Here is a 55,173-nt window from a genome sequence, read left to right as displayed (position 1 = left end):
GAGTGAGCCGGTCAGCGCCAGGTTCATCAGCAAACCGGTGCGCACGATGGTGCCCAGTTTGTCGGTGCGGCCCGCGCCGATCGCCTGCGCACCCAGGATGGAAGCGGTGATGGCAATCGAAATCGCCGGGAACTGCACATACGCCACCACCTGGTTGACGGCGCCGTAGGCCGCCGTGGCGTTGGATCCATAGCTGTTGACCAGCGAGAGCAGGGCGACTTCAGCCAGCGCGATGACGATCATCTGCACGCCGGTGGGTACGCCGATCTTGAGCACGGTCTTGAGGATGCTGCCGTTGATGCGCATGTGGCGTACAAATTCCGCATCAGGTGCCAGCGGGCTGTGGATGCGGCGTAGCCTGAAGGCCAGCCAGGCCGTGGCCGTCACCATTGACAGCACCGAAGCCACCGCACCGCTGGCCACACCGAGCTGCGGCAGGCCGAACCAGCCGCGGATCAGCGCCGGTGTGACGGCGAGGCCCACCAGGGTCGAAATGCCCAGCGTGTAGAGCGGGTTGACCGTATCGCCCACGCCGCGCAGCATGGCGGTGGCCAGCAGGTAGACGAAGAGGCCTGGCCCCGCAATCATCATGATGCGGGCATAGAGCGTGGCGTCGGGCAGGATGTCGGCCGGTGTGCCCAGCGCCCTGAGCAAGGGCCCGGTAAAGATGCCGCCGAACAGCGCGACGAGCAGGCCAAAAATCAGGCCGACACTGAGCGTCGTGCCGGCAATCGATTTGACTTTGCCAGTGTCGCGCGCTCCCCAGGCCTGGCCGATCAGCACGGAGGCACCTGCGCCCAGGCCGATGGTGAAGGCAATGAAGAAAAACAGGATGGGGAAGAAACTGGACACGGCCGCCAATGCGCCGACGCCGATCATCTGGCCGACATACACGTTGTTCAGCGTGCCCGACAGCGACTGCAGGATGTTGCTGAGCAGCATGGGGCCGAGGAAGGCGGCAAAGGTCTTCCACATCGGCACACCGTCGTTCAATGCGGGCCGGGTGTGCGAAGCGGGTTTCGCCGCCGCGGGCTGTGTTGCCAGGGGCGGAGCCGCGTCGGCCACGGAAATCGGTGGCGCCGCGATTTCGCCCGCTGCACGCACGTCGCCCTCATGCATTTCGGTTTCAAGCCGGTGATCGAGGGCGGAAAGATCCGGCGGCTTCATGCGACGCTCCAGCTGGCTGCGGCCAGTGCCGCCAGGTAGGTTCGCACATCTTCAGGCCAGGGCTCGACCAGGGTGTCAAAACGCAGCCGGTCGCCGGCAAACAGTGCGCGGGTGGCTTCTTCGAAGCCGGGCAGGTCGCCCGCGATTTCCGCCATGAAGCGGTAAGCGGCTTCGCGGGAGGCCCGTACCACGTCGCGTGCCTCGTTGGCCCTGCTCGCTTCTTCCACCAGCTTGCGCAGCGCAACCGAAGCACCGCCTGATTGGCGGCTGAGCCATTCCCAGTGCCGCGGCAGCAAGGTGACTTCACGCGCAACCACCCCCAGCCTGGGGCGCCCGACAGAACGCGTCACCGGTGCTTCGGGTTCGGCGGCGGGAAGGTCGGGCGGCGTGTCGTCGGGCGCATCCACGGCGTCGGGCCGCAGGTCAAGGTCCAGGCGTTCCCCGTTGGCATCGTTGAATATGCGAAGCAGTATGTCGGCCTGCTGGGGCGTGGCGCGCAACTGCGCGAGCAGCTCACGGCGCGGCCCGGAGGCAATGCGCTGGAACCCGGCGAAGGCGGTCAGGGTGCGGGGCGTGGCGATCAAAGTAGAGGTCATAAAGTCATTACGGTTAATTTTGTCCGGGGGAAATTAGGAGTTTATATCATCCGGGTATAAATGATCAAGTTTTGGCTGAAAAATGCGTAAAAGGCTGTAAATCGGGTTCTATAGCTGATTAATCATCTAACTAGTCTATTTAATATTCTTTTGAGTTTGGGAGAAGCTAGGCTAAATTCGCGTCCTGTTCAAAAAAGAGCCTCACACGTTTTCACAAGAACCGTGAGGGGTGACAAGGTTTAGCGAATTTTCATGATCGAGCTCAAAGGCATTTTTCAAACCTACAAGGGCTCCACGGGCCCGGTCGAAGCGCTGCGGGGCGTCGACCTTCACATCAACCCGGGCGAGGTCTACGGCATCATCGGCCGCAGCGGTGCCGGCAAAAGTTCGCTGGTGCGCGTGGTCAACCTGCTGAACCGGCCGACGGCTGGCCAGGTTTTGGTGGGCGGCCGGGAACTGACTTCGCTGAACGGCGAAGCACTGCGCGTAGCCCGGCGCGATATCGGCATCATCTTTCAGCACTTCAACCTGCTGTCGTCGCGCACCGTGTACGGCAACGTGGCCTTGCCGCTGGAGATTGCGGGTCTATCGGCAGCGGATATCAAGGCACGTGTTGAGCCCTTGCTGGACCTCGTCGGCCTGAGCGCCCTGGCGGATCGCTACCCGGCACAGATCAGCGGCGGGCAAAAGCAGCGTGTGGGCATTGCGCGCGCGCTGGCCAACCGGCCCAAGGTGTTGCTGTCGGATGAAGCTACTTCGGCGCTGGACCCGGAAACCACGCGCTCCATCCTCGGCCTGCTGCGCCAGATCAACAAGGAATTCGGCCTCACCATCGTGTTGATCACGCACCAGATGCAGGTGATCAAGCAGGTGGCCGACCGCGTGGCGGTGATTGACGCCGGCCGCATTGTCGAAAGCGGCCCGGTGATCGATGTCTTCACGCGTCCGCAACACGAAACCACACGCAGCCTGATCGCCGAGATCGTGCCGCAGGATTTGCCCGACAGCGTGCTGGCGCGCATACGCACCCTGATGAGTGCCGAGCACCCGGAAGAAGGGCAGCTGCTCAGACTGGCCTTTGCGGGGGATGAGTCGGATCGGCCCTTGCTGTCAGACGTGATCCGCCGCTTTGGCATTGACCTCTCCATCGTGCACGGTCAGGTTGATGAAATCCAGGGCAAGCCCTTCGGTTCGCTGGCAGTGTTTGCGCGCGGCGCACGCGAACAGCTCAACGCAGCGGTGGCGCATTTGCGCGGCGCCGGTGTGCATGTAGACCAGGTCGGCGGTGAGCTGGCCGTGGGCGGGAGGGTTTAAGCCGTGTTCAGTAATTTCTCACAAGCCCTGCTCGAGCTCTTTGTCAGCTCGCTATGGGAAACCATCGTCATGGTGGGCATTTCGGGCGCGGTCGGTGCGCTCATCGGTATTCCACTCGGGGTGTTTTTGCGCCTGACAGACGAGGGCGGTGTGCTGCAAAACGCTGGCGTGAACCGCGTCGTCGGCGGCCTTGTCAATGCGGTGCGTTCCACGCCGTTCATCATTTTGCTGGTGGCCATCATTCCGCTGACGCGCTTCATCACCGGGTCTTCCATCGGCACGGCGGCGGCGGTGGTGCCGCTCACCATCGCGGCCGCGCCGTTCATTGCGCGGCTGGTGGAAACCTCGCTGCGCGAAGTCGACCACGGGCTGATCGAAGCCGCGCTGGCCATGGGTGCGACCACACGGCAGATCGTCTTCAAGGTGCTGCTGCCCGAGGCTCTTCCCGGCATCGTCGCGGGCCTGACCATCACCTTCGTGAGCCTTACGGGTTATTCGGCCATGGCCGGCGCCATTGGCGGCGGCGGGTTGGGCGACCTGGGCATCCGCTACGGCTACCAGCGTTTTTTGCCTGAAGTCATGCTGGCCGTGGTGCTGGTGCTCATTTTGTTTGTGCAGGCGGTGCAAAGCCTGGGCGACTGGGCTGTGCGCAGGTTGAGCCACAGATGACCCCGTCCATCCATGACAGCCATGCGCGGCGATGTTGATTGCTACGCTTTTGATAGCTGCTCGCGCACGTTCCCATTGGGTTAGAGCCCGATTTGCCTCTTAAAAATGGCCTTGAAATTGACCTTCAGGGCAAAAAAACAGATTCATTCATCTTCAAAAAAGGAAACACCATGAAAAAACGCACCCTCATCCAGTCCGCCGTCGCACTTGCGCTGGCCGCCTCGTTCACCGGCGCTGTGCTGGCACAAGACAAGCCGCTGAAGATCGGCGTTACCGCCGGCCCGCACGCGCAGATTTTTGAACAGGTCAAAAAGATCGCCGAAAAAGACGGCCTGAAGATCCAGATCGTCGAGTTCAGTGACTACATCCAGCCCAACGCCGCGCTGGCCGCAGGCGACCTGGACGGCAATAGCTACCAGCACAAGCCTTTCCTCGACCAGCAGGTCAAGGACCGCGGCTACAAGATCGTCAACGTCGGCTACACCGTCAACTTCCCGATCGGCCTCTATTCCAAAAAGGTCAAGAGCCTGGCCGAGCTGAAGGAGGGCGCACGTTTTGGCATTCCCAATGACCCGACCAACGGCGGCCGTGTGCTGCTGGTGCTGCAGGACAAAGGCTTGATCAAGCTCAAGCCCGAAGCAGGCCTGAAGGCCACGCCGCTCGACGTGGTCGAGAACCCGAAGAAGCTCAAGTTTGTGGAGCTCGACGCCGCCCAGCTGCCGCGCTCGCTGGACGACCTGGACGCCTCGGCCGTCAACACCAACTACGCGCTCTCCGCCGGGCTGAACCCCAAGGACGCGATTGCCCAGGAAGCCGCCAAGTCACCGTATGTGAATCTGCTCGCCGTGCGTGAGCAGGACAAAGACAAGCCCTGGGTGGCCAAGCTGGTCAAGGCCTACCACTCCGAAGAAATCCGCAAGTACGTGCAGGCCGAGTTCAAGGGCGCTGTGCTGCCCGGGTTCTGAGCGTAGCCAGGCGGAGCGCAAAGCATGAGCCGGTTGCTGACCCTTCCCAATGCCGGCGCTTTGTCGATTCGCGCCAAGGCGCTGGTGTTCGAAGACCCCGGCTCGCTGGCCTTGCTGGAGCGCGTCGACCAGGTCGCGCCGACCGAAGCCACGGTCCTGATCATTGGGGAAACCGGCACCGGCAAGGAGTTGCTGGCGCGCCGCATCCACCAGGGCAGCGGACGCAGCGGACCTTTTGTGGCGGTGAACTGCGGCGCTTTCAGCGAGTCGCTGATCGATGCCGAACTGTTTGGCCATGAAACCGGCGCTTTCACCGGCGCTGCGCACGCCCGCGCGGGCTGGTTTGAGGCGGCCGACGGTGGCACGCTGTTCCTTGACGAAATTGGCGACTTGTCGCTGAGCCTGCAAGTCAAACTGCTGCGCGTGTTGCAGGAGCGCCAGGTGGTGCGCATCGGTTCGCGCAAGCCCATTGCGTTGGACGTGCGCCTGATTGCGGCAACCAACGTCGACCTGCGTGACGCGGTGAACGCCAGCCACTTTCGCGCCGACCTTTACTACCGCCTCAGCGTTGCCACGCTGGAGCTTCGCCCGCTGTTTGAGCGGCCCGGCGACATCCTGCCGCTGGCGCGACATTTCCTGGCGAGCTACGCCGCGCGCCTGGGCATCAAGGATGCAAGCCTTTCGCCCGAGGCAGAGCAGGCCCTGCTGGCCCATGACTGGCCCGGCAATATCCGCGAGCTGGAAAACGTTATCCACTACGCGCTCATCGTGGCGCCCGCGGCAACGCTGCATGTCGCGGACCTGCAGGGCATTCACCGCTCTGCACGCATGGCGTCCCGCGCAGCACCTGCTGCATTGCCGGCACCTGCTTCCGTAGAACAGGTTTCAACCCCCATGGTGCAGGGCGCTGCACCAGACAGTTTGCGCGAGGTGCTGCTGCAACGCATGAACCAGGCCGAACCTGAACTGTTTGAAACTGTCGAGGCCACGCTGGTGAGGACGGCCTTCGACTTCTGCCATGGCAACCAGGTGCAGACGGCCAACTTGCTGGGCCTTTCGCGCAACGTGCTGCGAACCTTGCTCAAGCGCCATGGTTTGCTCGACCGACCTGCGCAGGCTGATGACGTGGCAGAAGATCAAACCGCTTCGTTGTCACAGTAACTGCAGGTGGGTGCTGTATTCACAGCAGCCGTTGAACACTTTCCCTCACCCAGTCCTGCCCGGCTGCTTCGATTGCAGCAAGAGATTGAAAAAAAGCCGTACGGTGCCCGGTTTTCACTGGCACAGGTCATGCGTAGAAGCTTGTCAGCAGCGTCATTTCTGCCGCCTGTTTTATCAACGACACAAGGAGCTTCTTCATGACAACATTGCCCGTGGATATTCACCCGGTCGCCGGCCGCATTGGCGCCGAGGTGCGCGGCCTGCGCCTGTCTGCCGACCTGCCAGGCGCCACCATCACCGCGCTCAACCAGGCGCTGCTCAAGCACAAGGTGCTGTTCTTTCGCGGCCAGCAGCATCTGGACGACGCATCACAGGAGGCGTTTGCCAAGCGCCTGGGCGAACCGGTGCCACACCCCACGGTGCCGGTGCGCCAGGGAACGGGTTTCATTCTTGAGCTGGATTCGGAACATGGCGGGCGTGCCAACTCCTGGCACACCGACGTGACCTTCGCCGTGGCCCCGCCCAAGATCTCGGTGCTGCGCGGCGTGGTGATCCCGCCCGCCGGCGGCGACACGGTGTGGGCCAACACGGCGCTGGCCTACCAGGGCTTGCCGCCCGCGCTGCGCGAGCTGGCTGAAAAGCTCTGGGTGATTCATGGCAACGATTACGACTACGCCGCCTCACGCAGTGAAGACGAAGTGTCGAGCGAAGGCTTGCGGCATTACCGCGAGGTTTTCACCCGCACCTTGCATGAAGCCGAGCACCCGGTGGTGCGCGTGCACCCCGAAACGCGCGAGCGCACGCTGGTGCTCGGCCATTTCGCCAAAAAGCTGGTAGGTTATTCCAGCACCGATTCACAGCACCTGTTGTCGGTGCTGCAAAGCCATGTGACGCGCCTTGAAAACACCGTGCGCTGGCGCTGGATCCAGGGCGACGTGGTGATCTGGGACAACCGAGCCACCCAGCACTACGCCATTAATGACTACGGCGACCAGAAGCGCATCGTGCGCCGCGTCACGCTGGCCGGCGACGTGCCGATCAGCGTGGACGGCCGCCGCTCGCGCGTGCATGGCGGCCAGGCGCAGCCACCCAAGGCCGCCCAACCGGTGGTGCCTGCCGAGGCCGTGGCTGCCTGATTGATCTCTTGTGTGGCATGGCCGTGCCGCCGGCGCGGCCGGCCATTTTTGCCGGCTTCGCGCCGGCTTTTTTTGTTTTTAGTCGAAAAAATGGCCGTTTTGATGCATTTTTAGCAATCAAAACGGCCGCTAGCCCAATGAGAATGTGCGCCACCAGCTATTAAATAGATAGCATATGGTGGCGATGGGTTGAGGCTCAGGCTCTTTGCAGCAGATGGTAGCTGTGGTCGTCCGAAGCGGTTGACTTGCGGCCACCGCCCCAGCCCACGGCTTTGCGGTAGCTGCCGAGCAGCGCGCCATGGCGCAAGGCTTCTTCGTCCACCTGCACGGATTCATCGGCGCTGGGCGCGACAAACAGCGCGTCTTCCGGGCAGTACAGCTCGCACATGAAGCAGGTCTGGCAATCTGCCTGGCGCGCGATGACTGGCGGGCCGCCGGGTACGGTGTCGAACACGTTGGTGGGGCAGGCCGTCACGCAGATGTTGCAGCCGGTGCATTGCGAAGCGCTGATGAGCTCGATCATGCGACCGCTTCCTGGCTGACCCGGATCTCGTCGAGCCCGTTGCTGATGAGGCGGTGCCGCTGCGTGGGGTCGGGCGCGGCATGTTCCTGGCGCCGGTGCATGCCCCGCGTTTCGTTGCGGGCCAGGGCGCTGCGGTACATCCAGCGCGAATGGGCCAGCAGCGCGGCGGCTTCGCGTGTGCGAACCGCCTGCTGCCTGTCCGCCGGTGCGGCTTGGCGCAGGCGAATCCAGAGCGCATCGAGCCGCGACAGCGAATCCTCGAGCACGCCGCCGCTGCGGAACCAGTTGCGCTCATAGGGAAACACTTCGGCCTGCACGGCCAGGATCAGGGCTTCGCTGTCGGTGTGCTCATTGCCTGTTCCCTGCAGGCCCACGCCGCCGGCGCGCAGCACCGCGCGTGCGGCGCTGTGCCCGTTCGAGCGCGCGAAGCCGGCCGCACCCGCACCGGCCCAGAACCCGGACGACAGGGCCCAGGCCGCGTTGTGGCTGCCGCCGCCGGTAAAGGCGCCGCAGATCAGCTCGCGCGTAGCAGCATCACCCGCGGCGTAAAGGCCGGGCACTGAAGTCGCGCAGTCGCGGCCCGTGATGCGCAGGCCGCCGGTGCCGCGCACCGTGCCCTCCAGCCGCAAGGTCACGGGGAAGCGCTGGGTGAAAGGGTCGATGCCCGCGCGGTCGAAGGGCAGGAAGAAGTTGGGCTGGGCGGTGCGCATCCAGGCTTTCACCTGGTCGTCGGCTTTATCCAAACGGCCGAACACGCGCTGGGTCTGCAATGTTTTGGCAATCAGGCTGCGGCCAAAAGCCGAGCCGGCGCCTTCAATCACGCTGCCGTCTTCGTAGTAGAAGGTGGCCCATTGGTAGAACAGCGACTTGGTGACCGAGGCAAATGCCGCACCCAGGCCGTAGGCGTTGGAAAACTCCATGCCCGAAAAATCGGCACCCACCTCGGCGGCCATCAGGTGGCCGTCGCCGGTCAGCACATTGCAGCCCAGCGCGCGGCTTAAGAAAGCGCAGCCGCCGGTGGCGATCACGACAGCACCAGCGCGCACCACCCAGGGCTCGAGCGTCTGGCGTTGCTGGCCGGTGGCGCCGCACACGGTGCCTTGTTCGTCCACCAGCAGTTCCAGTGCCGGGCTGTGGTCGAGGATGCGCGCGCCTGCCTCCTTGGCGCGCTTGCGCATCAGGCGCATGTACTCGGGGCCTTGCAGCGAGGTGCGGCGCTGCTCGCCGTCTTCGCCGATCGGGAAGGGGTAGCCCCATTCGGCCAGCTGCTGCATGTTGGCGTAGGTCTGCTCGAGCACGCGGTCCATCCACGCGTGTTCGGCCAGTTGCCCGCCCTTGTCGAAACGGCTGGCTTTGGCGTCTTCGCGCTGCGTGCCTTGCGGTTCCACGTACCAGACGCCTGTGCCCGAAGGCGCCGTGGCGCCCGAGGTGCCGCAGTAGCCCTTGTCGGCCAGCACCACCTTGGCGCCCTGTGCCGCGGCGCTGATGGCGGCCCAGGTTCCGGCGGGGCCGCCGCCTATGACCAGCACGTCGGCATCGTGCTGCCGGGCGCCGGCGGCGTTCGAGAGGGCGGTGAAGTTGAAGTCGCGGCTTCCCATCACGCCACCTTTTGGGCCTTGACGGCGAACTGGTTGACGGGCCGGTCCAGACCGAGGTTTTCGCGCAGCGTGCTGCCTTCGTATTCGGTGCGAAAAATACCGCGGCGCTGCAGCTCGGGAATCACCAGGTCCACAAAATCGTTGAGCGATTCGGGCAGCACGGGCGGCATCACGTTAAAGCCGTCAGCGGCGTCGTTTTCAAACCACTCCTGGATCTTGTCCGCGATGGTCTCTGGTGTGCCCACCACCACCCAGTGGCCGCGCGCACCGGCCAGGTATTCATAAAGTTGGCGCACCGTGAGCTTGTCGCGCCGGGCCAGCTCCAGCACCACATGGGCACGGCTGTTCTGGCCCTTGGGCGGTTCGGGAATGTAGGGTGGCGGGGCGTCCAGGTCCCACTTCGTGAGGTCTTCGCCGGGCCAGAATTGAGCAATGGTGTTCAGGCCCACGGAAGGGTGAATCAGCTTTTGCAGCTCGGCCCACTTGGCTTCAGCCTCGGCCTGCGTGCGGCCGATGACGGGCGAGATGCCGGGCAGGATCAGCAACTGCTCAGGCCGGCGGCCGTACTTGGCCAGGCGGCCTTTCACGTCGCGGTAGAAGGCCTGCGCTTCCGCCAGGCTGGTCCAGGCTGTGAAGATGGCTTCGGCGGTGGCCGCCGCGAGTTCGCGCCCAGGTTCGGAAGAACCGGCCTGCACGATCACCGGGTAGCCTTGCGGCGGCCGCTCGAGGTTCAGCGGGCCCTGCACCTTGAAGTATTTGCCGTGGTGGTTGATCTCGTGCAGCTTGGCCGGGTCAAAGTAGCTGCCTGTTTCGGGGTTGCGGATGAAGGCGTCGTCCTCGAAGCTGTCCCACAGGCCCTTCACCACGTCGATGAACTCATGGGCCTGCTCATAACGCACCTCGGGGTCGGGATGCTTGTCGAGCCCGAAATTTCCGTAGACGTTGTCGGCACCGGTGGTCACGACATTCCAGGCGGCGCGGCCCTTGCTGATGTGATCCAGCGAGGCGAACTTGCGCGCCAGCAGGAAGGGGTCTTCATAAGTGGTGGAAGCCGTCGCTACGAAGCCGATGTGTTTTGTCACAGCCGATAAGGCCGCCCACAGCGTGACCGGTTCGAAGTAGGACACGCGGCCCTGGCGGCTGAAGGCTTCGTCGGTGCCGTGGAATGCGACGCCCGGGCTGTCGGCCACAAACACCTGGTCGAACAGGCCGCGCTCGGCGGTTTTGGCCACCTCAATGTAGTGGTCGATGTTGACGCCCGAATCGACCTGCGAGCCGGGGTGCCGCCAGGCCGCGATATGGTGGCCTGTGGCCATGATGAATGCGCCCAGGCGAAGTTTGCGTTGAGTCATGTGGAATGTCTTTCGTGTCTGTATGTCTATTTGTCGATACGGGAGTCGGCTTGAATCAGCTGTGCGAGGAAGCAGGCTTCCACGCCGTGAAGTGGCGCTCCAGCGCCTGCAGCGCGAAGTTCAGCGTGACCCCGATGGCTGTGATGGCGATGATCCCGAAGTACATGTCGGCGATCAAAAAGCTGAACTGGGCGTAGATGATCAGGTAGCCCAGCCCGGCCTTGGCACCCACCATCTCGGCGGCGATCAGCACCAGCATGGCCGAAGCCGCAGCCAGGCGTATGCCCACAAAGATGGTCGGTACGGAAGCCGGCAGGATGACCTTCAGGAACAACTGGCGCGGTGTCACGCCCATGGTGCGTGCCGACTTCACGAGCAGCGGATCCACCTGCCGCACGGCCGAGATGGTGTTGAGCAACAGGGGCCAGGCGCACGAATACACCACGATGGAGACCTTGGACACCTCGCCAATGCCCAGCAGCAGCAAGAACACTGGCAGCAATGCCAGCGGTGCCGTGTTGCGCAGCAGCTCAATCAGCGGGTTGAGCGTGTTGCCCAGGCGCCGGTACCAGCCGATGGCCAGCCCCAGCGGAATTGCGAACACGATGGCCAGCAGCAAGCCGCCAAGCGAACGGGCCAGGCTGATGGAGGTGTGTTCCCACAGCTGGCCGTTCAGTGCCAATGCCCAGCCGGCGGCAAGCACCTCGCTGAGCGGCGGCAGGAAGGTTGGGTCGGTGAGGCCCAGGCGCGGCGCCAATTCCCACAGCAGGGCCAGTGCCACGATCAGGCCGGAGCGCCAGGTGGCATTGGCCACTTGCGCCTGCAGGCGCTTCCAGAGCGGCGGCGTGTGAAGGGCTAGCGGTGCGGCGCCCGCGTTCAGGGCAATGTCAGACATGGGCAATTTCCTTGAGGATGGGTTGTGAGGAAATACGGGCGCGGCGTTCGCGGCGGGCGGATGCCACTTCGTCATGCAGCTGCGACCAGATTTCGTGGCGCAGCTCGCCGAACAGCGGCAGCGAGCGCACGTCGTCGGTGCCGCTGCGCAAGGATTCGGGGATGTCCACGATCTGCTTGATACGGCCCGGCCGGGTGGTCATGATGGCCACGCGCTGGCCCAGCACCACGGCCTCGTCGATGCCGTGCGTGATGAACACAATCGTCTTGCCGGTGCGTTGCCAGATTTCGACCAGTTCTTCCTGCAGCGTTTCGCGCGTCTGCGCGTCGAGCGCGGCAAAGGGCTCGTCCATCAGCAGCACCTGCGGTTCGTAAGCCAGGCTGCGCGCAATGGCCACGCGCTGCTTCATGCCGCCTGAAAGCTCATGCGGAAAACGGTTGGCAAAGTCGGTCAGGCCCACCAGCTCCAGGTAGTGCGCAGCCTTTTCGCGCCGGGCGCGTTTGCCCACGCCCGCGACTTCCAGGCCAAAGGCCACGTTGTCCAGCGCACTGAGCCAGGGGAAGAGGGCGTACTGCTGGAACACCACGCCGCGGTCGCGTGCCGGACCGGTAATGGGTTGGCCGTCAATCAGCACGCGGCCGCTGGTGGGCAGCGCCAGGCCGGCCAGCAGGTCAAGCAAGGTGGACTTGCCGCAACCGCTGGGCCCGACCAGCACCAGGAACTCGCCGGGGCGCACGTCAAGCGTCACGTCATGCACGGCAACAAATCGTTTGGCGGCGCCGCCGTCGTCCGCGCGAACGGTGAACTCCTTGCTGACGTTTTCAAAGCGGATTTTTGCGGCGCTCATTTGGCGGCCGCCAGCTTGTCGCCGCTGTTGGCGTAGGGGTTAAATGCGTTGGTGTACAGGTCTGTGGGCTTGACCTGGCCGGGTTTGAGCAGGCCGTCCTTGACCAGCCAGTCGATCCAGATCTGCAGCTCCTTGTCCTTGATCACGCCTCCGGTTCCCGCCACGCCGGTGCTTTTCCAGTACTGGATGGTGTCTGCGCTTTCGGCGCGCTTGCGGCCGTCAATGATCTTGACGAAGCGCGCCCGCACCTCGGCTGGCGGTGTGTTGCGCGCCCATTCGATGGAACGCGCCAGCGCTGACACCAGGTGGCGGCTGGTGTTGGGGTTTTGCTCGATGAACTTGTTGTGCAGAACGATGGAACCGGCCGTGAAGTTGCCGTACAGGTCCCGGTCTGTGAACAGCGGGCGTATGCCGCCGCGCTCCCGCGCCTTGTCGCGCAGCACACCGCCCAGGGTGGTGACTTCCACATGGCCCTGGCGCAGCGCTTGCTCTCCAGTCACCGGGGGCGTGACCACCAGGGTGACCTGCTTGGCCTCCGCGTCGCTGACTTTGGCGCGCTCCAGGTACTCGCGGACCATGAACTCGTGATGCGCGCCCAGCGTGTTCACCGCGACTTTTTTGCCGATCAGGTCGCGTGCGGATTTGATCGGGCTGTCTTCCTTGACGTAGTAGCCGGTCCAGGTGTTCTCGTCCACCCCGTAGTAGCCCAACACCGCCTTGATTGGCGCTTTCTTGGCCAGCAACTTCACGACGGCGCCGTTGAAGGCGCCACCCAGGTCGACATCGCCAGTGACCACGCTCTGGATGTCCTGCGGCCCGCTGATGGTGTTGCCCACCCATTTGGCCTTGAGCGGCGCAAGGTAGCCCAGGTCTTCTGCCAGTTCGATCCAGGTGACCTGGCCGGCCCAGCCCTGGTAGCGGATTTCGGTTTTTTCAGGTGGGGGCGCGGCATGGCCTTGAGCGGACAGGAGGCCAAACGACAAAGCTGTGAGACCGAGGAAGCGAGTGATATTCATGGCGTGAGGAGTGAGTGGTTGACGGGTTCAACATCGCAGCATCCATGCCAGTGATTTCGGGCTGATTCAGGGGTGATTTCGGGGTTTTCAGGGCGTCCGGGTTGCTTTGTTGCTGCATCCCGGGCAGCCGGCTGTTGGGGTGCTGTCTGGTTTTGCGCAGAAGCGGCCTGGCGTGTTGACGGGAAGCGGGCAGCGCTACGGAACCTTGGGGTATTTCTGTCCTGAAGTCCTACAGCGCGCGGCGGTGAATTGATTTAAAACCGGGAATGCCGTTTGCGAATTCGCGCATTCGCTGATCAAACCCTTTCATTCCCACCCTCCTGGAGAACCCCATGGCTCAATACAACATCGCTGTCGTCGTCGGCAGCATCCGCAAGGATTCGTTCAACAAAAAACTCGCCAGCGCGCTTGAAAAGCTGTTTCCTGCGGACTTCAGCTTTACCCATGTGCGCATTGACGACCTGCCGCCTTACAACCAGGACGATGACGGGAATCCGTCGGCAGAGGTGAAGCGGCTCAAGGGCGAGATCAAGGCGGCGCAGGGCCTGCTGTTTGTCACGCCTGAATACAACCGCTCGATTCCAGGTGTGCTGAAAAATGCCATTGACCATGCCTCACGCCCTTATGGCCAAAGCGCCTGGGACGGCAAGCCTGCCGGCGTGATTGGGGCATCGGTTGGCGCCATTGGCACCGCGCTTGCCCAGCAGCACCTGCGCAATATCCTGGCCTACCTGAATGTGCCTACGCTGGGCCAGCCTGAGGCTTTTGTCCACAACAAGGAAGGTTTGTACGACGCTGATGGCAGCATCAGTGAAGGCAGCCGCAAGTTTTTGCAGGGGTGGGTGGATGCTTATGTGGGGTGGGTTAAGAAGCACGCCTGAGCTTGCGTTTCCCGTTGCTGCTCTTGTTCGGCGGCTACGCTTTTTGCTGAGGGTTGCTGGCCGGGGGTTGCCCGGCATGCAACTCACTTTCTTTTGCTTCGCCAAAAGAAAGTAAGCAAAAGAAAGGCGACCCTGGTTCCTGCGTCCCTACGCTTCGCTACGGGCAGCCTGCGGTGCTCGGTCCAGACGGGGTCAAAAACAACTCGCTTCGCTCAGACAAGTTTTTGCCCTGATCCGTCTGGCCCTGCGCTCCTCGGCGCATCCACAAGGGGGTGGGGAAGGAATACCTAAAACCGAAACCCGAATAGCGGACACAAGCTCCCGTTTAAAACGGCGCGTCGCCTTCGATGGTGGTGCGGTAGAGCTTGCGGCGCAGGTGGTCGGGGGTGCCTGCTGCCAGGTGGGTGACTGAGCGGTTGTCCCAGAACACCATGTCGTGCGGCTGCCATTGGTGGCGGTAGATGAGTTCGGGGCGTGAGGTGTGTTCGAACAGTTCGCTGAGCAGCGCGGTGCTTTCGTCCTCTGGTATGCCCAGGATGCGGGTGGTGAAATGCTCGCTGACAAAGAGTGCCTTGCGGCCGTTTTCGGGGTGGGTGCGCACCACCGGGTGAACAACCGGCTTGACCTCTTCAACCTGCTCTTGTGTGAGCTTGGGCCGCCATGGGTTGCGGCTGCGCAGCTCTTCGTATTTGGCGAGGTAGGTGTGTTCGGCGCGCAGGCCCTGCACAGCTGTCTTTAACGCGTCGGGCAGGGTGTCCCAGGCGGTGTGCTGGTTGGCGAAGAGGGTGTCGCCGCCTTCGGAGGGCAGCTCCTGCGCATGCAGCAATGAGCCCAGGCTGGGCTTGTCTTTGTATGACAGGTCAGAGTGCCAGAAATGGCCGGCGTCGCCCAGGCCGATGGGTTCGCCGTTTTCCTTGATGTTGGAGACGATCAGGATTTCAGGGTGGTTTTGCAACTGGAAGTTTTTCAACACATGAATTTGCAGCGGCCCAAAGCGGCGGCTGAAATCAACATGTTGCTGCGGCGTGATGCGCTGGTCGCGAAAGACCAGAACGTGGTGGTCCAGGTGTGCGCGGTGGATGCGACAGAAGTCAGCTGTGGTGAGCGGTGTGGACAAATCCATGCCCAGCACCTCGGCGCCCAGCGGGGCGTCAAAAGGCCGGATCTCGATGGAGGATTGGGTATGCGTTGCTGCCGATGCATCGGCACGGTCGTTCGGAGTCAAAGTCGCTGTCATCTTCATCTTTCTCATCTGCGTCCTGGGGCGCCGGTCAGCCTATAAATGTAGGAGTGCCGCCGTGCAAAGCGAACTACCTATTCGTCGTTTGTTAATTACTTTTAAGTCTGTTCGGCTTCGCCACACGAGGGCGCCAACCATCTTATCTATCGGATCCACTCACCCGCAACGCTTTCACCACCAGCGAAAAGGCCGGTGAAGGCTGGCGTCTGCTGGGATAGTACAGGTGGTAGCCGGAAAATTTTGGGCACCAGTCCTGCAGAACGCGCATCAGCCGCCCGGCTTCAATGTGCGCCGTCAGTTCGTCTTCCGGCAGCAATGCGATGCCCAACCCCGCCAGTGCCGCGTCGACCTGCGGCGTTGTCGTGTTAAAGATCAGCGGGCCATCCACACGGACATTGACCTGCCGACCGCGGCGCTCAAAGTCCCAGACGTACAGCCCGCCGGAAGTAGGCATGCGCTGGTTGATGCAGTGATGTGCGGTGAGGTCGTGCGGTGTTTTGGGGATGGAATGGACCGCAAAATAACCGGGTGAAGCCGCTACTGCCATACGCAGCGGTGGGCCAATCGGCACGGCGATCATGTCTTTGTCGATCGTGTTTCCCAAGCGTACGCCGGCATCAAAACGGTCGGCCACGATGTCGCGAAAACCATAGTTCACGTCGAACTCCAGCTTGATGTCCGGGTACTCGCGCAGCAGCGGTGAGAGCTTGGGCAGCAGGGTGCTTTGCAGCACGTGGTCGCCACACGTGATACGCACGGTGCCTGCAGGTTTGTCGCGCAAATCGGTCAACGCGTCGAGTTCAGACTCGATTTCGTCAAAGCGGTGACCGATCGCCTTCATCAGCCGCTCACCCGCAGACGTTGTGGCGACGCTGCGTGTGGTGCGTGTGAGCAGCCGGATCTTCAAGCCTTCTTCCAGCCCCCGGATGGCCTGGCTCAGCGCTGACGGGGTCACACCCAGCGTGGCGGCGGCCCGGGTGAAGCTGCCCTGGCGCGCCACGGTGACGAAGGCCAAGAGGTCGTTGAGATTGCGTCGAGGCATTGCGGGTCTCTGTTTCGTGGGCTACTGATTAGCTATGCTAACAAATTTATTAAGAATTCATTACCTAGTCAATGTTAAAGGTACTTGGCAAACTTCAGGAACTGCGAACGGAACACGGACCACGTCGAGCAAGGGCAACCGTCACGCGTAGTGCCTTCTGACCCAACCAAAGAGGAACATCGACCATGAAAACACCATCAGAGAACGACGGCCGCGCAGCGGTCGAACTGTCCAGCGACGCCTCTGGTCGCCGTGAGTTTTTGAGAATGACTGGAACAGGCGTGGCTGCGGCCGGCATGCTTTCGACCGTTGGAGGCGCTGCCTTTGCGGCGGATACGCCGGCCGTATCAGGCAAGCCCAGTGGTGCCGATAACTTTTACAAGAGCGACATGGTGACCGTACAGAAGGTCACCTTCAGGAATCAGTACCGGATGAACGTCGCGGCGAATCTTTTCATTCCCAAGACGCTTGATCGGAAAAAACGCAACCCGGCGATTGTTGTGGGCCACCCCATGGGCGCGGTAAAAGAGCAAAGCGCGAACCTGTACGCCACCAAGATGGCGGAGCAGGGCTTTGTGGCCATGTCCCTGGATCTCGCTTTCTGGGGCGGCAGCGACGGCCAGCCGCGCAATGCCGTTGCGCCGGACCTGTACGCCGAGAACTTCAGCGCTGCAGTGGATTACCTCGGTAGCCAGGCGTTTGTCGACAGGCAGCAGATCGGCGCCATCGGGATTTGCGGCAGTGGCAGTTTTGTCATCAGTGCGGCGAAGATTGACCCGCGCATGAAAGCCATCGCCACAGTGAGCATGTACGACATGGGCGCGGCCAACCGCGACGCCCTCAATCATTCGCAGACGCTCGAGCAGCGCAAGCGGATCATTGCCGCCGCCGCCGAGCAGCGCGATGTGGAATTCAAAGGCGGTGCGATCCAGTACACCAGTGGCACCGTGCATCAACTGACGGCGGACACGCACCCCATCCAGCGCGAGTTTTACGACTTCTACCGCACACCGCGAGGCGAATACACGCCCACGGGCGGATCGCCGCGAACCACCACGCACCCGACCCTGGCCAGCAACGTCAAGTTCATGAACTTTTACCCGTTCAATGACATCGAGACGATCTCGCCTCGCCCCATGTTGTTCATCACGGGCGACCAGGCGCACTCGAAAGAATTCAGCGAAGACGCCTACAAGCGGGCCGCTGAACCGAAGGAGTTGTTTATTGTTCCGGGCGCCGGCCACGTGGATCTGTATGACCGGGTGACGCTGATTCCCTGGAGCAAGCTGACCGCGTTCTTCGGTAAGCACCTGGTGCAGACCGGCGCCTGATGGCAGTTCAGTCGGGCAACGCTGCCGCGCACAGACGGAGGTTTTGCGCCTCGCTGATGCTTCCACTGCTTTTCACGAGTAGTCTCGCTGCTGCGGGCGGCGACATCCGGGTAGTTTCCCAACAACCATCTGACCCGACACCCCGCAGGAAGGCCCCCGTGATGAAAATCCAGATGAGCGTGGATGGCATCGTCATTGCGACGGCAACACTTGACAGCAATGACAGCGCCAGAGATTTTGCGGCACTGCTTCCGCTGAACCTGGTCCTGAAAGACTACGCGGCTACGGAAAAAGTCGCTGACTTGCCGCGTGCGCTGTCAACGAAGGGCGCACCGGTGGGGCACAAGCCCTCCACCGGCGATATCGGTTATTACGCTCCGTGGGGCAATCTGGCGATTTATCACAAGGACTTCGCTTTTTCAGACGGCCTGGTTCGGCTCGGGCGGCTTGATTCAGGGCTGGACGCCATGCGGCGCCCCGGCCCCGTGACGGTGAGGGTTGAACACGCTCCTCAATGACGCTGCACGGCGCAACGTGTCGGGCCGTGTGCATCAGGCCGATGATGTTGGCGAAAACGAAAAAGCCCGCAGTTGCGGGCTTTTTTCCGTACGGCGTTCCGGCATGGGTGCCGGACGCCTGTGGCTCAGGCCGCCAGTGCAGCTTTTTCCTGGTTGGCAGGCTTTTGCGTGTGGGTCACGATTTCAATCTGCGCGGCTTCCAGTGCGGCAGCCTTGGCGGCTTCGCCCATGGCAAGGCCTTCGGCGCGCACAAAACGCACGTCGGTGATGCCGAAGAAGCCGAACACCACTTTCAGGTAGCTCTCCTGGTGTTCCAGGGCTGTCATCGCGTCGCTGGTTGAATACACACCGCCGCGAGCGGATGCCACGATCACCGTCTTGCCGCCGGCCAGGCCCACGGGACCTTTGTCGGTGTACTTGAAGGTGCGGCCGACTTGCGCAATGCGGTCGATCCAGGCCTTGAGCTGGCTTGGAATTGCGAAGTTGTAGAGCGGTGCGCCCACGACGATCACGTCGGCGGCCAGGAATTGCGACACCAGCGCTTCAGACACGGCGTTTTCGCGCTTTTGCACGTCGCTCAGCGCCGTGCCGGCAGGCATGCGGAAGCCGAGTGATTCGGCGGAGAGGTGGGAAGGTGTGTCGGCTGCCAGGTCGAGGTAGCTGACTTCGGTGCCGGGGTTGGCGGCGCGCCATGAGGCCACGATCTGGGCTGTGAGCTGGCGGGAAACCGAGTTGCCGCCAAGGATGCTGGAGTCGATGTGAAGAAGCTTGGTCATGGTGAATTCCTTGAATTGAAGTGATTGATCGGGTGGGATAAACCGGTTTTCAGGCCGTGTTCACCTTGAACCGCAGCCATGGGATAGATTGTGCGTATGAGTCGAGTGTTTGATAAGTCGGCAATAATGCGACTTATCGTTCTACTGATGAGACAATAAACACCGCAAAATCACAAAAATGCCTTCGATCCGGTGCCTTCGGTAAGTGGCGGAAGGCGAGCAAAGGCGGCGAAAGGCGACGAAAGGACTTTTTCCATGCAAGACCTCAATGACATGCTGTACTTCGCCGAAGTGGTGGAGCGGGGCGGCTTTGCCGCGGCCGGCCGGGCGCTGGGGTTGCCCAAGTCGCGCCTGTCGCGCCGCGTGGCCGAGCTGGAGGCGCGGCTGGGCGCACGACTGCTGCAGCGCACCACCCGCAAGCTGTCACTGACCGAGGTCGGCGAGATTTACCTGCGCCACTGCAGCGCCATGCGCGACGAGGCGCTGGCCGCATCCGAAGCCGTGGCGCAAATTCAGGTCGAGCCGCGCGGCACCCTGCGCATCACCTGCCCGGTGACGCTGGCACAAAGCACGGTGGGTTACCTGGTGCCGCGCTACATGGCGCTTCACCCCCACGTGAAAGTCGACATGCGCGTGACCAACCGGGTGATTGACCTGGTGGAAGAGGGCATCGACATTGCCTTGCGCGTGCGGCCCACGCTGGAAGACAGCGGCAGTCTGATCGTGAAAAACCTGGGTGCCGGCTCCGGGCGCCTGCTGGCCAGCCCGGATTTGCTGAGGCGCCAGGGCACGCCGGAAAAACCGGAAGACCTGCACAAGCTCGACACCGTCGCCATGTCGTGGGTCGATGGCCGGGCGTCGTGGACGCTGATGGGCCCCGACGGAAAAGAGTTTGTGCTGCAGCACCAACCGCGTTATGTGGCAGACGACCTGCAAACCCTGAAGCTGGCCGTGCTGGCGGGCACCGGCATGAGTTTTTTGCCCGAATCCCTGAGTGCGGTAGAGCAGCAGGCGCAGTTGCTGGTGCCCGTGCTGCCGGGCTGGGCGCTTCGCCCCGGTGTGGCGCACGCGGTGTTCACTTCACGGCGTGGGCAGATTCCGGCGGTGCGGAGCTTTCTGGACTTTCTGGGGGAACGTATGCGGGGTGAAGAGCTGGTTTGATGGGTTGATCCGGCGGATTAGCCGGCCGCGAGCGCGGATGAAGGCGCTATGGATTTAATAGCTGCTCGCGCTCGTCCTTATTGGGCTGGAGGCAGTTTTGATGCTAAAAAAGTCAAAGCGGCGGTAAAAAGCAGGCTGATGGGGCGGTGCCGGGGGCATGTTGAGGCTGCCAGAGGTTCCTGAAAGCCTTTTTCTTATGAGGAATATGGCTGTAGGCCAATAGAAACGGGCGCGAGCAGCTATAAAAATAATAGCACCTGTGCCGGCCCCAATGCAGGTTCCGATGGGTGTCCAGTCGCAGCAGCCCACCCAGGCGGCGAGGCTCAACACCGTCTGGACCGGTGCGTGGGTACACCGGGTCTCGCAGCCGACGGCAACCGGGCGGAAGCCGTCGGGCGATTTCAGCGAGCAATGTGATTCAACGCTATTTACTGCCAGTTGGCAGCAATCACCGGCGCCAGACTGCTCTGGTAGCTGGCAGGCAGGGTGGTCTCACCTGCTGCCGGCGGGCTGAACGATGCCATGGCTTGCACGAGGTTTTGCACCTGGGTGTTGAGCAAGGCATGCCCATCACTCACCTGAAAGACTTCGACCTGGTTGAACATGCTGGCGTACCAGTCTTTCACCGTGATCTTGTCTGTCGTACCGATGACTGACACCTCGAGGTCGTTTCCGGTTTGCCGGAACCAGAGCTGGTCATCAGTGATGTTTGCACCGAACACCAGCGTATCCCGATAACTCGGGGCGTCCGGGTGTGCTGCGAAATAATCCGGTGCAGCTGCATTGGGGTAGAACCGTACGTCATCCGTAATGGTGTCGCTTCCGTCACCGAGGTTGAAGAGATACGTGTCCTTGGCATAGCTGCCAATCAATGTATCGTTACCGGTACCTCCCTCGTAAATATTGTCGAAATTGGTCCCGTCGTAATGCGGAACGGTCAGTGTGTCGTTGCCTGCACCCCCTATCAGATGCGTGCCGTACCCTCCGGATGTCAGTACGTCGTCGTGCCGGCTTCCCTGAAGCGTCCCGGTCCCCGTCAGGTTGAGTCCCAAGCCCTCCAGTACGTTCAGCGCAAAACCAATATGGGTCGATGCACCCGAGGTGTCGGTTGCAAAGACTTTCAAGGACAGGGCCCCGATGTCGCCCATTCCAGGCGTGCCGGTGAAAGTACGGGTAGCGGCATTAAAGCTCAGCCAGCTCGGCAGCGCCGTGCCGTCCGCCAAGGCTGCACTGTAAACAAGCGCATCACCATCAAAATCACGGAAAGCATTTTGGGGTACCGCCAGGCTCCAGGCCGCGTCTTCCCGGGCCTGCTGCGCTGATATGGACTGAAGGGCCCACGGCGCGTCGTTGCCTGCCGACACCGAACCGCCATGGGTCTGGATTTGCTCCACATCTGTGGAAGACCAGCTGCTACCGTCGGCAAACTCAATTTTCTCCAGCTTGCTGAAGATGGTGCCGTCATACCAGTCCTTGACGGTGATGCTGTCAGCGCCGCTATTGAGCGTAAACACGGCGTCATTGCCGGTGCGCGAGACGGTTACGTCTTGCTGGGCAATGCCTGCGCCGAACACCAGCGTATCCCGGTAGGCTGCGTCGTCTGGATGTGCAGTGAAATAATCCGGTCCGCCCGAATTGGGATAAAAGCGCACGTCATCAGTGATGGTGTCGTGGCCGTCACCCAGGTTGAACACATAAGTGTCTGCACAATAGCTGCCGATGAGCGTGTCGTCGCCCGTTCCACCTTCATAGGTGTTCGCGCCAATCGTGCCGGTGTTGTGCGGAACCGTCAGCAGGTCGTTGCCGGCGCCGCCAATCAGGTGTCCCAGTGCGCCCATGCCGGTCAGTACATCGTCGTACTGTGATCCCTGCAAAGTGCCGGTTCCCGTCAGGGTCAGGCCGGACATACTGGCCATATAGGCAGAATCCCAGACCGTGCCATCGGCGAACGCGACCTGCTCGATCTGGTAGCCGGTATCGGCAAACCAGCCTGTCACCGTAATCTTGTCGGTGCCGTTGGCATGGCGGAAGATCATGTCATTGCCTGACCTACCCAAGCTGATATCACTAACCAGAATGCCCGCGCCGAACACCAGCGTGTCAGTCGGCCTGAAGTTGGACTGGTTCTCGGTGATGGTGTCCTGCCCGTCGCCCAGGTTGAACTTGTAGGTGTCGGTAAGGCACGTGCCGACGATGGTGTCGTTGCCTGTGCCGCCCTCAAACACGTTGTTGTTCGGGCCGTAGTAGAAGGCACTCAAGGTGTCATTTCCGGCGCCGCCGATCAAGGTATTGGAGGTGGAGCTTTGTTCGCCGTACAGCACGTCATCGCCGTCACCGCCGTCGAGGATGTTCACACCTGCGCCTCCGCGGATGTCGTCGTTGCCAGCGCCACCATGAAGAATGTCGTTCATGACAGTTCCGGTCATCACATCGTTACCGGCCGTACCGGTAACTTCCAGCCCGGCCGAGGTCAGGGCTGGCTCCAGCCACACGGTTCCGTCAGCAAACTCGACCCGTTCGATCTGGTAACCCGAGTCGGCAAACCAACCCTTGACGGTGATCTTGTCGGTGCCATTGGCGTGGCTGAACACCATGTCGTTGCCCACGCGAACAAAGCTGATGTCTGCAACCAGAATATCTGCGCCAAACACCAGCGTGTCAGTCGGCCTGAAGTTGGATTGGTTCTCGGTGATGGTGTCCTGCCCGTCGCCCAGGTTGAACTTGTAGGTGTCTGTAAAGCACGTGCCGACGATGGTGTCGTTGCCTGTTCCACCCTCAAACACGTTGTTGTTCGGGCCGTAGTAGAAGGCACTCAAGGTGTCGTTGCCTGCGCCGCCAATCAGGGTGTTGGAGGTGGAGCTTTGCTCGCCGTACAGCACGTCATCGCCGTCGCCGCCGTCGAGGATATTCACACCCGCGCCTCCGCGGATGTCGTCGTTGCCAGCGCCACCGTGAATGATGTCGTTCATGACCGTTCCGGTCATTACATCGTTACCGGCCGTACCGGTAACTTCCAGCCCGGCCGAGGTCAGGGCTGGCTCCAGCCACACAGTGCCGTCAGCAAACTCGACCCGCTCGATCTGGTAACCCGAGTCGGCGAACCAACCCTTGACGGTGACCTTGTCAGTGCCATTGGCGTGACTGAACACCATGTCGTTGCCCACGCGAATGAAGCTGATGTCTGCAACCAGAATGCCCGCGCCAAACACCAGCGTGTCGGTAGGCCTGAAGTTGGACTGGTTCTCGGTGATGGTGTCCTGCCCGTCGCCCAGGTTGAACTTGTAGGTGTCTGTAAAGCACGTGCCGACGATGGTGTCGTCGCCTGTTCCGCCCTCAAACACGTTGTTGTTCGGGCCGTAGTAGAAGGCACTCAAGGTGTCATTTCCGGCGCCGCCAATCAGGGTGTTGGAGGTGGAGCTTTGCTCGCCGTACAGCACGTCATCGCCGTCACCGCCGTCGAGGATATTCACACCTGCGCCTCCGCGGATGTCGTCGTTGCCAGCGCCACCGTGAATGATGTCGTCCATGACCGTGCCGGTCATAACGTCGTCGCCGGTGGTGCCGGTCACGATGAGTCCCGCAGTCGTCAGGTCGGCCGAATTCCAGATTGTTCCATCCGAAAACTCGACCCGTTCGATCTGGTAACCGGAATTGGCAAACCAGCCGATGACCGTAATCTTGTCGGTGCCATTGGCATGGGCAAAGACCATGTCGTTACCTACCCGGTAGCTGCTGATGTCGCCAGCCTGTATGTTGGCGCCAAAGACCAGCTTGTCGATTGGCGTGGGGCCCGTCGACTGGTTCTCGGTGATGGTGTCCTGGCCATCACCCAGATTGAATTTGTAGGTATCCACAAAACAGCCGCCAGTGATGGTGTCGTTGCCCGTACCGCCCTCAAATACATTGTTGCCGGGGCCATAGTAGAAGACACTCATCGTGTCATTCCCCGCACCGCCAATCAAGGTGTTGGATGTGGAGTTTTGCTCTCCGTACAGCACGTCATCGCCATCACCACCGTCCAGAATGTTTGTGCCCGCAGCGCCGGTAATAGTGTCGTTACCGCCCATGCCAAGCAAGGTATCGCCCATGGGTGTGCCGGTCATGACGTCGTCGCCGGCCGTGCCGGTGACGATCAGGCCTGCGACCGTCAGGTCAGCCGAATTCCACACCGTCCCGTCAGCAAACTCGACCCGCTCGATCTGGTAACCGGAATTGGCAAACCAGCCGATGACCGTAATCTTGTCGGTGCCATTGACATGGGCAAAGACCATGTCGTTGCCCACCCGGTAGCTGCTGATGTCGCTGACCAGTATGCCTGCACCAAAGATCAATTTGTCGACTGGCGTGGGGCTGATTGACTGATTTTCCTGGATGGTGTCGTGGCCGTCGCCCAGGTTGAATTTGTAGGTGTCTGTAAAGCACGTGCCGACGATGTTGTCATCACCGGTTCCGCCTTCAAACACGTTGTTGTTCGGGCCGTAGTAAAACGCGCTCAGCGTGTCATTACCGGCACCACCGATCAGGGTGTTGGAGGTAGAGGTTTGGTCGGCGTACAGCACGTCGTCACCGTCACCGCCATCCAGCAGGTTAACGCCCGCACCGCCATTGATGGTGTCATTGCCGGCGCCGCCGTACAACTCGTCGTTGCCTCCGCCGCCAGAAATCACGTTGGCGCCGGCACTGCCAACCACCGCCCAGTTTGCGTTGTCCTGCACCGCGTGGTTGGTATCGCCGCTTCCCAGTACAGCGACATGCTCCGCCGCAAGCATGGCCTGAATTTCAGGCGTGTTGGTGTTGTTTTCAAGAATGCTCTGAAGCGTGAAATAAGGTTCCCAGCCCACTGCTTTAACCGTGGCGGAGGCGTACTTGTGCAACTCAACCAGGTCGATGGCTGTGTTGTACGTGTCACTCACAGCCCGGGTGTTGGCCACGGCCTGCGCAACGGTAGTGTTGAAATGTATGCCGGTCTCATCAATCGCCAGCTCAATGCTGTCGAGGTAGGGCCTCAAACGGGTCTGAACAACAAGTGCGGAGTACACACTTTCCTTCAGCGCATCGTAAGCCTGCTGCAACAAAGCCAGTTGTTGCGGCGGTGGGCTGATGATGTATTCATACACCACATTGCCGGTTTCGGTGGGCTGGTGACTCAGAATCGCAAAACCTGCCGGCCGCGGGCCGCCTGTTTCGTCGCCATAAAACCTGCTGCCGTTGAAGGCTTCAAGCACGTAAATGAGATTCCGGTACTGGGCAACGGTAATGCCCGGTGGCAAGTTATAAGTTGTGCCAGCGTTGTAGCCCACCGCCAATCCGTGCGAGAAACCAGAGGTGTCTGCCCAGGCAGATATCAAAGTATCAAGCTGAGCGCGCTGGGCATCGCGTGTGGTGGCGGCCGCAAAGGTCTCCAGACGCGTAGCAAGGTCTGCGCTCAGGCTGGCCGCCGCCTGCAAATTGCGGACCATGCCAGAACCATTCATCTGCGGCAATGCTTGGGCTTGCTCGGTGATGGGAACAGGGTTACCGGCCTCATCCACCACTTCCGGTGGGAACTCAGTAAAGAAATTGTTGATCTCGAAATCAATGGCGCCAACGGTGTGTGCTTGGCCGTTTTGAGTGAACGTGGTGCTCAGGGCCACGGTATTGTTGTTAATCACTTGCCCTGCTTGTGGGCCCGTGCTGCTACCGTTGACGCCAATGCTGGTGATGTTGAGCTCTGCCAGGGTTTTGAGCTCGGTGCTTTGGCTAATGCCGTCCTGGTTAGCGTCCTGCCATATCTTGAGCTCGCCAAATGCGGCATCTGCACTGGTGATGAAGCCATCGCCGTTGGCGTCCAAGTCACGCAGCGCATCGAAGCCGTCAGTGGCCAGTGTGCTATTGCTCTTGATTGTGTCTACACCAAAAAGCTCCCTGCCAGTATCTATAGTGCCGTTGCCGTTGAGGTCACGCACTAGGAAGCCATCATCGGGCCTGGCCCAGCCCGTACCAGTTTTGATTTCGTCTGCATTGTGGTCGAAAAGGACACTCCCAGAAGCTCCAGCCAACTCCAGACCATCGCCATCCAGATCAAGAACAAGCGGGTCTCTCCGGATAACGACATTTTTTGCAGCGGTAAATCCCAGGCTAACTAAAAGATCAATACTTGCGCGGGATAGATCACCGATAAACGTAGGTTCCTGCGCTGCATCGTCAAGAACTCGCATTAACTCATTTCCCGCCCAGACAAAATTCTCCCGGTTTTGCCAAACCAACTGTGCTGCTGTAGCCACGGCGACCAAAGGCACTGCCCAAGGAGATAGAGCGACCAAGCCTGCGCCAATGAGTAGCGTATCAACAGCCGCTGCGGTTCCGCCAATTGCGGCTAGTACTCCTAGTCCAGCGGCAATAGCTTCATTCTGATTCGAATTTTGCAGAGCCGTCGTCAATTGGCTGACGTTTGCCGTCAAAGCTATCAGATTTGTAGCCAATCCAAACTTTCCGACCAATTCAGCAACAGGAGTGCCTGGCGTAGTTAACGCCTGCGCAGACGTCGCCAAGAGCCCAAGCACAGAGGCTGTCTGCGACCACGTAGTCGGTATCTGAGTAACATCCCACTGCGCATTCTGATTTGCCAGTCCATCAAGAAATGCTTTTCCATCATTGAAAGCCGCACCGAACGCAGCAGTGAATTCGCCTATTTTTGCGATACCAGAATCCATTAAATTCTCCCAATAGTTACTAACAACATAGTGGCTGCCATCCACCCAAAACCAAACACCGCAGCGAAAATCCCAAGGTGCTGCGAGATAAAGGAAATTCGAGCGGCAAATCCAATGCTTTGAAATTGCTCAGCTGTTAATTCATGCCAACGCATCGATAGCAAAGACGAAGGCATATTTTTTTTTGCGGACCAAATCAGTATTCGAGCAACTAGGGTGATCACTAACGCGATTGAGCACACAAAAACACCTAATGCCAGCAAAAGTGCATCCGTTCCGTTGAATCGCATCGCATGCACAACTGATGTAAGAATCCCAAAGATAAATGAAAGAGAAGCCAAACCTACCGAATGCTTTCGAACGTAATCAAGCATTTTTCCCTTCCGTGCAATTGCAAAATTTCCGCAGATATATTCGCGCTAACAATACGCGACATCTCTCCCTCAAACTCTCACGACCCGCCCTCTGAATCGGGCTAAACAAATACTCAATCACCCGTCGCTCCCGGTCCTAATCTCAGCGGCGAGGTTCATGCCGGATACCAACTGAATCATCTTTCCRTCCACATCAATTTGTTTAGTCTTTAGGGCCAGCGTCACCGGAAAAACGGTACCTCGCTTTTTGTGATTCACTGAGTCGGCCGTGACCTGCGCGCCCTCAGTCACGATGATCATCAGAGCCTGTGCTTCGGCGACATCGCTCCCTGTAGTGCGAATAGCGAGTTGCTGCGCTACGCCTGCAACAGGTGCCTTCAAGGTAGAGAGGTTTTCGCGCTGGCTGGCCAGGTCGCGCTTGAGCTCAACGCGTTCGCGGGTTTTGTCTTGCGTGGCGTGGCCGGAGTTATAGCCTTGGTCGACCAGCTTTTTGAAGTCGGTCTCACGCGCCGTGGCGATGGGGACCTTGCGCTCGAGTTTGGTTACGGGAGTGAAAGCCATCACCCAAGCCGGGAAGCCGGATTGGCCGAGTAGATGGTCCCCCGATGAAAACGGGCGAGCGGGAGTAGGGCAGGCAAACCGAAGATTGCGGCGCAAGAAGACACATTGGCGACAGAGACGGCGGCAATACAACTTGTCTTATTGGTTCTTTGCGCGTGCGCTGGCGTCTCCTTCGCCACAGCTGCTTCTGCCTGAGTCATACACTCCCTGCCCGTTCGTTATTTATTGGTAGCCATTGCCAGTTTATGTTGAATGGCTCCGGCAAACCAAATCAAATCGCACTCGTCGTCTGGCCGCCACAAGTCGTTTTCATTAGTTAACGCAGAGGAAGTCCAGCAAACGTTTTACTCAAGCGTTTTGGGCGCGGACCGAGCAGAGGTAACCCACACGCGATGGGAAAAATTTACCTACGTCACAACAACTGAATATGAACAGCCCACACCGCGGCCGCTCAGAGTAGACCGCGCCTTTTTCGGGAGAATTGAACGCAGAAGCAAATGGCGTCCGTCGTTAGGTCTCCACAAAATCTTTCATCACCTTGTTGAATTGCGCGCCAACCGGAGCGGCTTACTATGTCTATGACGAGTCGGGCCGGCTGCTGGATGAGTACGACGCCAACGGAACACCGCTCTACGAAACCATTTACATGGGCTTGCCGGTCGGGGTGATCAAGCAGACGGGCACGGCAGCAGCCAGCGACATTGCCACATGTCTAACGGGAAACGGTGGCATTGCCTGCTTCAATCCGCCCAAGACACACCCGTCAATTTCCACTAATACATGCCTCATGTGGAATACGAGGATAGGATTTACTTAGATGCTATCGTTCCAGAAGACCCTGCAAGCATTCCGTTGCGTCTTAGCGGCGGGCTTGGCTGCGGCATGTTTGGCCTCCTGTGAAGGCCTTCAGGCAATCGAGGCGGACGTCTATGCGGAGCGGTTTCCATCATCGCAGACGGGGCCGGTCGCCCCAGTCACAATTGTCGATATCGATGATGCAACCCTCGTTGCCTTGGGCGGTTGGCCGCTGCAGCGAAGCTACTATGCGCGAGCAGCGCTTTCGGCGTTTGATGCAGGGGCCGCCGTCGTGGCGATCGACGTCATGTTTACCGAACCCCCTGCGCGACCCGACGACGCTTTGATTGAGATGGTAGCTAGCGAGCAGTCGCGCCTCGTGCTAGCGCTCGATGGCAGTTCGCCCCCCGGGCTCTATCTCGCACTGGCGCAGATGGCACGACGAAAAGGCCACGTACTCGCCTCCGTCAGCGCGAACGGGCAAGTCACGGCAGTACCTTTAGTGCAGGGATATCAAAGCTTCTCCGAAGCAATCTACATGGCATATTGCGAAGCTGTAGCAAAGCCCTGCCGCTCCTCTCCAAGGCTGAGCCCGCGCGAGCCCGCGTTTCGCGGCGGTGGGGAAGCAGGCTGGGGAATAGACTACCCTTTCGCGGTTGCGACCATTCCGCGCATTAGCTTCCGTCGGTTGCTGGAGGGCGCGAGACCCAACTTGCGCGGGCGCATCGTCATCATCTCGCCTTCGGCTTCGCGGCTACTGGACATGAAAACGCTTCCGCTGGAAAACCGTCATCCACGACTGGAGCATCCGGGCTCGGTGGCGATGGCCTACGCGGTTGAGACGCTATTTCGACAAAGCGAGATATGGTCCTTGCCTCTTTTGCTATGGTCCGTTGTATTCACCGTCGCGAATCTGCTTGTCCTCGCAACACGGGCACGGTTTCCAGCGCTTCGCCGAGATGTCTTCTGGATATTCATCCTGCTCTGCCTTATCGTAGGCTGGGCATGCTTCCGGCAGTTGCATCTATACGTACCCGGTACGCTTTGTGTGCTTAACGGGCTATTCTTGTGGTTAGCGTGTGGATTTTTGTGTTTGTTTGATCCGTTTTCCCATCGAACGCTGAGCCATTAGCGACGCCTTTTGCGCAGGACTGGCAATCCACATTTCAGGGTTTTGATGGGATCAAGCGACTGCGAAAAGGTGGGTCGCATTGACGCGAAACTTGACAGTCATGGGTTGGCTCTCGCCTCCTACGGCGAAGTACGCTCAGGCCAAACTCAACACCGTCTTGACCAGTGCCTGCGCACGCGGCACCAGCGTATCTAGGCAGCAGTATTCGTTATCGGTATGCGCCTTCGCGCCCACCGGGCCAACGCCGCACAGCGTGGGAATGCCCAGTGAGGCGGTGAAGCCCGCGTCGGAACAACCGCCCGTGGCTTCACCGGCAACGTCGAAACCGACCTGGGCCGCACTCGTTTTGTAGCGCTGCATCAGGTCGCTGCTGGCTTCGGGTTCAAGGGGCAGCGACTCCGACATCTGTGTGATGCGGATGGTGGTGCCCGGCACACCGGGCGCGGCGGCCAGGGCGTGGATGCTGGCGAACACCGCCTGGCGTTCGGGCAGGGTGCGAAAGCGCACGTCGAGCTTGGCCTGCGCGGCGGGTGCTACGGTGTTGGTCGACATGCCGCCGCTGATCAGGCCGACATTGGTGGTGATGCCGCAGCTGTAGTCGGTTAACGCGTGCAAGGCGGTGACCAGCTGCGCCAGGGCGCCGATGGCGCTGGCGCCGTCAGCGTGGTTCATGCCCGAGTGGGCGGCGCGGCCGGTGACTTCAATCAAGAAGGTGGCGCCACCCTTGCGCTCGGTGACCAGGTTGCCGCTGACGCGGCCGGGCTCGGAGTTGAAAACCGCCCGCGCGCCCCGCGCATGGGTTTCGATGGCGATGCGGCCGTTCTGCGAGCCGATTTCTTCGTCGGCCGTGAAAAGGCCCAGCACAGGGAAGGGCAACGGCGGCAGTTTTTGCAGCGCCATCATCACAAAACATTGCAGCACCAGGCCGGACTTCATGTCGGAGACACCGGGGCCGTAGCCGCGCTCGCCGTCCACGCGCCAGGGGCGCTGGGCCACGGTGCCGGTGGGGAATACGGTGTCGCGGTGGCCCATTAGCACCACCGGCGCTGCCGCAGGTTGCGCGCCCGGCAGGCGGGCCAGCAGCACGTCGCCCTCGGCGACATCACTGCGGTGTTCGGCGCTGATGCCGGCGGTTTGCAGCCAGCCCGCCATGGCCTGGGCCACGCGGTCGGTGCCCGGCTTGTCGTGGCTGCTGGAGTCGATGTCGACCAGCGTGGCCAGCGCTGCTTGCATGGCGGGGCGCTGGCCGGCAAGCCATTCGGTGGCGGCGCAGGTTGGCGCGGTCATCGGGGCGGCCATTGCGGCGCTCATGCGCATTCCTCCATCACGCCGGCGCCTTCTTCGGCCAGGTCCCAGAACATGCCGGCCATGATCTGCAGCGACTCACGGGTGGTGTCCACCAGGATGTGTTCATTGGGGGCGTGCTGGGAGCAGGCGGGGTACGAATGCGGCACCCACAGCGTGGGCAGGCCCAGCGTTTCAGAAAACACGTCGTTCGGCAGCGAGCCGCCGAGGTTGGGCAGCAGGGCCGGGCGGCGGCCGGTGCTGCGCTCGATGGAAGCCATGCCCCAGCGCACCCAGGCGTTGTCGGGGTCGAGGCGGGTGGCGGCCATGTTCACGTCGGTGCCGCGCACTTCCACATCGTCAAAGCCGTGGGCCAGCAGGTGCTTGCGGATGTGCGCCAGAAAACTCGCCGGGTCGCTGCCCACCACATAACGCATGTGGCAGTGCGCGCGTGCCTCGGCCGGAATGGCATGCACTGGCATGGCCGGGTTGCCGGTGGTAAAGGCCAGCACCTCCAGGCTGTTCCAGCCGATCACGCGCTCGGCCGGCGAGAGGCCCGGCTCGCCCCAGTCGGGATCGATCTCGGGATCGTTCGGGCCACCGCCGACCTCGATGTCCTGCAGCGCGGTGCGCACGCTGGCCGGAATGGCGGTGGGCAGCAGGCCGGGCACCAGGATGCGGCCGCGCGCGTCCACCAGGCTGGCAATCGCATGGGCCAGGCGGATGCCGGGGTTGCGCAAAAGGCCGCCCCAGTTGCCCGAATGGTGGCCGCCGTCGCGCAGCTTGAGGTGCAGGTCGAAGTTGAAAACGCCGCGCGAGCCGAGAAACAGCGTGGCGCGCGAAGCCGACACACGCGGGCCGTCGGAGGCCAGGAACAGGTCGGCCGCCAGCGCATCGCGGTGCAGGGCACACACTTCGTTCAGGCCGGGCGAGCCGTCTTCTTCACCCATTTCCAGGATGATCTTCACGTTGTAGCCCAGGCGCCCGCTGCGCACGGCCAGCACCTGTTCCAGCGCGGTCAGGTTGATGGTGTGCTGCCCCTTGTTGTCGGCGGTGCCGCGGCCGTACCAGCGGTTGCCGTCCACCACGATCTTCCAGGGGCTCAGGCCTTCGCGCCACTGGGCGTCGTAGCCGCGCACCACGTCGCCATGGCCGTAGGTCAGCACGGTGAAAGCGGCGCCGGGCTCGATGCGCTCGGCCAGCAGGAAAGGGCTTTTGCCCGGCACCGGGTTGTCGACGATGCGGCAGGCAAAACCCAGCTCCGTGAGCTTGGGCGTGATTTCGTCCTGCAGGTAGGCGTGCAGGATGGGGCCGCTGGCGGCGTCCTGGCTTTCGGTTTTGTAGGCAACGCGGCGGTCCAGCGTTTGCTGGAAACGCCCGTCGTCGAAACAGGCGAGGGTCTGGGCCACGGCTTGGGTACGGCTCATGAGAGGTCCTTGAAATTGAAGGGAAATTGCGCGGTTGAAATGGAGAGGTAAAACGTCAGGCGATGGCTTCGCTGGCGATGTCGGGTACGCCCAGCCCGGGCTCGGGCGTGAGGGCCGAGGCCAGCAGCATGCGGGTGTAAGGGTGCTCGGGCCGGGCAAAGACCTGTTCACGCGTGCCCAGCTCGACGATGGCGCCGCGGTGCATCACGGCCACGCGGTCCACCAGGTGTTCGACCACACCCAGGTCGTGGCTGATAAAGAAGTAGGTCAGCCCGAACTCGGCCTTCAGGTCCATCAGCAGGTTCAGGATCTGCGCCTGCACCGACACGTCGAGCGCCGATGTCGGTTCGTCGCAGATCAGGATGTCGGGGCGCAGCACCAGTGCCCGCGCAATCGCCACGCGCTGGCGCTGCCCACCCGAAAGCTGGTTGGGGTACTGGCTGTGCGTGCGCTCGGGCATGCCGACCAGGTCGAGCATCTCGCGCACCTTGCGCTGCTGTTCCTGTGCAGTGCCCACTTTGTGCAGGGCCAGGGGCACCCCGACAATGCCTGCCACCGTGCGGCGTGGGTTCAGTGATGAATACGGGTCCTGAAAAATCGGCTGGATGTGGCGCGCCAGGGCGCGGCGTTGGCTGCTGTCGACTTCCTTGCCGTTGACCAGCACATTGCCGGAGGTGGGCGGCAGCAACCCGAGCAGCATCTTGGCCAGGGTGCTTTTGCCGCAGCCGGACTCCCCGACCAGGCCCAGGGTTTCGCCCTTGCGGATGCGCAGGGAGACGTTATTCACCGCCCTGATTTCACCGGGCGCTGTGAACAGCCCGCGCTTGAGTTTGAAGACGCGGCTGAGTGCGCACAGCTCCAGCGCAATGTCTTCGCTGCCGCCGGGGGGCGTTGCCAAAGGGGTGGTGGGGTTCATGCGGCCTCCGCCAGCAAGGGTGAAGCCGCGACGCAGCGCACGGCATGCTCCGCGTCCAGCGCCACATAGGGCGGGGTGGCGGCGCAGCCTGCCTGTACCTGGCTGCAGCGGTTGGCAAAGGCACAGCCCTCTACCTTGCCCACCAGGCTGGGCACCACGCCGGGGATGGCCTGCAGGCGGCTGCCGGGCAGGGTCTTGCCGCGTACCGGAATGCAGTTGAGCAGCCCGCGGGTGTAGGGATGGGCGGGGTGGGCGAACAGTTCGGCCACCGGCGCGGTTTCCACCACTTCGCCCGCATACATCACGGCCACGCGGTCTGCGATGCGCGCCACCACGCCGAGGTCGTGTGTGATGAAGACCACCGCGGTGCCGAACTCTTTTTGCAGCTCACGGATCAGTCTAAGGATCTGCGCCTGGATGGTGACGTCCAGCGCGGTGGTGGGTTCGTCGGCAATGATCAGGTCCGGCTCGCACATCAGGGCCATGGCAATCACCACGCGCTGGCGCAGGCCGCCCGATAGCTGGTGCGGGTACTGCCGCAAACGGTCTGCGGCCTGCGGAACGCCCGCGCGTTCGAGCAGGTACAGCGCACGCTCACGCGCCTCGGCCATGCTGACCTTGCGGTGTGCGCGCAGCGCCTCGCACAGCTGGTCGCCCAGCGTGTACGACGGGTTCAGCGCCGTCATCGGCTCCTGGAAAATCATCGCCATGCGCGAGCCGCGCAGCAGGGACATTTCCCGCTCAGGCAAGCCCTGCAGGTCCACCCCGCCGAAGCGGATGTGGTCGGCGCTGCGCACCGCCTTGCGCGGCAGCAGGCCCATCAGTGCAAGCGACGTCATCGACTTGCCGCAACCGGACTCGCCGACCAGGCACAGCATTTCCCCGCGCCGAACCTGGAAGTCGATGCCGCGCACGGCATGCAGCATACCGCCCGGTGTCGGCAGGTCCACACGCAGGTTTTTCACGTCCAGCAAAATGTCCATGGTGGTCCTCTTTCAGTTGCGGCCGTCGGGCGCGGTCAGGTCACGCAGGCCGTCGCCCACCAGGTTGATGGCCAGCACCAGCAGGGCCAGCACCACGCCGGGCACCAGGATCACCCAGGGCTGGAAGAACATGTAGGCCTTGCCTTCGGCCACCATCAGCCCCCACGACGGCGTGGGCGGCTGCACGCCCAGGCCCAGGAAGGAGAGGGTGGACTCCAGCAGGATCGCGTGCGCCATCTCCAGCGTGGCCACCACGGTCAGCGGGCCCATCAGGTTGGGCAGCAGTTCGCGCACCAGGATGTAGGGCGTGGACGCGCCGAGCGCCTTGGCTGCGGCGATGAATTCGGCGTCGCGCAGCTGCTGCGTGGCCGAGCGCGTGACGATGGCAAAGCGGTCCCACAGCAGCAGGCCCAGCAGGATGATGACCACCTGCAATGAGCCGCCGATGAGGGAAGCCGTGGCCAGCGCCACCAGCACCACCGGCATGGCCAGCCGGGTGGTAATGATGTAGCTGACCACGGCGTCGACGCGGCCGCCGAAATAGCCCGCCAGCACGCCCATGGTGGTGCCGATCAGCCCGGACACCAGCGCCGCGACCAGCCCGATGCCCAGCGATACGCGGGCGCCGTACAAAAGGCGGCTCAGGTAGTCGCGCCCCAGCTTGTCGGTGCCGAAGACGTGCTCCCAGCTCCCCTTGTCGTGCCAGAACGGCGGGATCAGGCGCTGGGTCACGTCTTGCGCATACGGGTCATGCGGGCTGAGCCAGGGCGCGAACAGGGCGGCCACCACGGCCAGGCCCAGCAGGATGCTGCCCAGCGTCATGCCGCGGTGGCCCAGCACACGCCGCAGGCTGCGGCGCCAGGCGGGGACGGGCGGCAGCGGCAGCGCCGGCGCGGCGGAAACGGTCAGGGAAGGTGCGTTCATGGTGATGTCCTAGCGTGTGCGCATGCGGGGGTCGAGCGCGGCGTTGAAGACATCGGCCAGGAATGTCAGCCCGATGTAGAACACGGCGATGATCAGCACCACGGCCTGCACCACGGGGTAGTCGTTGCGCGAAATGGAGTCCCAGGCGAGCTGGCCCAGGCCCTGCATGGAATAGACCGATTCAATGACGACCGAGCCGCCCAGCATGAAGCCCAGCTCCACGGCCGCGAGGGCCACAACCGGAATGATGGCGTTGCGCAAGGCGTGCTTGAACACCACGCGTGCCGGGCTCAGGCCCTTGGCGCGCGCGGTGCGGATGTAGTCTGCGCCCAGCACGTCGAGCATGCCCGCGCGCGTCAGGCGCATCAGCGACGGCATGGCGTAGTAGCCCAGCGCGACGGCCGGCAACACAAAGTGCTGCCAGGTGGTGTTGCCCGCAACGGGCAGCCAGTGCAGCCCGACGGCGAAGAGCAGGATCAGCGTCAGCGCAAACCAGAAGTTGGGCATGGCCTGGCCGACCACCGCCACCATCAGGGCCAGCCGGTCTATCCAGGTGTCGCGGTAGACGGCGGCCAACACGCCCAGCGGAATCGCCACCGACACCGCCAGCAGCAAAGACACGGCGCCCAGCTTGAGCGTGATGGGCAGGCGCTCGCCGATGAGTTCCATCACGGTGTTCTGGAAGAAGAACGAACGCCCGAAGTCCAGGTGCAGCGCGCCCCACAGCCAGTCAAAGAACTGGGTGGTGATGGGGCGGTTCAGGCCGTACTGGACGCGCACTTCCTCGACGGCTGCGGCGTTGGCCTCGGCGCCGGCGATGGAGGCCGCCAGGTCGCCGGAAAGGTGCAGCAGCATGAAACTGACGACGGCCACCGTCAGCATGACGCTCAGGGCCACCAGAAAGCGGCGGAATATGTATTGCAGCATGGGAAGGCCCCGGTTGTTGCGTTAGCGGACTGCGCGGGTCAGCCCAGCCGTGCGGCGCACGGCTGGACCATCGTGGCTACTTCCAGCTGGCCTGGCCGAAGCGCGGCAGCTCGTCCGCATGCGCCGTGAATTTGAGGTCCGGCGTGAAGGCGTAGTTGGTGGAATAGGAGAACATGGGCGCCATGTAGGCCTGCTCGCTGATGCGCTGCAGGGCCTGCGCATATTTCTTCTTGCGCTCGGTCTTGTCCACCGTGCTGTCGGCGGTTTTCAGCAGTGCAATCACCTGCGGGTCTTTGGCCGTGTCGTCCGGGCCGCCTTCAAAGTAGTTGCCGACAAACGCGGACGCGTCGTTGATGGAGAACGATCCCCAGGACTGGAAGGTCAGCGGTGCGCGGCCCGAGTAGATTTCGGTGCGCAGCACCGGGTACTGCACAAAATGCAGGCGCGCGCGTATGCCCACCTTGCGCAGGTCGCCCACCATGGCTTCGGCATATTCACGCTCGCGGTAAGCCCACAGGTCGGTGTCGAAGCCGTTGGGGTAACCCGCGGCCGCCAGCAGTGCCTTGGCCTTGGCCGGGTCGTAGGTGTACTTCACCTCTTTTTCGGTTTCGCAGCCGAACTGGGTGCGAAAGCACGGCGAATACACCGGCTGGCTGCCGCCGCGCACCAGGCTGTCGGCCAGGCCCTTGCGGTTGATGGCGTGGTTGACGGCCTGGCGTACGCGAATGTCCTTGAAGGGCAGGGCTTCCGGCGTGGTGCCGTTGCTGTTGATCGACATGAAACCCACGCGCATGGTTTCACCGCTCAGCACGGTGGTGTTGGGCCTGGACTTGAGCGACTCGGCCTGGTCGGACGGCACGCGCCAGATCCAGTCCACCGCGCCCGTCATCAGCTGGGCCACGCGCGCTTCCGGGTCGCGGATCACTACAAACTTCACCGTGCCGATATTCGGCTGGCCGGCCGGGCTGTCCTTGAAGTAGGCCGTGTTCTTCACCATGGTCACGCCCTGGCCTGGCACCACGGCGGTGATCTTGTAGGCGCCGGTGCCAATGGGCGCCTTGCTGTAGCCCTCCAGGCCCACCTTCTTCATGTAAGCGGCGGGGTAGATCGGCGTGGGCCCGGCCAGGTAGTCCATCGCGGCCGGAAACGGTGCCTTCAAATTGATGCGGACCTGGTAGTCGCCGAGCTTTTCGACGTTTTTGATCCAGCCCGTGTTCTGGCGCGTGGCGATCTTGGCTTCCGGCGCCGTGACCACATTGAAGGTGTAGGCCACATCGTCGGCGCTGAACTTGTCACCGTTGTGGAAGGTGACACCCTGGCGCAAGGTGACCAGCAACGCGGTGGCGGATTCCCATTTCCAGGCGGTGGCCAGCTGGGGTTTGAACTCACCGGTTTTGGGGTCCCGGTAGACCAGCGTGTCCCAGGCCAGGTTGGCCAGGATCACGCCTTCACGCATGTTGTTGTGGTACGGGCTGACGTTCTCAACCTCGCTGTCCGAGGCGTAAACCAGGGTGTCGTTGGCTTTGCCGGCATGGGCTGCAGTCAGGCCTGCGCCGAAGGCCGCAAGCACAAAACTTTGACGCACCATCGTGGTGAAAAATTGCTTCATAAAAGTCCTTCGTCATGGCGTGGGGAGTGGAGACGGCTCATTCTGCGCAAGAACCAGACCGAAAGACCATTCCATGCATTAGAGAATATGTATGATTGCGTTGCCAAATCGGCAATGCTCTGGCTGCCCCATGCCCAACAGCTCCGCCATCACCCGACGCCCATGACCCTTTCTCCCCAGGTTGCCCGTCAATTGCAGGACACCGCGCTGCGCTACTTCCTGGAGGTCGTGCGCTGCGGCTCCATCAGCGAAGCCTCCCAGCGCCTGAATGTGGCGGGGTCGGCCATCAGCCGCCACATCGCGCACCTGGAAGACCTGCTGGGCGCAACGCTTTTTGACCGCCATCCCAGGGGCATGGTGCCCAGCGCTGCCGGGGAGATGCTGGCCGTGCACGCGCTTAAATCGGCGCACGACTCGGAGCGGGTGGTGCATGAGATCCAGGCGCTGCAAGGCATGCAGCGCGGGCGGGTGCGCCTGGCCTGCACCGAAGGTTTTGCGATGGAGTTCCTGCCCAAGGCCATCGGCGACTTCATGAAGACCCATCCCGGCATCCAGTTTCACCTGGGTGCGCACCCCCCGGCGGAATGCTCGCGCCGCGTCCTGCATGGGGATGCCGACATCGGCCTCACCATGAGCCGCACGCCCGAAAGCGGCATTCAGGTAGAGCACCTGCAGCCGTCGCCGGTGATGGCGGCCATGCGCTACGACCATCCGCTGACCCAGTTCAAACAGATCAACCTGAAGCAGCTGCTGGCCTATCCGATCGTGCTGCCGGAAACAAACACCACCGTGCGCCAGCTGTTTGACATCGCCTGCAGCCTGCAGGGCCTGACTGTTTCGCCGGTGCTCACCAGCAACTACATCACCAGCCTGAACGACTTTTTGCGCCACTACCCGGAAAGCGTCACCATTGCGGGCGAAATATCGGTGCGCTACAAGGTCCAGCGCGGCGAGTTTGCCTGCATACGCCTGCGTGACCGTGGCCTGGATTTGCGCAATGTGGAAGTGCAGACGGCGACGGGCCGCACGCTCTCGCGCGCGGCGCAGGCCTTTCTGGCGCACCTGAAGACGGAGCTCTCGGGCTCACCGGCCTGAGCTGCCGGCTGCAGGGCGGGCGCCCCTGCGGGACCTGTGCCAGATTGCTATCAATACGATAGCTGCTTGCGCCCGTTGCTATTGGGCTGGAGGCAATTCTTGTGCTTGAAAACGCCCCCTGAAGCTCCTTGAATCAGGGTGTTGGGGCCGTATTTTGACGCTGCCAGGGTGCTTTCGGCGCAGCTATTAGAGACAAAAATGGCCAGTAACCCAATAACGCTGGGCGCAAGCAGCTATCAAAACCGTAGCACCAGAAAATGCCAGTTCCTTGAATCGTTATTCGTTTATTGAGATAAATTAAGAGCGATATATTCTTTTGAGTTTTAACGCTTGCTCCCCACAATGCTTTGATCAGCAATCAAGGAGCACAGCATGACCACTCTCAGACTCGGCGACACCGCCCCCGATTTCACCCAGGACTCCACCGCCGGCAAGATTTCTTTTCACGAATGGGCTGGCGATTCATGGGTGGTGCTGTTTTCGCACCCCGCAGACTTCACACCCGTCTGCACCACCGAACTCGGCAAGACCGCAGCCCTGAGCGGTGAATTTGCCAAGCGCAACGTCAAGCCCATCGCCATCAGCGTGGATGCGCTGGAATCCCACGGCAAGTGGGTCAACGACATCAACGAGACGCAAAACACCACGGTGAATTTCCCCATCCTGGCCGATGCCGACCGCAAGGTGGCCAACCTGTACGACATGATTCACCCGAATGCCCTGAGCACCGGCCCCACGGCCACCGTGCGCAGCGTGTTCATCATTGACCCGAAAAAGGCCATCCGCACCACGTTCACCTACCCCGCCAGCACGGGCCGCAATTTCGACGAGATCCTGCGCGTCATCGACTCGCTGCAGCTGACCGACGGCTACAAGGTGGCCACGCCGGTGAACTGGAAAGACGGCGACGACGTGATCATCGTGCCCAGCCTGCAAGACCCGGCTGAACTTGCCCAGCGTTTCCCCAAGGGCTTCAAGGCCATCAAGCCGTACCTGCGCGTCACGCCGCAACCCAACAAGTAATCAGACGGGTTCACGCGAAGTGCGTTTCATCATCGTCCCTGGCTGGCGTGACTCGGGCCCCGGCCACTGGCAAAGCCTGTGGGCCGAACGCCTGAGCAATGCGGTGCGCGTGCGCCAGGACGACTGGATCACGCCTTCGCGCAAGGCCTGGGTCGCGTCGCTGGCCAACACCATCGTGCTGCAGGACGAGCCGGTCGTGATCGTGGCGCACAGCCTGGGCTGCATTGCCACCACGCATCTGCCGCCGGAGGCGGCAGAGCGTATTCATGGCGCCTTGCTGGTGGCGCCGGCGGACCCGGAGCGCCGCGCCGTGCTGAGCGACTTTGCGCCCGTGCCCTACCAGAAGCTGCCTTACCGCAGCGTGCTGGTGGCCAGCAGCAACGACCCGTATTGCCCGGTGCGCCTGGCCGGTGCCTATGCCCGCGCCTGGGGCAGCGAATTTGTGCGCATGCAGGACGCCGGCCATATCAATGTGGAGTCGGGCCACGGCGAATGGCCGCTGGGCATTGCGTTGCTGCAGTCGCTGGCAGGCGATGCGTCGCTGACGGCACCGCATCTGGATTTTTCTTCTTCGGCAAATTCTTCGTCTTCTTCTTTTGGATCCCTGGAAACGGCATGACTTCTTCAAAAATAAAAATCGCGCTTGCAACGCTGGCACTGGCCGCGGGCGCTTCATTCTCCGGCACGGCCTCGGCACAAACGCTTCTCAATGGCTCGTATGACGTGGCGCGCGAGTTTTACAAGGAATACAACGCCGCTTTCATTGCCCACTACAAAAAGACCACGGGCAAAGACATCAAGATTGACCAGTCGCACGGTGGCTCCAGCGCCATTGCACGCTCGGTAGCCGACGGCCTGGATGCCGATGTGGTCACCATGAACACGTCGACCGACGTGGACTTCCTGGCCGGCGCCGGTGTGGTGGCCAAAGACTGGGCGAAGAAGTTTCCAGACAATGCATCGCCCACCACCTCGACCATGCTGTTCCTGGTGCGCAACGGCAACCCCAAGGGCATCAAGGACTGGGACGACCTCGTCAAGCCCGGCATCCAGGTGATTCTGGTGAACCCGAAAACCGGCGGCAATGGCCGCTACGCCTATCTGGCCGCCTGGGGTTACGCGAAGAAGAAGGGCGCCACCGATGCGCAGGCCGCCGAGTTCGTCGGCAAGCTCTACAAAAACGTGCCGGTGCTGGGCAAGGGCGGGCGCGACGCGACCACCGTGTTCCTGCAACGCAATATTGGCGACGTGCTGATTACGTTTGAGTCCGAAGTGCTGTCGGTGAACAAAGAGTTTGGCGAAGGCAAGGTGGACGCGGTCTACCCGTCCATCAGCATCCTGGCGGAAAACCCGGTGGCGGTGGTGGAGCGCACCGTGGCCAAGAAGGGCACGGCCGAGCTGGCCAAGGCCTACCTGAACTACCTCTATTCAGACGAAGGCCAGGAAATCGCTGCACGCCATGCATTGCGCCCGCGCTCGCAGGCCATCCTGAAAAAATACGCGAGCACTTTCAAACCGTTGCAGCTCTTCACGGTGCAAGACGTCTTTGGCAGCCTCGGTGAAGCGCAAAAAGTGCACTTCAACGACGGCGGCCAGTTCGACAAGCTCTACACCGTCAAGTAAGCCGCACCACCATGACTGCCTTGTCTTCTGTGGCGCCGCCTTCCGCGGTGGTGCCGGGTGTTCCTGCGGGTAGCAAACGCGCCGCAAAACGCGTGCTGCCCGGTTTCCGCCTCACGCTGGGCTACACCGTCCTGTACCTCAGCCTGATCGTGCTGATCCCGATCTCGGCGCTGTTTTTCAAGACCTTCACGCTGAGCTGGGACCAGTTCATCACGGCAGTGACGTCCCCGCGCGTGCTGGCGTCTTACCGGCTCACGTTTGGGGCATCGCTGATCGCTGCGCTCGTGAACCTGGTGTTTGGCCTGCTGCTGGCCTGGGTGCTGGTGCGCTACAAATTTCCGGGCAAAAAAATCGTCGATGCACTGGTGGACCTGCCGTTTGCCTTGCCGACCGCCGTGGCCGGTATTTCGCTCACGGCTTTGCTGGCCGGCAACGGCTGGATCGGCCAGTACCTCGAACCCATGGGCATCAAGCTGGCCTTTACACCGGCCGGTGTGGTGATTGCGCTGATCTTCATCGGCCTGCCATTTGTGGTGCGCACGGTGCAGCCAGTGCTGGAAGACGCCGAGAAAGAACTCGAAGAAGCCGCCACTTCGCTGGGCGCCACGCGCCTGCAGATTTTCACCAAGGTCATCCTGCCGCACATCACGCCAGCCTTGCTGACTGGCTTTGCCATGGCCTTTGCGCGGGCGATTGGCGAATACGGATCGGTCATCTTCATCGCCGGCAACATGCCCATGATTTCTGAAATCACGCCACTCATCATCATCGGCAAGCTGGAGCAATACGACTATGCCGGCGCAACCGCCGTGGCGGTGGTGATGCTGCTGGTGTCGTTTGTCCTGCTGCTGGTCATCAATGGCCTGCAAGCCTGGCAACGCCGAAATGCAGGAGCGCCCGCATGAGTGCACCTTCTTCCCAATCTGCTCGCCGGGTTACGGCGGGTACGACCGAATCCCCGTGGGTTCGCTACACGCTGATCACGGTCGCGCTGACGTTTGTGGTGCTGTTCCTGATCCTGCCGCTGGCCGCCGTGTTCACCGAAGGCCTGCGCAAGGGCTTTGGCGCCTACATTGCCGCGCTGCAGGAGCCCGACGCCTGGTCGGCCATCAAGCTCACCTTGATTGCCGCGGCGATTGCCGTGCCGCTGAACCTGGTGTTTGGCGTGGCCGCGGCCTGGGCGATTGCCAAGTACGAATTCCGCGGCAAGTCGGTGTTGACGACGCTGGTTGACTTGCCGTTTTCCGTGTCGCCCGTGGTGGCCGGCCTGATCTACGTGCTGATCTTCGGCGCGCAGGGCTGGTTCGGGCCGTGGCTGCTGGCGCATGACATCAAGATCATTTTTGCCGTGCCCGGCATTGTGCTGGCCACCGTGTTCGTGACGTTTCCGTTCATCGCGCGTGAGCTGATCCCGTTGATGCAGGCGCAAGGCAATGACGAAGAGCAGGCCGCCATCGTGCTGGGCGCCACCGGCTGGCAAACCTTCTGGCATGTGACCCTGCCCAACATCAAGTGGGGCCTGGTGTACGGCGTTATCTTGTGCAACGCACGGGCCATGGGAGAGTTTGGCGCAGTGTCGGTGGTGTCGGGCCACATTCGCGGGCAGACCAACACGCTGCCGCTGCATGTGGAAATTCTGTACAACGAATACCAGTCGGTGGCTGCATTCGCCGTGGCATCGCTGCTGGCCATCCTCGCGCTGGTCACGCTGGTCATCAAGTCGGTGGCCGAATGGCGCCACGAAGCAGAAATGAAAGCCGCGGCTGATTTGCCGCCGGAGCGTCCACGGACTCCCGTTGACGGGGCCGCCGTGGCAGCCGCTCGCTAAAGGAAAACATCATGAGCATCGAAATCCGCAACGTCAGCAAACATTTTGGCAACTTCCAGGCACTGGGCGACGTCAGCCTGGACATTCAATCGGGCGAACTGGTCGCCTTGCTTGGTCCCTCGGGCTGCGGCAAGACCACGCTGCTGCGCATCATTGCCGGTCTGGAAACCGCCGACCGCGGCAGCATCCTCTTCAGCGGCGAAGACACCACCGACGTGCATGTGCGAGAGCGCCAAGTCGGTTTTGTCTTTCAGCACTACGCCCTGTTCCGCCACATGACCGTCTTTGAAAACGTGGCCTTCGGCCTGCGCGTCAAGCCGCGCGGCCAGCGGCCCAGCGAAGCGCAAATCAAGGAAAAAGTGCATTCGCTGCTCAACCTCGTGCAGCTCGACTGGCTGGCTGAGCGCTTTCCGTCGCAGCTCTCAGGCGGGCAGCGCCAGCGCATTGCCCTGGCCCGCGCGCTGGCGGTGGAACCCAAGGTGCTGCTGCTCGACGAACCCTTCGGCGCGCTCGACGCCAAGGTGCGCAAGGAGCTGCGCCGCTGGCTGCGCCGCCTGCATGACGACCTGCATGTCACCAGTATTTTTGTGACGCACGACCAGGAAGAAGCGCTGGAAGTCGCCGACCGCGTGGTGCTGATGAACCAGGGCAAGGTCGAACAGATTGGCTCGCCGCAAGAGGTGTGGGACCACCCGGCCAGCCCGTTTGTGTATGGCTTCCTCGGTGACGTGAACCTGTTCCACGGCCGCGCCCACGAAGGCGAAGTGCAGCTTGAAGGCCTGCGCCTCAATTCACCCGAGCATGCCGGCGCACAGGACGCCAAGGCCTTTGCCTATGTGCGCCCGCACGACCTGGACGTGCAGCGTTATGCACCAGGCGCCGAAGGCATCGTCGCCCACCTGGAACGCGCCATCGTGATCGGCCCGATCGCGCGGCTGGAACTGATTCCCGCGGAAGGCTTCGAACAAAAGGGCAACGTCTCGGGCGACTCGATCATCGAAGCCCAGATGACCTCGCAGCAATTTGCCGAGATGGGCTTGCGCGAAGGCGACATGCTGGTGGTGACGCCGCGCAAGGCGAGGGTGTTTGTGGAGGGGTAGCATCCAAGCCGAGCGGTACCGGCATCCGACTTGAGTGATCGGTTAATCCTCGAGTTCATGGTACGAACCACCGCTTGTCTTTCCTGAGTCCAAGGCCACTGAGAAGACATGCCATGTGTCATCAAAGCACCAAGCCTCGCCTCGCAAGCAGGCGCTTTCAATTTCGATACTGCGGAATCCATCCCAAGATATTCGACGTGTTCGCCAAAGGCGATCCACACCGCGATATGCAGTGAAGTCGCAGTTGCTACCTGTAATGACTTGTCCATCGTCTGGAAAATGATGAAAAAACTCAATGTCGTTGTCGTGGTGGGCGAGCAATTGCCTGGTTTCAATACAAACCACGTAGGCTTGGCCGCCGACTATCAAAAACGCCGTTCTTTCATCTTGTGCCACAACCACTGTATTCAGAGTAGTGACGCCAGGCTGAAAATTACCGATCCAGGACTCGTTGCTCTTTGGAAAGAACTCGACCACCAAACCTTCCCGATACATTCCTTGGCCAGTAGCACTGAACTGCAATGGCCAGGGCCCTACCCCTGGTAGTCCAGGCAAGATATGGTAGTTCGGCATTTTCTGTAGATCCATGGCGGGTCACTCGATGCCCAGGATGCTTGGAACGCTTTGCTCAAGCATCTCTATCAGTTCCTTGTCCATGAACTTGTACTCATCAGGAATATCAAGAACGTGTAAGGCCTTGTCATCAAGAAGCCTCGTGAACTCCGCCTTCAACCTTGACTTGTGTTTTTCTTCCATGACGAGAACCACGTCGGCCCAACGGATGTCATCGACTGACACGGTATGGCGCGCATTGGGGCTGGTCCCACCCGAACGGGTTAGCAGCTGCGGGTGCTTGCGCCAGAGTTGTTCGGCCGTTGGGCTTCGCCATTGGTTACGGCTGCAAACGAACAATACCTTCAGGCGTTCAGTGCTGCGGGCGGTTTCTTCCTTCTGCACAAGTTGCTTTGCAGTCGTGCGAGGGTAATCGAGGCCCAGTTGCTCTGCACGCGCAACTTTCTTTGACCGGATATACAGGTCTTTCCAGCGTTTCTCCCTGGGCAAATCGTCTTTGGTCGTCATATGTACTTCATGCTTGTTTTTGTAGAGCTGATTTATCCGGCTTCAACCAATATGCTGCTGCAAACCTTCGACCAATGCGTCGAAGGTGACACGGCAACGCGGGCTGTGACGCAGGTCTTCGTGCATGGTCAGCCAGGTTTCGAGTTTGAAGGACAACTCGCCAAGCAGAACCCGTACCAGGGCGGGGTCCCGCGCCGCCAGCGCTGACTGGCACACGCCAATGCCGGCGCCAGCACGTATCAGTGCCAGTTGCGCGAGGTCGCTGTCGGTACGCGTGGAAAACGCCGCCCGCTTCCATGCGGGCAAGGCTTTGCGCGCCGAACGCAGGAAGGGCGTCTCTTCGTCAAACCCGATCAGCGCATGCTGCGCCAGGTCCGTTGATGACTGCGGCGTGCCGCGCGCGTCCAGGTAATCGCGGCGTGCGTAGAGACCCAGTTCCACTTCGCCCACGCTGCGAGCGATCAACAGGTCCTGCTTGGGCTGTGTCATGCGCACGGCAATGTCGGCTTCGCGTTGCAGCAGGTCCTGCACGCGGTTGGTCAGCACCAGTTCGATGGTCAGGCCCGGGTGCGTGCGCTGCAGTTGCGCGACGATGGGCGGCAGCACTTCAACACCGATGACTTCGCTCACCGTGACCCGCACCGTGCCGCGCACACCGTCACCCTGGCTTTCGGCGGCGCGGCGCAGGGCGGCTGCGGCGCTGGCCATTTCTTCGGCGAAGGGCCGCAGTCCCAGCGCGGCTTCGGTCGGCGCAAAACCGGTTTGTGAGCGCGTGAACAGCGCCAGGCCGAGCGACTTTTCGAGTGAGGCAACATGGCGTCCGACCGTAGGCTGTGCCACCCCCAAAGACCGTGCCGCACCCGAGAGCGAACCCTCGTGCAGCACCCCTAAAAATGAACGGTAAAGCTCCCAGCCAGCATCTTCTTCCATACAAAAATGTATAGCCGTTACCCTGCTTTAGTCAATTCCATTTTGATGCCCCGGGGCCCAGAATTTCCCCATGACAACTTTTTTGGGGAATGGCATGAGCAGCAAACAAGACAAATCAAACACAGCACTGGTGCTGGGCGCAACCGGTGGCATCGGCGGGGAAGTCGCGCGACAACTGGAGGCGGCAGGCTGGCAGGTTCGCGCGCTCAGGCGTGGCGAGCCGCGGCCGGGCGAGCAACGTGGCGGCATCACCTGGCTGCGTGGCGATGCGATGAATCCCGGTGATGTCATGGCGGCAGCACAAGGCTGTGGCGTGATAGTGCACGCTGTCAATCCGTCCGGCTATCGTCGCTGGGGCGAGCTGGTGCTGCCTATGCTGGACAACACGATCGCGGCCGCCCGGGCGCAGGGCGCGACCATCGTGCTGCCCGGCACGGTCTACAACTACGGGCCAGACGCATTTCCCAGCCTCCGGGAGGATTCACCGCAACACCCGCAAACGGCCAAAGGTGCGATTCGCGTGCAGCTCGAGCAGCGGCTCAAGGACGCGACCAGCGACAGTGGCCAGGGCTGCTGCCGGGTGATCATCGTGCGCGCGGGGGATTTTTTCGGGCCGGGTGCCGGGAACAGCTGGTTCTCGCAAGGCCTGGTTCGGCCGGGCGTTCCGGTGCGCAGTGTGAAGCTCCCCGGCAAGTCTGGCGTCGGTCACCAATGGGCCTATTTGCCGGATGTGGCGCGTACCATGGTCGCCTTGCTGGCCCGGCGTGACGTTCTGCCTGCATTTGCAACCTTCCATATGAACGGCCAGTGGGACGCCGACGGCCGCCAGCTGGCTGAAGCGATCTGCCGTGTCGTCGCACGGCGCGGTGGCCCTCAGCCGTCTATCAAATCCTTTCCCTGGTGGGCGGTGACCCTGGCCGCGCCCTTTGTTGAGACCCTGCGCGAGCTGCGCCGGATGCGCTACCTCTGGAACACGCCTATACGCATGGACAACGCCGCCCTGGTGGCGGCGCTCGGTGCGGAGCCGCACACGCCGCTGGACATTGCTATGGAGGAAACACTGCAAGGGCTGGGCTGCCTTCCTGCGCATGGCCGGGATTTCAACCACGGTGCTGTCCGCCGTGGCTGAGCAAGTCAAGCTCGGCTTTTGATGTTGTCAGACGCTTCCAGCTGGGTGAGGTCGACTTGGAGGGGAGCCGGATACTGGCTCGTGCCAAACCTTAGCGCCGACCTGGCCCGCACGACCTGGATGTGCAGCGTTATGCGCCGGGCGCCGAAGGCATCGTCGCCCACCTGGAGCGCGCCATCGTGATCGGCCCGATCGCGCGGCTGGAGCTGATTCCCGCGGAAGGCTACGAACAAAAGGGCAATGTCTCGGGCGATTCGATCATCGAGGCCCAGATGACTTCGCAGCAGTTTGCCGAGATGGGCTTGCGCGAAGGCGACATGCTGGTGGTGACGCCGCGTAAGGCGAGGGTGTTTGTGGAGGGGTAGACCCACACCGATAGACGCCGATAAGAAGGGTTAAGACTACGCCTGACCGGGAGCGAGGTCATGAAAGTACAACCAATCAGAGTCTTCGTTGAGGCGAATTTCGATCGGATAGCGCTCGGTCTCTTGTGGCATGGTCGACAGGCGGCCCACGAACTCTTGAGGGCTCTTCACGAAGAAGACAAACTCCCGCTCTCCTCTGCCGGTGACGACAGCAGCAAGCACCGAGGACATGTCCTGCTCCACAGCTCCGACAAGTCGGTCTTCAAATACATGCAGGCGCACCAGCTCTTGCTTGGTGGCAAGACCTACATCGTCTGTATCGTGCATAGACCAAAAGATATTCAAGCGCTTTGGATAGTTTGAGCGAGGAAAGTCTTCTGGGAATTGCCGAAACCGAACAAGATATGGATAGGCGTCAGTATGACCTTCCGCTACAGCCCAAGGGATCTCAGCAAAGGATGTCGACAACTTGACTCCAGGATGGTTTGCGCGAAATCGGCATGGCAGATGGTAACGCCGCGCAAGGCGAGGGCGTTTGTAGAGGGTTGAGGGCCTGAACGAGCGGACGTTACTGACTCGTGCCAAACCTCAATGCCGACCTGGCCCGTGCCCGTTCGGCTTCCACCTCCCGGTTGCGTGGCTCGGCGTTGGTTACCAGTGAGCGGATCAGAACCCGTGCCGAGGCCGCCACCTCTTCCACAGCACGATCGAACGCGGCTTCATTGGCCTTGGAGGGGACGTTGAGGCCGCTGAGCTTTCTGACAAACTGCAGCGAGGCGTCACGGATTTCCAGTTCCGTGGCCGGCGGCTCGAAGTTGAACAGGGTCTTGATGTTGCGGCACATGGCAGCTCCTTGAGACGAAAGTATCGAATTGGGTTACGCCGACAAAGGTACGCAGCTTGAGGATTCGAGAAAAAATTTCATGCGCTGCTGCCGTTCCTCACGTCGGAAGATCGGCACTGACCGGAGGATCAGACGGCGCCCGCCCGGTTTTTTTGGGCACATCATGAAGAACGGGCTTAACCTGCGGCACCGAGTAGACATTGACTCTGTTCTTGTACTTTGCCCGAAGTGCCGGGTGCATACGATCAGGAAAGCTGCAAACCCAGAGTGCAAAAACAGGTCCCACTACGGGAATGAAGGCAACTATCGTCACTGCAACTTTTAAAAGAACGGGATCTTCGCGGCGCCATATCAGGAACGCCACCAGGCATGAGCCCACGGCAGAGGCTCCGAGAGTAATCAGGGCAGGTAGAGGGATGTCAGCTAGAGCCATGTGTCTTGCATGCGCATCGATGCGCTGTTCATGGGTTATTTTGCAGGATCGACTCGATTACCTCAGAGCCTCCAACAATGTCCTCATTTCCGGCGAAGCGCGAGACTTCCATGCGGCCATCTTCGAACACGTCAATCTCAACTCGCTCACCCACAAGGGTCAAGGTGACCAGTATCGTGTCCGGCCGATGTCTTCCGAGCGTGAAATGGATATTCGCGGCTTCAAGTGTAGAAAGCAGCTGAAATAGCGGGTGATTCATGCCGCCTTATTTAATCGCAAATTGGCGATCAAAACCCTATGGGCTCAAAAAAGGAATCACCGCTTACCCCGAATACTTCGGAGTTGACGGCTTTCGGTTTTCAGCTGGCAGGCCTGATCACCACCGACTCCGCCGAAGCCACAAAAGGCCCGTGGTACACCGCCTCAATGTTGTTGCCGTCCGGGTCCAGCACAAAGGCGGCGTAGTAGCCGGGGTGGTATTTGCGCTCGCCCGGCGCGCCGTTGTCGGTGCCGCCTGCGGCCAGGGCGGCTTCGTAAAAGGCTTTGACCTCTGAGTGGTCCTTGGCCCGGAAAGCCAGATGGACATGCGAGGTAGGTCCGTCTGCCTGGTCCATCCACAACTCGTCGGCCGAAAAATGGTCGTCGGCCTCCTGGATGGCACTTTCCTTGTTCAGTGACTTGAGCACGGCACGGTAAAAGCGCTTGCTCGCCGCGAGGTCATGGGCGCGCAGGTGAACATGGTCGATGAGTCGTCCGCGGTGTATTTCCATGGTGGGCTTCCTTGTTCGGGGGTGAAGGATCTGTTCAGCGGATCACGCCGGGCATCAGGGCTTCGGCAATGGCAATGTGGTTGCCGTCGGGGTCGGTGATCATCACTGTCCTGACCTTGTCACTGGACGTTGTATGGCTGGTGTCTATGCCCAGCTTTTGCAGGTACTCGATTTCCGGTTCAAGGTCGTTGACGGCCAGAGTCACCGAGCCTTCGCCGGCGCGTTCGGCCAGTTCATACACCTGCAGGCCGCCGCCGCGCAGGAAATGCCATTCGCCGACTTCTGGCATGGGGCGGCTGGCTTTGGCGTCCAGCAGTTTTTCGTACCAGGGGATGGATGTGTCCAGGTTGCGGACGGCGACACTGGCAAGGGCGTTTTGCACAATCATGGGGGTCTCCAAAAAGATCTATTCCTGAAAATCTACGCCCGCCGGCGCCTCCCAGTTGTAGGACAAATGCTGGCAAATGCGGGTATGACGGGGATAGAGGGCCATCAAAGGCCTATTGCAGGTGGCTTGAAGTTGAGCAAGGTCTTGATGTTGCGGCGCGCAGCGGCTTCTTGAGACCAGGATTTCTGCTCAGAAACGATAGTCGGTGCCGTCGCTAATTTGGTGACAGGGCAACTGGTCAGGTTGACGCCGCGTAACCCACGACCTCTGCCAATTCGCCTTCACGCTCGCGATATTGCTGCAATGACTCATTGATGACATGAATGTGATTTGCAGTCTGATCGTAGCCTGCGGTAGACCACCTGTATTCGCCGCTGAAACGGTAAATATTGAAGAGGATTTCCTCCGGCTCACCCATCAAGGTTGTCGCAAGAAGCTCCCTGATTTCATGAAGAGCTACATGGCGATAACCACCGTGAATGCCAACAAAAAAGACCGGAAATTCATTCTGCGAAATCTCGAAGAGGCGATGCGTTGCCTTGGGGTCAACCTGTGCAATGGCATAAGCTTCGGCAACTTCTTTGGACGACGAGAGGCAAGTGATCCAGGAGTGCGAATTCTTTTTGCCTTGCCAGGTGGTCTCGATGGAAAACATGGGTCTAGCTTGACCTGCGAAGGGTGATGCCTGCAATCATCCGCATTCTGCAGTGGCATGAGACTCAGCTGCGCACACAGGCTGCGGCAGAAGTAAAAAACTGGCGACAAGCAGCGTTGCCCCAACCAATGCCCGGAGTGACCACGACAACTTCATCAAAACAAAACCGAGAGTGATCAACATGGCCAGAGCCATGCCCCCAAACACAATGCCAACGGCGGCACCCTGAAGCGAACTGCCGCATAACGCCACCGCGTAGCCCGCAGCAAGCAAAGACGCAACCAGCGCCGCTACGCCAGCAATCGCTGTTGCCGCGATCTTGCTGGCGAGTAAGAGGTGGGGATGAATGAGCATGACGGTCAAGGTCTAAATTCAGCGGCGCTCAAGGAGGATGGAATAAATTGTCAGGTTATTCATCATGGGGGTGGTATTCCGTTCCATCGCCAGGAACATAAGCAGTCACACCATGTTTACGCTGCAATTCACCCACAAGATCACCAACCATCTCACCGGCAGAAAAAACACACGCAAGGACAAGGTGGCAAGGGGAGCGATCTATCCTGCAACTCCATGGGCTAAATGTCGCGTCATCTATCTTGTCTAATGGAACGTCGTCAATCTCTGGATGTCTCGCAACGAGTTCTTCATAAAAAGCATCGATGGATGGGGTGTAAGTCCGGAAAGATCACCTTCCACCAAACGTGCATACAACTTACCGGCAGCCGCATCACCAATAGGCCTCTCGGTTCGCCAGATAGCTATGTCAAGACTCATGTATTTATGGTGGAAGCAGGTTGAACCGAGACACGCACCGCGAAGCGGCCTTTTGCGTGGTTTATATCAGTATTCTCCGAGGAGAATACTGACGGGATTTTCCTGATCAGGGAACTTATCCCTTCCTAAACGCCCGAACCCCTGGACAATTCATAATTCATCCAGAAAAAAGAGGGCTCCCTGATGTTTTTGACATATTTCGACGCCATGCCGCGCCGCATGCTGGCGCTGATCGCCGTGGCCTGCGTGGCCATGCTGGCCTTTGGCCTGTACCTGCAGCATGTGGTGGGCCTGGAGCCTTGCCCGATGTGCATCGTGCAGCGGTATGCGCTGGTGCTGGTGGCGGTGGTGGCGGGCGTGACGGCCATCGCCAAAAGCCGGGGCCTGCTGATCGCCGGTTCAGGCCTGATGGTGCTGCTCTCGGGTTTTGGTGCTTTTGTGGCGGCGCGCCAAAGTTTCCTGCAGTGGTATCCGCCTGAAATTGCCTCTTGCGGCCGCGACTTCTACGGAATGATTGAAACCTTTCCGCTCAAACGCGCCATTCCCATGATCTTCAAGGGCAGCGGCGACTGCACCAAAATCGACTGGACCTTTCTGGGCGGCTCGATTGCCAACTGGTCTTTCCTGTGTTTTGTGGCTATTGCGGTCGTGGGCTTGCTGCTGATCGCACGCCAGGCGCGCAAGCGGTAAGACCGCGCGCCTTTGCGGATCAGGCGATCGTCAGCCCGCCGTCGAGGATGAATTCACTGCCAACGGCATAAGTGGATTCGTCCGAGGCCAGAAACACCACGGCCTTGGCGATCTCGATGGGCAAGCCAAACCGGTGCGCCGGCGTCAGCGCAACCAGCCCGTCCTTCATTTGCTGCAAGGCCTCGGCAGGCAGGCCCAGCTTTTCATAAATAGGCGTGGTCACGGTGCCAGGGCTGACGACGTTGACCCGGATGCCCCTGCCGATCAATTCCCCCGACAGCGTTTTGGCCAGCGAAATCATCCCGGCCTTGGTGGCCGAATAGACGCTGGAGGCGGGCATGCCCAGGTGCGCATTCACCGAGGCGTTCAGGATGAGGGAGGCCGGGTTGGCCAATGTGCCCAGCAAAGCCTGCAGCAAAAAGAAGGGCCCCTTCAGGTTGACGGCCATGGAGCGGTCGAAGGCAGCCTCGTCCCACGCATCAAGCGGCATGAAGACGCCGATGCCCGCATTGATGAAGGCCACATCAAGTTGCCCAAAAGAGTCTTTCACCCGTTGAGCCAGTTTTTTCTGCTCTGCCAGATTGCCCGCGTCGGTCTTTGAGAAGCTTAAGAAGTGGGCGTCGCTGCCGAGCTGCCGGCGCGCTTCGTCCAGTGATTCGTCGCTGGATCCGGTCACCATGACCCTGGCTCCTTCGGCCAAAAACTGTTTGGCCGTTTCAAGGCCGATGCCCGAAGTGCCGCCTGTAATCAGCGCACGTTTGTTCTGCAGTCTGTTCATCAAATTTCCTGGAATGAGGTAGCAAGTACCGGTGGTCCAAGCGTAGGAGGGGCCGATGCCCGGCGCTGGCTGGTTCCGGACATGTGTTTCAGGCTGATGAATCTGGGGGTCTGCTTTTTACTTCGGCTTGCCTGGCGTGTTGGGTGGGGTGAATACCCCTTATTTGCCAGGATCTGAATCAGCAATATACTGTACATAAATACAGTATTTATCCAGATTTGAATCCCTCGCCATGCTTTCGCCAACACTCGTGGACCGCGCCTTGCCGGACTTCGCCAACGCCAATGTATGGCGCGCCGGCGAACTGGGCAGCGCAAGCCTGCGGACCCTCCCCACGGGCTATGTGGCGCTGGATGCTGTCTTGCCCGGCGGCGGCTGGCCGCAGGGGGCGCTGGTTGAGGTGATGCAGCCGCAGGCCGGGCTGCATGAATGGGGCCTGATGGCGCCGGCACTGGCAGCCCTGCAGGCAGAGACGCCCGGCGGGCTCACCGTGCTGGTGGGCGCGCCCTGGTTGCCTTTTGGCCCGGCGCTGGGCGCGCGCCGGCTCAACATGCAACGGCTGCTCAGCGTGCACGGCAAGCCGGGTGATGCACCTTCGCTGCTGTGGGCCACGCGTGAAGCCCTGCAGTGCGCCGACGTGCACAGCGTGCTGGCATGGCTGCCGGATGCGCGCAGCGCGCATCTGCGCCGCCTGCAGATTGCCGCGCATGCGCACCACAAGTTGCTGTTTGTGTTTCGGCCGCCGCGAGCTCAACATGAATCGTCACCTGCGCCGCTGCGCCTGCTGCTGGAAGGCGCCGTGCAGGAGGGCGGCAACCTGCTGGTCCACGTGCTCAAGCGCCGCGGCCCGCCACTGGCTGCGCCGGTGCTGCTCGACACCCGGCCCGCCCGGCTGTCAGCGCTGCTGGCAGCCAGCCGCGACAGGGCCCGGCAAAAGCGGGAAGAGCTTGCGCCCATCCTGCTGCCGTCACTGGTTTCGCTGCCTGTCACCTCACCCCGGAGCCCCATCCATGCGTTGCTGGATCGCATTGCGCATCTCGACCACCACTGATGCGGTGCAGCCATGGACCCAGGACGCCGCTGCCCTGCAGCGCGCGGTGGCCAGCCTGGCGCTGGGCTTCACGCCGCGCGTGGCGCTGGTGGATGAAGCGGTGCTGATGGACGTAACGGGCAGCCTGCGCTTGTTTGGCGGGCTGGCGCGGCTGATGCAGCTGCTGGCGCAGAAAATTGAGCTGTTTTTTGAATCAAATCAGGTTGTAGCCCTTATGGAACGGGCGCAAGGTGCTACATCTTTGATAGCGATCGGGCGGCTTCGGCTGCAGCAGGATCAGGCTGGTGCGTTGAAAAAACGCGTGGCCGACCTGCCCATGCACACGTTGACGGCGGCACGCCCGCACCTTGGTGTGCTGGAGCGCATTGGCTGCCGCAGCTGGGACGACTTGCTGCGCCTGCCGCGTGACGGCGTGGCCCGGCGTTTTGGCGCGGAACTGCTGGAGGCGCTGGACCGCGCCCGCGGCACCGTAGCCGACGACTACGCGTGGCAAGTGCTGCCCGAACACTTTGAGGAAAAACTGGAGCTCAATGCACTGGTCACCCATGGCCCCGCGCTGATGGCGGGCGTTGATCGTTTGCTGGTTCACCTGCACGCCTGGCTGCTGGGGCGGCAGAGCGGGCTCTGCGCCCTGAAAATCATCTGGCACCTGGACAAACGCCGTGATGTGGCGCCGACTGGCGAGCTCGAGATTCGCACCGCCCAGCCCGCACAAGACTTGCGTCACGTGGCGCGCCTTATCTCAGAACACCTGGCGCAGCAAAAGCTGCCGGCGCCGGTGCACAGCCTGACGCTGCAGTCGCTG

General features: G+C 61.4%; 53 protein-coding genes and 1 pseudogene (2 of these 54 cut by a window edge). 22 read left to right on the top strand and 32 right to left on the bottom strand.

The features are described 5' to 3' along the window. Positions 1 to 975: the 5' portion of an MATE family efflux transporter gene (locus AC1DYQ_RS08605; RefSeq protein ID WP_477686618.1), read on the bottom strand. Its footprint begins 357 nt before the window's first position; the window shows 975 of its 1,332 coding nt (coding positions 1-975); the start codon lies at positions 973 to 975; its stop codon lies off the left edge, out of view. A gap of 188 nt (positions 976 to 1,163) precedes the next feature. Further along, the gene (locus AC1DYQ_RS08600) at positions 1,164 to 1,763 is read right to left on the bottom strand and encodes a DUF2239 family protein (protein ID WP_477686445.1); all 600 of its coding nucleotides are present in this window, start codon (positions 1,761 to 1,763) and stop codon (positions 1,164 to 1,166) included. 252 nt (positions 1,764 to 2,015) lie between these two features. Here AC1DYQ_RS08600 and AC1DYQ_RS08595 point away from each other — a divergent pair, with 252 nt between their 5' ends. The 5 genes from AC1DYQ_RS08595 (at position 2,016) to AC1DYQ_RS08575 (ending at position 7,008) form a co-directional block, all read left to right on the top strand. Then, a complete protein-coding gene (locus AC1DYQ_RS08595) occupies positions 2,016 to 3,077 on the top strand; it encodes a methionine ABC transporter ATP-binding protein (RefSeq protein WP_477686444.1) in 1,062 nt (353 codons plus the stop codon). 3 nt (positions 3,078 to 3,080) lie between these two features. Continuing rightward, complete coding sequence (locus AC1DYQ_RS08590) at positions 3,081 to 3,746, top strand: methionine ABC transporter permease (RefSeq protein ID WP_457278549.1); 666 nt, start codon at positions 3,081 to 3,083, stop codon at positions 3,744 to 3,746. 170 nt (positions 3,747 to 3,916) lie between these two features. Next, the gene (locus AC1DYQ_RS08585; RefSeq protein ID WP_477686443.1) at positions 3,917 to 4,711 is read left to right on the top strand and encodes a MetQ/NlpA family ABC transporter substrate-binding protein; all 795 of its coding nucleotides are present in this window, start codon (positions 3,917 to 3,919) and stop codon (positions 4,709 to 4,711) included. Between the two features lie 24 nt (positions 4,712 to 4,735). Beyond that, a complete protein-coding gene (locus AC1DYQ_RS08580) occupies positions 4,736 to 5,872 on the top strand; it encodes a sigma-54 interaction domain-containing protein (RefSeq protein WP_477686442.1) in 1,137 nt (378 codons plus the stop codon). 197 nt (positions 5,873 to 6,069) lie between these two features. Then, the gene (locus AC1DYQ_RS08575) at positions 6,070 to 7,008 is read left to right on the top strand and encodes a TauD/TfdA dioxygenase family protein (protein WP_457278546.1); all 939 of its coding nucleotides are present in this window, start codon (positions 6,070 to 6,072) and stop codon (positions 7,006 to 7,008) included. A gap of 196 nt (positions 7,009 to 7,204) precedes the next feature. Here the strand turns inward: AC1DYQ_RS08575 and AC1DYQ_RS08570 are convergent, their stop codons facing one another. The 6 genes from AC1DYQ_RS08570 to AC1DYQ_RS08545 are packed head-to-tail and all read right to left on the bottom strand — an operon-like array spanning position 7,205 to position 13,239. Continuing rightward, entirely contained in the window at positions 7,205 to 7,531 is a 327-nt protein-coding gene (locus tag AC1DYQ_RS08570; protein ID WP_477686441.1) for a 4Fe-4S dicluster domain-containing protein, read from the bottom strand. Then, positions 7,528 to 9,129: an FAD-binding protein gene (locus tag AC1DYQ_RS08565; RefSeq protein WP_477686440.1), complete on the bottom strand. Its 1,602-nt coding sequence runs from the start codon at positions 9,127 to 9,129 to the stop codon at positions 7,528 to 7,530. Before AC1DYQ_RS08565 ends, AC1DYQ_RS08570 begins: the two co-directional genes overlap by 4 nt. Beyond that, positions 9,129 to 10,481: an LLM class flavin-dependent oxidoreductase gene (locus tag AC1DYQ_RS08560; protein ID WP_477686439.1), complete on the bottom strand. Its 1,353-nt coding sequence runs from the start codon at positions 10,479 to 10,481 to the stop codon at positions 9,129 to 9,131. Before AC1DYQ_RS08560 ends, AC1DYQ_RS08565 begins: the two co-directional genes overlap by 1 nt. Before the next feature lie 55 nt (positions 10,482 to 10,536). Next, positions 10,537 to 11,376 (bottom strand): ABC transporter permease, encoded by an 840-nt coding sequence (locus AC1DYQ_RS08555; protein WP_477672454.1) that lies wholly within the window; start codon positions 11,374 to 11,376, stop codon positions 10,537 to 10,539. Next, positions 11,369 to 12,223, bottom strand: coding sequence for an ABC transporter ATP-binding protein (locus AC1DYQ_RS08550; protein WP_457278541.1), 855 nt, complete (start codon positions 12,221 to 12,223; stop codon positions 11,369 to 11,371). The genes AC1DYQ_RS08555 and AC1DYQ_RS08550 overlap by 8 nt, the downstream gene beginning before the upstream one ends. Continuing rightward, complete coding sequence (locus AC1DYQ_RS08545) at positions 12,220 to 13,239, bottom strand: ABC transporter substrate-binding protein (RefSeq protein ID WP_477686438.1); 1,020 nt, start codon at positions 13,237 to 13,239, stop codon at positions 12,220 to 12,222. Before AC1DYQ_RS08545 ends, AC1DYQ_RS08550 begins: the two co-directional genes overlap by 4 nt. Positions 13,240 to 13,571: 332 nt before the next feature. On the opposite strand from AC1DYQ_RS08545, the gene AC1DYQ_RS08540 reads away from it, so the two are divergent. Then, positions 13,572 to 14,120 carry an NADPH-dependent FMN reductase gene (locus AC1DYQ_RS08540; protein ID WP_477686437.1) on the top strand — a complete coding sequence of 183 codons (549 nt, stop codon included), beginning with the start codon at positions 13,572 to 13,574 and terminating at the stop codon, positions 14,118 to 14,120. A gap of 325 nt (positions 14,121 to 14,445) precedes the next feature. Here the strand turns inward: AC1DYQ_RS08540 and AC1DYQ_RS08535 are convergent, their stop codons facing one another. Together AC1DYQ_RS08535 and AC1DYQ_RS08530 are read right to left on the bottom strand one after the other, a co-directional pair. Then, positions 14,446 to 15,357 (bottom strand): TauD/TfdA dioxygenase family protein, encoded by a 912-nt coding sequence (locus tag AC1DYQ_RS08535; protein ID WP_477686436.1) that lies wholly within the window; start codon positions 15,355 to 15,357, stop codon positions 14,446 to 14,448. Positions 15,358 to 15,499: 142 nt separating this feature from the next. Continuing rightward, positions 15,500 to 16,402: a LysR family transcriptional regulator gene (locus AC1DYQ_RS08530; RefSeq protein WP_477686435.1), complete on the bottom strand. Its 903-nt coding sequence runs from the start codon at positions 16,400 to 16,402 to the stop codon at positions 15,500 to 15,502. Positions 16,403 to 16,587: 185 nt separating this feature from the next. Between AC1DYQ_RS08530 and AC1DYQ_RS08525 the strand changes: the two genes are divergently transcribed. Together AC1DYQ_RS08525 and AC1DYQ_RS08520 are read left to right on the top strand one after the other, a co-directional pair. Next, positions 16,588 to 17,733, top strand: a complete 1,146-nt coding sequence (locus AC1DYQ_RS08525) for an alpha/beta hydrolase (protein WP_477686434.1) — start codon at positions 16,588 to 16,590, stop codon at positions 17,731 to 17,733. Between the two features lie 161 nt (positions 17,734 to 17,894). Continuing rightward, the gene (locus AC1DYQ_RS08520) at positions 17,895 to 18,251 is read left to right on the top strand and encodes a cyclophilin-like fold protein (protein ID WP_477686433.1); all 357 of its coding nucleotides are present in this window, start codon (positions 17,895 to 17,897) and stop codon (positions 18,249 to 18,251) included. A 125-nt stretch (positions 18,252 to 18,376) separates the two neighbouring features. Here the strand turns inward: AC1DYQ_RS08520 and AC1DYQ_RS08515 are convergent, their stop codons facing one another. Further along, complete coding sequence (locus tag AC1DYQ_RS08515; protein WP_477648597.1) at positions 18,377 to 19,027, bottom strand: FMN-dependent NADH-azoreductase; 651 nt, start codon at positions 19,025 to 19,027, stop codon at positions 18,377 to 18,379. Positions 19,028 to 19,282: 255 nt separating this feature from the next. Between AC1DYQ_RS08515 and AC1DYQ_RS08510 the strand changes: the two genes are divergently transcribed. Further along, the gene (locus tag AC1DYQ_RS08510) at positions 19,283 to 20,188 is read left to right on the top strand and encodes a LysR substrate-binding domain-containing protein (RefSeq protein WP_477686432.1); all 906 of its coding nucleotides are present in this window, start codon (positions 19,283 to 19,285) and stop codon (positions 20,186 to 20,188) included. Between the two features lie 428 nt (positions 20,189 to 20,616). Here AC1DYQ_RS08510 and AC1DYQ_RS08505 read toward each other — a convergent pair whose 3' ends face one another. The 3 genes from AC1DYQ_RS08505 to AC1DYQ_RS08495 all read right to left on the bottom strand — a co-directional run bounded on the left by AC1DYQ_RS08505 (position 20,617) and on the right by AC1DYQ_RS08495 (position 27,815). Next, positions 20,617 to 26,133, bottom strand: a complete 5,517-nt coding sequence (locus tag AC1DYQ_RS08505; RefSeq protein ID WP_477686431.1) for a calcium-binding protein — start codon at positions 26,131 to 26,133, stop codon at positions 20,617 to 20,619. Positions 26,134 to 26,879: 746 nt separating this feature from the next. Continuing rightward, the gene (locus tag AC1DYQ_RS08500) at positions 26,880 to 27,254 is read right to left on the bottom strand and encodes a hypothetical protein (protein ID WP_477686430.1); all 375 of its coding nucleotides are present in this window, start codon (positions 27,252 to 27,254) and stop codon (positions 26,880 to 26,882) included. Positions 27,255 to 27,371: 117 nt separating this feature from the next. Continuing rightward, positions 27,372 to 27,815, bottom strand: coding sequence for a hypothetical protein (locus AC1DYQ_RS08495; protein ID WP_477686429.1), 444 nt, complete (start codon positions 27,813 to 27,815; stop codon positions 27,372 to 27,374). Between the two features lie 817 nt (positions 27,816 to 28,632). On the opposite strand from AC1DYQ_RS08495, the gene AC1DYQ_RS08490 reads away from it, so the two are divergent. Next, positions 28,633 to 29,742 carry a CHASE2 domain-containing protein gene (locus tag AC1DYQ_RS08490; protein ID WP_477686428.1) on the top strand — a complete coding sequence of 370 codons (1,110 nt, stop codon included), beginning with the start codon at positions 28,633 to 28,635 and terminating at the stop codon, positions 29,740 to 29,742. A 135-nt stretch (positions 29,743 to 29,877) separates the two neighbouring features. Here the strand turns inward: AC1DYQ_RS08490 and AC1DYQ_RS08485 are convergent, their stop codons facing one another. The 7 genes from AC1DYQ_RS08485 to AC1DYQ_RS08455 form a co-directional block, all read right to left on the bottom strand. Then, positions 29,878 to 31,053, bottom strand: coding sequence for a M20 family metallopeptidase (locus AC1DYQ_RS08485; RefSeq protein WP_477686427.1), 1,176 nt, complete (start codon positions 31,051 to 31,053; stop codon positions 29,878 to 29,880). Next, positions 31,050 to 32,453, bottom strand: coding sequence for a M20 family metallopeptidase (locus tag AC1DYQ_RS08480; RefSeq protein WP_477686426.1), 1,404 nt, complete (start codon positions 32,451 to 32,453; stop codon positions 31,050 to 31,052). Before AC1DYQ_RS08480 ends, AC1DYQ_RS08485 begins: the two co-directional genes overlap by 4 nt. Before the next feature lie 55 nt (positions 32,454 to 32,508). Continuing rightward, on the bottom strand, positions 32,509 to 33,369 hold the full coding sequence (locus AC1DYQ_RS08475) for an ATP-binding cassette domain-containing protein (RefSeq protein WP_477686425.1): 861 nt from the start codon (positions 33,367 to 33,369) through the stop codon (positions 32,509 to 32,511). Continuing rightward, positions 33,366 to 34,352: an ABC transporter ATP-binding protein gene (locus AC1DYQ_RS08470; RefSeq protein WP_477686424.1), complete on the bottom strand. Its 987-nt coding sequence runs from the start codon at positions 34,350 to 34,352 to the stop codon at positions 33,366 to 33,368. Before AC1DYQ_RS08470 ends, AC1DYQ_RS08475 begins: the two co-directional genes overlap by 4 nt. Positions 34,353 to 34,364: 12 nt before the next feature. Further along, positions 34,365 to 35,276 carry an ABC transporter permease gene (locus AC1DYQ_RS08465; protein ID WP_457282712.1) on the bottom strand — a complete coding sequence of 304 codons (912 nt, stop codon included), beginning with the start codon at positions 35,274 to 35,276 and terminating at the stop codon, positions 34,365 to 34,367. A gap of 9 nt (positions 35,277 to 35,285) precedes the next feature. Continuing rightward, complete coding sequence (locus AC1DYQ_RS08460) at positions 35,286 to 36,203, bottom strand: ABC transporter permease (protein ID WP_477671703.1); 918 nt, start codon at positions 36,201 to 36,203, stop codon at positions 35,286 to 35,288. Between the two features lie 76 nt (positions 36,204 to 36,279). Then, a complete protein-coding gene (locus tag AC1DYQ_RS08455; protein ID WP_477671715.1) occupies positions 36,280 to 37,791 on the bottom strand; it encodes an ABC transporter substrate-binding protein in 1,512 nt (503 codons plus the stop codon). Positions 37,792 to 37,974: 183 nt separating this feature from the next. Here AC1DYQ_RS08455 and AC1DYQ_RS08450 point away from each other — a divergent pair, with 183 nt between their 5' ends. The 7 genes from AC1DYQ_RS08450 (at position 37,975) to AC1DYQ_RS08420 (ending at position 44,481) form a co-directional block, all read left to right on the top strand. Next, the gene (locus AC1DYQ_RS08450) at positions 37,975 to 38,907 is read left to right on the top strand and encodes a LysR family transcriptional regulator (RefSeq protein WP_477686423.1); all 933 of its coding nucleotides are present in this window, start codon (positions 37,975 to 37,977) and stop codon (positions 38,905 to 38,907) included. A gap of 372 nt (positions 38,908 to 39,279) precedes the next feature. Beyond that, positions 39,280 to 39,930, top strand: coding sequence for a peroxiredoxin (locus tag AC1DYQ_RS08445; protein ID WP_477650913.1), 651 nt, complete (start codon positions 39,280 to 39,282; stop codon positions 39,928 to 39,930). 19 nt (positions 39,931 to 39,949) lie between these two features. Further along, positions 39,950 to 40,549, top strand: coding sequence for an RBBP9/YdeN family alpha/beta hydrolase (locus AC1DYQ_RS08440; protein WP_477686422.1), 600 nt, complete (start codon positions 39,950 to 39,952; stop codon positions 40,547 to 40,549). Then, positions 40,546 to 41,553 carry a sulfate ABC transporter substrate-binding protein gene (locus AC1DYQ_RS08435; RefSeq protein WP_477686421.1) on the top strand — a complete coding sequence of 336 codons (1,008 nt, stop codon included), beginning with the start codon at positions 40,546 to 40,548 and terminating at the stop codon, positions 41,551 to 41,553. The genes AC1DYQ_RS08440 and AC1DYQ_RS08435 overlap by 4 nt, the downstream gene beginning before the upstream one ends. Before the next feature lie 11 nt (positions 41,554 to 41,564). Next, positions 41,565 to 42,458: a sulfate ABC transporter permease subunit CysT gene (gene cysT / locus AC1DYQ_RS08430; protein ID WP_477686420.1), complete on the top strand. Its 894-nt coding sequence runs from the start codon at positions 41,565 to 41,567 to the stop codon at positions 42,456 to 42,458. Then, on the top strand, positions 42,455 to 43,381 hold the full coding sequence (gene cysW / locus AC1DYQ_RS08425) for a sulfate ABC transporter permease subunit CysW (protein ID WP_477686419.1): 927 nt from the start codon (positions 42,455 to 42,457) through the stop codon (positions 43,379 to 43,381). The genes cysT and cysW overlap by 4 nt, the downstream gene beginning before the upstream one ends. Positions 43,382 to 43,392: 11 nt before the next feature. After that, a complete protein-coding gene (locus AC1DYQ_RS08420) occupies positions 43,393 to 44,481 on the top strand; it encodes a sulfate/molybdate ABC transporter ATP-binding protein (protein WP_477686418.1) in 1,089 nt (362 codons plus the stop codon). A gap of 42 nt (positions 44,482 to 44,523) precedes the next feature. Here the strand turns inward: AC1DYQ_RS08420 and AC1DYQ_RS08415 are convergent, their stop codons facing one another. Genes AC1DYQ_RS08415 through AC1DYQ_RS08405 form a run of 3 tightly spaced genes read right to left on the bottom strand, consistent with a single transcriptional unit; the run spans position 44,524 to position 46,491 of the window. Next, complete coding sequence (locus AC1DYQ_RS08415) at positions 44,524 to 45,069, bottom strand: hypothetical protein (RefSeq protein WP_477686417.1); 546 nt, start codon at positions 45,067 to 45,069, stop codon at positions 44,524 to 44,526. 6 nt (positions 45,070 to 45,075) lie between these two features. Beyond that, on the bottom strand, positions 45,076 to 45,561 hold the full coding sequence (locus AC1DYQ_RS08410) for a low molecular weight protein tyrosine phosphatase family protein (RefSeq protein ID WP_477686416.1): 486 nt from the start codon (positions 45,559 to 45,561) through the stop codon (positions 45,076 to 45,078). A gap of 42 nt (positions 45,562 to 45,603) precedes the next feature. Next, positions 45,604 to 46,491, bottom strand: a complete 888-nt coding sequence (locus tag AC1DYQ_RS08405) for a LysR family transcriptional regulator (protein WP_477686415.1) — start codon at positions 46,489 to 46,491, stop codon at positions 45,604 to 45,606. Between the two features lie 94 nt (positions 46,492 to 46,585). On the opposite strand from AC1DYQ_RS08405, the gene AC1DYQ_RS08400 reads away from it, so the two are divergent. After that, a complete protein-coding gene (locus tag AC1DYQ_RS08400; protein ID WP_477686414.1) occupies positions 46,586 to 47,620 on the top strand; it encodes an SDR family oxidoreductase in 1,035 nt (344 codons plus the stop codon). Positions 47,621 to 47,727: 107 nt separating this feature from the next. Beyond that, a pseudogene (locus AC1DYQ_RS08395) lies at positions 47,728 to 47,985 on the top strand (TOBE-like domain-containing protein); the annotation flags it as partial. 36 nt (positions 47,986 to 48,021) lie between these two features. Here the strand turns inward: AC1DYQ_RS08395 and AC1DYQ_RS08390 are convergent. The 7 genes from AC1DYQ_RS08390 to AC1DYQ_RS08360 all read right to left on the bottom strand — a co-directional run bounded on the left by AC1DYQ_RS08390 (position 48,022) and on the right by AC1DYQ_RS08360 (position 51,438). After that, positions 48,022 to 48,453: a DUF695 domain-containing protein gene (locus AC1DYQ_RS08390; protein WP_477686413.1), complete on the bottom strand. Its 432-nt coding sequence runs from the start codon at positions 48,451 to 48,453 to the stop codon at positions 48,022 to 48,024. 100 nt (positions 48,454 to 48,553) lie between these two features. Next, positions 48,554 to 48,829 (bottom strand): DUF2277 domain-containing protein, encoded by a 276-nt coding sequence (locus AC1DYQ_RS08385; RefSeq protein ID WP_477686412.1) that lies wholly within the window; start codon positions 48,827 to 48,829, stop codon positions 48,554 to 48,556. 461 nt (positions 48,830 to 49,290) lie between these two features. After that, positions 49,291 to 49,521 carry a hypothetical protein gene (locus AC1DYQ_RS08380; RefSeq protein ID WP_477686411.1) on the bottom strand — a complete coding sequence of 77 codons (231 nt, stop codon included), beginning with the start codon at positions 49,519 to 49,521 and terminating at the stop codon, positions 49,291 to 49,293. Positions 49,522 to 49,621: 100 nt separating this feature from the next. After that, a complete protein-coding gene (locus AC1DYQ_RS08375; protein ID WP_477686410.1) occupies positions 49,622 to 50,032 on the bottom strand; it encodes a VOC family protein in 411 nt (136 codons plus the stop codon). Positions 50,033 to 50,066: 34 nt separating this feature from the next. Then, positions 50,067 to 50,420 carry a VOC family protein gene (locus AC1DYQ_RS08370; RefSeq protein ID WP_477686409.1) on the bottom strand — a complete coding sequence of 118 codons (354 nt, stop codon included), beginning with the start codon at positions 50,418 to 50,420 and terminating at the stop codon, positions 50,067 to 50,069. Between the two features lie 238 nt (positions 50,421 to 50,658). Beyond that, complete coding sequence (locus AC1DYQ_RS08365) at positions 50,659 to 51,075, bottom strand: hypothetical protein (RefSeq protein ID WP_477686408.1); 417 nt, start codon at positions 51,073 to 51,075, stop codon at positions 50,659 to 50,661. Positions 51,076 to 51,111: 36 nt separating this feature from the next. After that, complete coding sequence (locus AC1DYQ_RS08360; RefSeq protein ID WP_477686407.1) at positions 51,112 to 51,438, bottom strand: hypothetical protein; 327 nt, start codon at positions 51,436 to 51,438, stop codon at positions 51,112 to 51,114. A 594-nt stretch (positions 51,439 to 52,032) separates the two neighbouring features. Here AC1DYQ_RS08360 and AC1DYQ_RS08355 point away from each other — a divergent pair. Then, positions 52,033 to 52,539, top strand: a complete 507-nt coding sequence (locus AC1DYQ_RS08355) for a disulfide bond formation protein B (protein ID WP_457282726.1) — start codon at positions 52,033 to 52,035, stop codon at positions 52,537 to 52,539. 19 nt (positions 52,540 to 52,558) lie between these two features. Here the strand turns inward: AC1DYQ_RS08355 and AC1DYQ_RS08350 are convergent, their stop codons facing one another. After that, positions 52,559 to 53,317 (bottom strand): SDR family oxidoreductase, encoded by a 759-nt coding sequence (locus AC1DYQ_RS08350; RefSeq protein ID WP_477686406.1) that lies wholly within the window; start codon positions 53,315 to 53,317, stop codon positions 52,559 to 52,561. A gap of 232 nt (positions 53,318 to 53,549) precedes the next feature. On the opposite strand from AC1DYQ_RS08350, the gene imuA reads away from it, so the two are divergent. Then, positions 53,550 to 54,368, top strand: coding sequence for a translesion DNA synthesis-associated protein ImuA (gene imuA / locus AC1DYQ_RS08345; protein WP_477686405.1), 819 nt, complete (start codon positions 53,550 to 53,552; stop codon positions 54,366 to 54,368). Beyond that, positions 54,328 to 55,173, top strand: partial view of a Y-family DNA polymerase gene (locus AC1DYQ_RS08340; protein WP_477686404.1) — the 5' portion only. It continues 603 nt past the right edge of the window; 846 of the gene's 1,449 nt are visible here — the first part of the coding sequence; its start codon is at positions 54,328 to 54,330; the stop codon falls past the right edge of the window. The genes imuA and AC1DYQ_RS08340 overlap by 41 nt, the downstream gene beginning before the upstream one ends.

It is taken from the genome of Polaromonas sp. P1_F4 (genome assembly GCF_056405675.1).
Note: the sequence above shows the minus strand (reverse complement) of the source record. Positions and strands in the feature narration are given on the sequence as shown.

Bases quoted from the DNA above. Each gene is read 5' to 3' on its own strand.
- AC1DYQ_RS08420 (WP_477686418.1), top strand. From the start codon at position 43,393: ATGAGCATCGAAATCCGCAACGTCAGCAAACATTTTGGCAACTTCCAG.
- cysT (WP_477686420.1), top strand. From the start codon at position 41,565: ATGACTGCCTTGTCTTCTGTGGCGCCGCCTTCCGCGGTGGTGCCGGGT.
- AC1DYQ_RS08415 (WP_477686417.1), bottom strand. From the start codon at position 45,069: ATGGATCTACAGAAAATGCCGAACTACCATATCTTGCCTGGACTACCA.
- AC1DYQ_RS08380 (WP_477686411.1), bottom strand. From the start codon at position 49,521: ATGAATCACCCGCTATTTCAGCTGCTTTCTACACTTGAAGCCGCGAAT.
- AC1DYQ_RS08525 (WP_477686434.1), top strand. From the start codon at position 16,588: ATGAAAACACCATCAGAGAACGACGGCCGCGCAGCGGTCGAACTGTCC.
- AC1DYQ_RS08535 (WP_477686436.1), bottom strand. From the start codon at position 15,357: ATGACAGCGACTTTGACTCCGAACGACCGTGCCGATGCATCGGCAGCA.
- AC1DYQ_RS08410 (WP_477686416.1), bottom strand. From the start codon at position 45,561: ATGACGACCAAAGACGATTTGCCCAGGGAGAAACGCTGGAAAGACCTG.
- AC1DYQ_RS08600 (WP_477686445.1), bottom strand. From the start codon at position 1,763: ATGACCTCTACTTTGATCGCCACGCCCCGCACCCTGACCGCCTTCGCC.
- AC1DYQ_RS08350 (WP_477686406.1), bottom strand. From the start codon at position 53,317: ATGAACAGACTGCAGAACAAACGTGCGCTGATTACAGGCGGCACTTCG.
- AC1DYQ_RS08385 (WP_477686412.1), bottom strand. From the start codon at position 48,829: ATGTGCCGCAACATCAAGACCCTGTTCAACTTCGAGCCGCCGGCCACG.
- AC1DYQ_RS08510 (WP_477686432.1), top strand. From the start codon at position 19,283: ATGCAAGACCTCAATGACATGCTGTACTTCGCCGAAGTGGTGGAGCGG.
- AC1DYQ_RS08475 (WP_477686425.1), bottom strand. From the start codon at position 33,369: ATGAACCCCACCACCCCTTTGGCAACGCCCCCCGGCGGCAGCGAAGAC.
- AC1DYQ_RS08585 (WP_477686443.1), top strand. From the start codon at position 3,917: ATGAAAAAACGCACCCTCATCCAGTCCGCCGTCGCACTTGCGCTGGCC.
- AC1DYQ_RS08465 (WP_457282712.1), bottom strand. From the start codon at position 35,276: ATGAACGCACCTTCCCTGACCGTTTCCGCCGCGCCGGCGCTGCCGCTG.
- AC1DYQ_RS08540 (WP_477686437.1), top strand. From the start codon at position 13,572: ATGGCTCAATACAACATCGCTGTCGTCGTCGGCAGCATCCGCAAGGAT.
- AC1DYQ_RS08490 (WP_477686428.1), top strand. From the start codon at position 28,633: ATGCTATCGTTCCAGAAGACCCTGCAAGCATTCCGTTGCGTCTTAGCG.
- AC1DYQ_RS08560 (WP_477686439.1), bottom strand. From the start codon at position 10,481: ATGACTCAACGCAAACTTCGCCTGGGCGCATTCATCATGGCCACAGGC.
- AC1DYQ_RS08570 (WP_477686441.1), bottom strand. From the start codon at position 7,531: ATGATCGAGCTCATCAGCGCTTCGCAATGCACCGGCTGCAACATCTGC.
- AC1DYQ_RS08370 (WP_477686409.1), bottom strand. From the start codon at position 50,420: ATGATTGTGCAAAACGCCCTTGCCAGTGTCGCCGTCCGCAACCTGGAC.
- AC1DYQ_RS08530 (WP_477686435.1), bottom strand. From the start codon at position 16,402: ATGCCTCGACGCAATCTCAACGACCTCTTGGCCTTCGTCACCGTGGCG.
- AC1DYQ_RS08405 (WP_477686415.1), bottom strand. From the start codon at position 46,491: ATGGAAGAAGATGCTGGCTGGGAGCTTTACCGTTCATTTTTAGGGGTG.
- AC1DYQ_RS08515 (WP_477648597.1), bottom strand. From the start codon at position 19,027: ATGACCAAGCTTCTTCACATCGACTCCAGCATCCTTGGCGGCAACTCG.
- AC1DYQ_RS08580 (WP_477686442.1), top strand. From the start codon at position 4,736: ATGAGCCGGTTGCTGACCCTTCCCAATGCCGGCGCTTTGTCGATTCGC.
- AC1DYQ_RS08400 (WP_477686414.1), top strand. From the start codon at position 46,586: ATGAGCAGCAAACAAGACAAATCAAACACAGCACTGGTGCTGGGCGCA.
- AC1DYQ_RS08545 (WP_477686438.1), bottom strand. From the start codon at position 13,239: ATGAATATCACTCGCTTCCTCGGTCTCACAGCTTTGTCGTTTGGCCTC.
- AC1DYQ_RS08365 (WP_477686408.1), bottom strand. From the start codon at position 51,075: ATGTTTTCCATCGAGACCACCTGGCAAGGCAAAAAGAATTCGCACTCC.
- AC1DYQ_RS08445 (WP_477650913.1), top strand. From the start codon at position 39,280: ATGACCACTCTCAGACTCGGCGACACCGCCCCCGATTTCACCCAGGAC.
- AC1DYQ_RS08480 (WP_477686426.1), bottom strand. From the start codon at position 32,453: ATGAGCCGTACCCAAGCCGTGGCCCAGACCCTCGCCTGTTTCGACGAC.
- AC1DYQ_RS08460 (WP_477671703.1), bottom strand. From the start codon at position 36,203: ATGCTGCAATACATATTCCGCCGCTTTCTGGTGGCCCTGAGCGTCATG.
- AC1DYQ_RS08435 (WP_477686421.1), top strand. From the start codon at position 40,546: ATGACTTCTTCAAAAATAAAAATCGCGCTTGCAACGCTGGCACTGGCC.
- AC1DYQ_RS08555 (WP_477672454.1), bottom strand. From the start codon at position 11,376: ATGTCTGACATTGCCCTGAACGCGGGCGCCGCACCGCTAGCCCTTCAC.
- AC1DYQ_RS08355 (WP_457282726.1), top strand. From the start codon at position 52,033: ATGTTTTTGACATATTTCGACGCCATGCCGCGCCGCATGCTGGCGCTG.
- AC1DYQ_RS08470 (WP_477686424.1), bottom strand. From the start codon at position 34,352: ATGGACATTTTGCTGGACGTGAAAAACCTGCGTGTGGACCTGCCGACA.
- cysW (WP_477686419.1), top strand. From the start codon at position 42,455: ATGAGTGCACCTTCTTCCCAATCTGCTCGCCGGGTTACGGCGGGTACG.
- AC1DYQ_RS08550 (WP_457278541.1), bottom strand. From the start codon at position 12,223: ATGAGCGCCGCAAAAATCCGCTTTGAAAACGTCAGCAAGGAGTTCACC.
- imuA (WP_477686405.1), top strand. From the start codon at position 53,550: ATGCTTTCGCCAACACTCGTGGACCGCGCCTTGCCGGACTTCGCCAAC.
- AC1DYQ_RS08595 (WP_477686444.1), top strand. From the start codon at position 2,016: ATGATCGAGCTCAAAGGCATTTTTCAAACCTACAAGGGCTCCACGGGC.
- AC1DYQ_RS08375 (WP_477686410.1), bottom strand. From the start codon at position 50,032: ATGGAAATACACCGCGGACGACTCATCGACCATGTTCACCTGCGCGCC.
- AC1DYQ_RS08520 (WP_477686433.1), top strand. From the start codon at position 17,895: ATGAAAATCCAGATGAGCGTGGATGGCATCGTCATTGCGACGGCAACA.
- AC1DYQ_RS08575 (WP_457278546.1), top strand. From the start codon at position 6,070: ATGACAACATTGCCCGTGGATATTCACCCGGTCGCCGGCCGCATTGGC.
- AC1DYQ_RS08450 (WP_477686423.1), top strand. From the start codon at position 37,975: ATGACCCTTTCTCCCCAGGTTGCCCGTCAATTGCAGGACACCGCGCTG.
- AC1DYQ_RS08500 (WP_477686430.1), bottom strand. From the start codon at position 27,254: ATGCTTGATTACGTTCGAAAGCATTCGGTAGGTTTGGCTTCTCTTTCA.
- AC1DYQ_RS08485 (WP_477686427.1), bottom strand. From the start codon at position 31,053: ATGAGCGCCGCAATGGCCGCCCCGATGACCGCGCCAACCTGCGCCGCC.
- AC1DYQ_RS08455 (WP_477671715.1), bottom strand. From the start codon at position 37,791: ATGGTGCGTCAAAGTTTTGTGCTTGCGGCCTTCGGCGCAGGCCTGACT.
- AC1DYQ_RS08565 (WP_477686440.1), bottom strand. From the start codon at position 9,129: ATGGGAAGCCGCGACTTCAACTTCACCGCCCTCTCGAACGCCGCCGGC.